Source organism: Morganella sp. EGD-HP17 (assembly GCF_000512315.2).
GTDB lineage: Bacteria > Pseudomonadota > Gammaproteobacteria > Enterobacterales > Enterobacteriaceae > Morganella > Morganella morganii.
Genome location: NZ_AZRH01000012.1, coordinates 1 through 56,516 on the forward strand (window position 1 = coordinate 1; position 56,516 = coordinate 56,516).

At 47.1% G+C, this 56,516-nt stretch carries 64 protein-coding genes; 25 read left to right on the top strand and 39 right to left on the bottom strand.

Annotation, left to right across the window (positions count from 1 at the left end; translation table 11 throughout):
• The first annotated feature begins 255 nt into the window (after positions 1-255).
• From X965_RS12935 to X965_RS19560, 3 genes are read left to right on the top strand one after another with little or no spacing between them, the layout of a single operon-like run.
• A complete protein-coding gene (locus X965_RS12935) occupies positions 256-1,395 on the top strand; it encodes a site-specific DNA-methyltransferase (protein WP_036418327.1) in 1,140 nt (379 codons plus the stop codon).
• 27 nt (positions 1,396-1,422) lie between these two features.
• Positions 1,423-1,629: a hypothetical protein gene (locus X965_RS12940; RefSeq protein WP_036418329.1), complete on the top strand. Its 207-nt coding sequence runs from the start codon at positions 1,423-1,425 to the stop codon at positions 1,627-1,629.
• Complete coding sequence (locus X965_RS19560; protein ID WP_172794094.1) at positions 1,629-1,805, top strand: hypothetical protein; 177 nt, start codon at positions 1,629-1,631, stop codon at positions 1,803-1,805. The genes X965_RS12940 and X965_RS19560 overlap by 1 nt, the downstream gene beginning before the upstream one ends.
• Here the strand turns inward: X965_RS19560 and X965_RS12945 are convergent, their stop codons facing one another.
• The 3 genes from X965_RS12945 to guaB form a co-directional block, all read right to left on the bottom strand.
• Positions 1,806-3,008, bottom strand: a complete 1,203-nt coding sequence (locus X965_RS12945; protein WP_036418332.1) for a site-specific integrase — start codon at positions 3,006-3,008, stop codon at positions 1,806-1,808.
• Between the two features lie 220 nt (positions 3,009-3,228).
• The gene (guaA, locus tag X965_RS12950; protein WP_004237402.1) at positions 3,229-4,806 is read right to left on the bottom strand and encodes a glutamine-hydrolyzing GMP synthase; all 1,578 of its coding nucleotides are present in this window, start codon (positions 4,804-4,806) and stop codon (positions 3,229-3,231) included.
• A gap of 59 nt (positions 4,807-4,865) precedes the next feature.
• The gene (gene guaB / locus X965_RS12955) at positions 4,866-6,332 is read right to left on the bottom strand and encodes an IMP dehydrogenase (RefSeq protein WP_004237403.1); all 1,467 of its coding nucleotides are present in this window, start codon (positions 6,330-6,332) and stop codon (positions 4,866-4,868) included.
• Between the two features lie 172 nt (positions 6,333-6,504).
• On the opposite strand from guaB, the gene xseA reads away from it, so the two are divergent.
• Positions 6,505-7,881, top strand: coding sequence for an exodeoxyribonuclease VII large subunit (gene xseA, locus X965_RS12960; RefSeq protein ID WP_036418335.1), 1,377 nt, complete (start codon positions 6,505-6,507; stop codon positions 7,879-7,881).
• A gap of 47 nt (positions 7,882-7,928) precedes the next feature.
• Here xseA and X965_RS12965 read toward each other — a convergent pair whose 3' ends face one another.
• The gene (locus X965_RS12965; protein WP_036418338.1) at positions 7,929-9,962 is read right to left on the bottom strand and encodes a S9 family peptidase; all 2,034 of its coding nucleotides are present in this window, start codon (positions 9,960-9,962) and stop codon (positions 7,929-7,931) included.
• Positions 9,963-10,113: 151 nt separating this feature from the next.
• On the opposite strand from X965_RS12965, the gene X965_RS12970 reads away from it, so the two are divergent.
• A complete protein-coding gene (locus X965_RS12970; protein WP_024475130.1) occupies positions 10,114-10,662 on the top strand; it encodes an NADPH-dependent FMN reductase in 549 nt (182 codons plus the stop codon).
• A gap of 18 nt (positions 10,663-10,680) precedes the next feature.
• Here the strand turns inward: X965_RS12970 and X965_RS12975 are convergent, their stop codons facing one another.
• Complete coding sequence (locus X965_RS12975) at positions 10,681-11,487, bottom strand: MBL fold metallo-hydrolase (protein ID WP_036418340.1); 807 nt, start codon at positions 11,485-11,487, stop codon at positions 10,681-10,683.
• Between the two features lie 191 nt (positions 11,488-11,678).
• Between X965_RS12975 and X965_RS12980 the strand changes: the two genes are divergently transcribed.
• The 4 genes from X965_RS12980 to X965_RS12995 all read left to right on the top strand — a co-directional run bounded on the left by X965_RS12980 (position 11,679) and on the right by X965_RS12995 (position 14,958).
• Positions 11,679-12,137 carry a DUF6097 family protein gene (locus X965_RS12980; protein WP_004237409.1) on the top strand — a complete coding sequence of 153 codons (459 nt, stop codon included), beginning with the start codon at positions 11,679-11,681 and terminating at the stop codon, positions 12,135-12,137.
• Positions 12,138-12,265: 128 nt separating this feature from the next.
• The gene (locus X965_RS12985; RefSeq protein ID WP_004239617.1) at positions 12,266-12,931 is read left to right on the top strand and encodes a response regulator; all 666 of its coding nucleotides are present in this window, start codon (positions 12,266-12,268) and stop codon (positions 12,929-12,931) included.
• Positions 12,932-14,350, top strand: coding sequence for an ATP-binding protein (locus tag X965_RS12990; RefSeq protein ID WP_036418342.1), 1,419 nt, complete (start codon positions 12,932-12,934; stop codon positions 14,348-14,350).
• 35 nt (positions 14,351-14,385) lie between these two features.
• A complete protein-coding gene (locus tag X965_RS12995) occupies positions 14,386-14,958 on the top strand; it encodes a cysteine hydrolase (RefSeq protein ID WP_036418345.1) in 573 nt (190 codons plus the stop codon).
• Positions 14,959-15,000: 42 nt separating this feature from the next.
• Here X965_RS12995 and X965_RS13000 read toward each other — a convergent pair whose 3' ends face one another.
• Together X965_RS13000 and X965_RS13005 are read right to left on the bottom strand one after the other, a co-directional pair.
• A complete protein-coding gene (locus X965_RS13000) occupies positions 15,001-15,327 on the bottom strand; it encodes an AzlD domain-containing protein (protein ID WP_004237413.1) in 327 nt (108 codons plus the stop codon).
• Positions 15,327-15,989 carry an AzlC family ABC transporter permease gene (locus tag X965_RS13005; RefSeq protein ID WP_004237414.1) on the bottom strand — a complete coding sequence of 221 codons (663 nt, stop codon included), beginning with the start codon at positions 15,987-15,989 and terminating at the stop codon, positions 15,327-15,329. Before X965_RS13005 ends, X965_RS13000 begins: the two co-directional genes overlap by 1 nt.
• A gap of 106 nt (positions 15,990-16,095) precedes the next feature.
• Here X965_RS13005 and X965_RS13010 point away from each other — a divergent pair, with 106 nt between their 5' ends.
• The 3 genes from X965_RS13010 (at position 16,096) to X965_RS13020 (ending at position 18,850) form a co-directional block, all read left to right on the top strand.
• Positions 16,096-16,653 (top strand): helix-turn-helix domain-containing protein, encoded by a 558-nt coding sequence (locus X965_RS13010; protein ID WP_015422664.1) that lies wholly within the window; start codon positions 16,096-16,098, stop codon positions 16,651-16,653.
• A gap of 143 nt (positions 16,654-16,796) precedes the next feature.
• Positions 16,797-17,369, top strand: coding sequence for an HdeD family acid-resistance protein (locus X965_RS13015; protein WP_004237416.1), 573 nt, complete (start codon positions 16,797-16,799; stop codon positions 17,367-17,369).
• Between the two features lie 197 nt (positions 17,370-17,566).
• Complete coding sequence (locus tag X965_RS13020) at positions 17,567-18,850, top strand: mechanosensitive ion channel family protein (RefSeq protein ID WP_036418347.1); 1,284 nt, start codon at positions 17,567-17,569, stop codon at positions 18,848-18,850.
• Here the strand turns inward: X965_RS13020 and X965_RS13025 are convergent.
• Complete coding sequence (locus X965_RS13025) at positions 18,827-19,363, bottom strand: DUF924 family protein (protein WP_036418350.1); 537 nt, start codon at positions 19,361-19,363, stop codon at positions 18,827-18,829. The genes X965_RS13020 and X965_RS13025 overlap by 24 nt on opposite strands.
• A 128-nt stretch (positions 19,364-19,491) precedes the next feature.
• On the opposite strand from X965_RS13025, the gene yddG reads away from it, so the two are divergent.
• Positions 19,492-20,385 carry an aromatic amino acid DMT transporter YddG gene (gene yddG, locus X965_RS13030; protein WP_036418352.1) on the top strand — a complete coding sequence of 298 codons (894 nt, stop codon included), beginning with the start codon at positions 19,492-19,494 and terminating at the stop codon, positions 20,383-20,385.
• An 81-nt stretch (positions 20,386-20,466) separates the two neighbouring features.
• Positions 20,467-21,591: a glycosyltransferase family 9 protein gene (locus X965_RS13035; protein ID WP_036418355.1), complete on the top strand. Its 1,125-nt coding sequence runs from the start codon at positions 20,467-20,469 to the stop codon at positions 21,589-21,591.
• A 276-nt stretch (positions 21,592-21,867) separates the two neighbouring features.
• Here X965_RS13035 and X965_RS13040 read toward each other — a convergent pair whose 3' ends face one another.
• Positions 21,868-22,146, bottom strand: a complete 279-nt coding sequence (locus X965_RS13040; RefSeq protein ID WP_004237422.1) for a DUF6694 family lipoprotein — start codon at positions 22,144-22,146, stop codon at positions 21,868-21,870.
• 212 nt (positions 22,147-22,358) lie between these two features.
• Here X965_RS13040 and X965_RS13045 point away from each other — a divergent pair, with 212 nt between their 5' ends.
• From X965_RS13045 to osmB, 3 genes are all read left to right on the top strand, one after another.
• On the top strand, positions 22,359-23,258 hold the full coding sequence (locus X965_RS13045) for a helix-turn-helix domain-containing protein (protein WP_004237424.1): 900 nt from the start codon (positions 22,359-22,361) through the stop codon (positions 23,256-23,258).
• A 227-nt stretch (positions 23,259-23,485) separates the two neighbouring features.
• Positions 23,486-23,713: a hypothetical protein gene (locus X965_RS13050; RefSeq protein ID WP_036418357.1), complete on the top strand. Its 228-nt coding sequence runs from the start codon at positions 23,486-23,488 to the stop codon at positions 23,711-23,713.
• A 111-nt stretch (positions 23,714-23,824) separates the two neighbouring features.
• Positions 23,825-24,043 (top strand): osmotically-inducible lipoprotein OsmB, encoded by a 219-nt coding sequence (gene osmB, locus X965_RS13055; protein ID WP_004237426.1) that lies wholly within the window; start codon positions 23,825-23,827, stop codon positions 24,041-24,043.
• A gap of 29 nt (positions 24,044-24,072) precedes the next feature.
• Here osmB and X965_RS13060 read toward each other — a convergent pair whose 3' ends face one another.
• The 17 genes from X965_RS13060 to X965_RS13140 form a co-directional block, all read right to left on the bottom strand.
• The gene (locus X965_RS13060; protein WP_004237427.1) at positions 24,073-24,669 is read right to left on the bottom strand and encodes a DUF1287 domain-containing protein; all 597 of its coding nucleotides are present in this window, start codon (positions 24,667-24,669) and stop codon (positions 24,073-24,075) included.
• Positions 24,670-24,684: 15 nt separating this feature from the next.
• Positions 24,685-24,942, bottom strand: a complete 258-nt coding sequence (locus X965_RS19765; RefSeq protein WP_225310084.1) for a hypothetical protein — start codon at positions 24,940-24,942, stop codon at positions 24,685-24,687.
• 454 nt (positions 24,943-25,396) lie between these two features.
• Entirely contained in the window at positions 25,397-25,666 is a 270-nt protein-coding gene (locus X965_RS13070; RefSeq protein ID WP_004237430.1) for a hypothetical protein, read from the bottom strand.
• Positions 25,667-26,135: 469 nt separating this feature from the next.
• Entirely contained in the window at positions 26,136-26,762 is a 627-nt protein-coding gene (locus X965_RS13075; RefSeq protein ID WP_004237433.1) for a tail fiber assembly protein, read from the bottom strand.
• Position 26,763: 1 nt separating this feature from the next.
• Entirely contained in the window at positions 26,764-28,110 is a 1,347-nt protein-coding gene (locus tag X965_RS19770; protein WP_004237434.1) for a phage tail protein, read from the bottom strand.
• Between the two features lie 5 nt (positions 28,111-28,115).
• A complete protein-coding gene (locus tag X965_RS13085; RefSeq protein ID WP_004239637.1) occupies positions 28,116-28,778 on the bottom strand; it encodes a DUF2612 domain-containing protein in 663 nt (220 codons plus the stop codon).
• A complete protein-coding gene (locus X965_RS13090; RefSeq protein WP_036418360.1) occupies positions 28,775-29,962 on the bottom strand; it encodes a baseplate J/gp47 family protein in 1,188 nt (395 codons plus the stop codon). Before X965_RS13090 ends, X965_RS13085 begins: the two co-directional genes overlap by 4 nt.
• Positions 29,955-30,299 (bottom strand): hypothetical protein, encoded by a 345-nt coding sequence (locus tag X965_RS13095; protein WP_036418361.1) that lies wholly within the window; start codon positions 30,297-30,299, stop codon positions 29,955-29,957. The genes X965_RS13090 and X965_RS13095 overlap by 8 nt, the downstream gene beginning before the upstream one ends.
• On the bottom strand, positions 30,296-30,988 hold the full coding sequence (locus X965_RS13100; RefSeq protein WP_036418364.1) for a Gp138 family membrane-puncturing spike protein: 693 nt from the start codon (positions 30,986-30,988) through the stop codon (positions 30,296-30,298). Before X965_RS13100 ends, X965_RS13095 begins: the two co-directional genes overlap by 4 nt.
• A 16-nt stretch (positions 30,989-31,004) precedes the next feature.
• The gene (locus tag X965_RS13105; RefSeq protein ID WP_004237444.1) at positions 31,005-31,820 is read right to left on the bottom strand and encodes a hypothetical protein; all 816 of its coding nucleotides are present in this window, start codon (positions 31,818-31,820) and stop codon (positions 31,005-31,007) included.
• The gene (locus tag X965_RS13110) at positions 31,813-32,106 is read right to left on the bottom strand and encodes a hypothetical protein (protein ID WP_036418366.1); all 294 of its coding nucleotides are present in this window, start codon (positions 32,104-32,106) and stop codon (positions 31,813-31,815) included. The genes X965_RS13105 and X965_RS13110 overlap by 8 nt, the downstream gene beginning before the upstream one ends.
• On the bottom strand, positions 32,103-32,642 hold the full coding sequence (locus tag X965_RS13115) for a phage baseplate protein (RefSeq protein WP_036418368.1): 540 nt from the start codon (positions 32,640-32,642) through the stop codon (positions 32,103-32,105). The genes X965_RS13110 and X965_RS13115 overlap by 4 nt, the downstream gene beginning before the upstream one ends.
• On the bottom strand, positions 32,639-34,609 hold the full coding sequence (locus X965_RS13120) for a hypothetical protein (RefSeq protein WP_036418369.1): 1,971 nt from the start codon (positions 34,607-34,609) through the stop codon (positions 32,639-32,641). The genes X965_RS13115 and X965_RS13120 overlap by 4 nt, the downstream gene beginning before the upstream one ends.
• Before the next feature lie 82 nt (positions 34,610-34,691).
• Entirely contained in the window at positions 34,692-35,150 is a 459-nt protein-coding gene (locus X965_RS13125) for a hypothetical protein (RefSeq protein ID WP_036418370.1), read from the bottom strand.
• Positions 35,151-35,192: 42 nt separating this feature from the next.
• Positions 35,193-35,645, bottom strand: coding sequence for a hypothetical protein (locus X965_RS13130; RefSeq protein ID WP_004237449.1), 453 nt, complete (start codon positions 35,643-35,645; stop codon positions 35,193-35,195).
• A 15-nt stretch (positions 35,646-35,660) separates the two neighbouring features.
• On the bottom strand, positions 35,661-37,148 hold the full coding sequence (locus X965_RS13135; RefSeq protein ID WP_036414612.1) for a DUF3383 domain-containing protein: 1,488 nt from the start codon (positions 37,146-37,148) through the stop codon (positions 35,661-35,663).
• 9 nt (positions 37,149-37,157) lie between these two features.
• Positions 37,158-37,673: a hypothetical protein gene (locus X965_RS13140; protein WP_004237451.1), complete on the bottom strand. Its 516-nt coding sequence runs from the start codon at positions 37,671-37,673 to the stop codon at positions 37,158-37,160.
• A 189-nt stretch (positions 37,674-37,862) separates the two neighbouring features.
• On the opposite strand from X965_RS13140, the gene X965_RS13145 reads away from it, so the two are divergent.
• On the top strand, positions 37,863-38,387 hold the full coding sequence (locus tag X965_RS13145) for a hypothetical protein (RefSeq protein ID WP_225310086.1): 525 nt from the start codon (positions 37,863-37,865) through the stop codon (positions 38,385-38,387).
• 148 nt (positions 38,388-38,535) lie between these two features.
• Here the strand turns inward: X965_RS13145 and X965_RS13150 are convergent, their stop codons facing one another.
• Positions 38,536-38,967 carry an antiterminator Q family protein gene (locus tag X965_RS13150; RefSeq protein ID WP_015422659.1) on the bottom strand — a complete coding sequence of 144 codons (432 nt, stop codon included), beginning with the start codon at positions 38,965-38,967 and terminating at the stop codon, positions 38,536-38,538.
• A 211-nt stretch (positions 38,968-39,178) separates the two neighbouring features.
• On the bottom strand, positions 39,179-39,865 hold the full coding sequence (locus tag X965_RS13155) for a DUF4431 domain-containing protein (protein ID WP_036418373.1): 687 nt from the start codon (positions 39,863-39,865) through the stop codon (positions 39,179-39,181).
• Positions 39,866-40,134: 269 nt separating this feature from the next.
• Here X965_RS13155 and X965_RS13160 point away from each other — a divergent pair, with 269 nt between their 5' ends.
• The gene (locus X965_RS13160) at positions 40,135-41,211 is read left to right on the top strand and encodes a glycosyltransferase (protein ID WP_036418375.1); all 1,077 of its coding nucleotides are present in this window, start codon (positions 40,135-40,137) and stop codon (positions 41,209-41,211) included.
• 97 nt (positions 41,212-41,308) lie between these two features.
• Here X965_RS13160 and X965_RS13165 read toward each other — a convergent pair whose 3' ends face one another.
• Together X965_RS13165 and X965_RS19900 are read right to left on the bottom strand one after the other, a co-directional pair.
• Complete coding sequence (locus X965_RS13165; RefSeq protein WP_253280777.1) at positions 41,309-41,893, bottom strand: hypothetical protein; 585 nt, start codon at positions 41,891-41,893, stop codon at positions 41,309-41,311.
• A gap of 382 nt (positions 41,894-42,275) precedes the next feature.
• Positions 42,276-42,389: a DUF4113 domain-containing protein gene (locus X965_RS19900; protein ID WP_318780785.1), complete on the bottom strand. Its 114-nt coding sequence runs from the start codon at positions 42,387-42,389 to the stop codon at positions 42,276-42,278.
• Positions 42,390-42,950: 561 nt separating this feature from the next.
• Between X965_RS19900 and X965_RS13170 the strand changes: the two genes are divergently transcribed.
• The 5 genes from X965_RS13170 to X965_RS13190 all read left to right on the top strand — a co-directional run bounded on the left by X965_RS13170 (position 42,951) and on the right by X965_RS13190 (position 50,847).
• Complete coding sequence (locus X965_RS13170; protein ID WP_036418380.1) at positions 42,951-43,463, top strand: toxin-activating lysine-acyltransferase; 513 nt, start codon at positions 42,951-42,953, stop codon at positions 43,461-43,463.
• Between the two features lie 12 nt (positions 43,464-43,475).
• Positions 43,476-46,550, top strand: coding sequence for an RTX family hemolysin (locus X965_RS13175; protein ID WP_036418382.1), 3,075 nt, complete (start codon positions 43,476-43,478; stop codon positions 46,548-46,550).
• Positions 46,551-46,621: 71 nt separating this feature from the next.
• The gene (locus tag X965_RS13180) at positions 46,622-48,745 is read left to right on the top strand and encodes a type I secretion system permease/ATPase (RefSeq protein WP_036418384.1); all 2,124 of its coding nucleotides are present in this window, start codon (positions 46,622-46,624) and stop codon (positions 48,743-48,745) included.
• A gap of 14 nt (positions 48,746-48,759) precedes the next feature.
• On the top strand, positions 48,760-50,196 hold the full coding sequence (locus tag X965_RS13185; RefSeq protein ID WP_036414592.1) for an HlyD family type I secretion periplasmic adaptor subunit: 1,437 nt from the start codon (positions 48,760-48,762) through the stop codon (positions 50,194-50,196).
• A 309-nt stretch (positions 50,197-50,505) separates the two neighbouring features.
• Complete coding sequence (locus X965_RS13190; RefSeq protein WP_370531219.1) at positions 50,506-50,847, top strand: c-type lysozyme inhibitor; 342 nt, start codon at positions 50,506-50,508, stop codon at positions 50,845-50,847.
• Between the two features lie 88 nt (positions 50,848-50,935).
• On the opposite strand, the gene X965_RS19030 is transcribed toward X965_RS13190, so the two are convergent.
• The 7 genes from X965_RS19030 to X965_RS13215 all read right to left on the bottom strand — a co-directional run bounded on the left by X965_RS19030 (position 50,936) and on the right by X965_RS13215 (position 54,053).
• Positions 50,936-51,385 carry a hypothetical protein gene (locus X965_RS19030; protein WP_223302388.1) on the bottom strand — a complete coding sequence of 150 codons (450 nt, stop codon included), beginning with the start codon at positions 51,383-51,385 and terminating at the stop codon, positions 50,936-50,938.
• A gap of 102 nt (positions 51,386-51,487) precedes the next feature.
• Entirely contained in the window at positions 51,488-51,919 is a 432-nt protein-coding gene (locus X965_RS13195; protein WP_051997337.1) for a phage major capsid protein, read from the bottom strand.
• 27 nt (positions 51,920-51,946) lie between these two features.
• On the bottom strand, positions 51,947-52,198 hold the full coding sequence (locus X965_RS13200; protein ID WP_036418386.1) for a hypothetical protein: 252 nt from the start codon (positions 52,196-52,198) through the stop codon (positions 51,947-51,949).
• A gap of 680 nt (positions 52,199-52,878) precedes the next feature.
• The gene (locus X965_RS13205; protein ID WP_036418389.1) at positions 52,879-53,256 is read right to left on the bottom strand and encodes a hypothetical protein; all 378 of its coding nucleotides are present in this window, start codon (positions 53,254-53,256) and stop codon (positions 52,879-52,881) included.
• Entirely contained in the window at positions 53,253-53,411 is a 159-nt protein-coding gene (locus X965_RS19565; RefSeq protein WP_165763945.1) for a hypothetical protein, read from the bottom strand. The genes X965_RS13205 and X965_RS19565 overlap by 4 nt, the downstream gene beginning before the upstream one ends.
• Complete coding sequence (locus X965_RS13210; protein ID WP_036418391.1) at positions 53,393-53,869, bottom strand: lysozyme; 477 nt, start codon at positions 53,867-53,869, stop codon at positions 53,393-53,395. Before X965_RS13210 ends, X965_RS19565 begins: the two co-directional genes overlap by 19 nt.
• Positions 53,862-54,053 (bottom strand): phage holin family protein, encoded by a 192-nt coding sequence (locus X965_RS13215; RefSeq protein ID WP_036418393.1) that lies wholly within the window; start codon positions 54,051-54,053, stop codon positions 53,862-53,864. Before X965_RS13215 ends, X965_RS13210 begins: the two co-directional genes overlap by 8 nt.
• 307 nt (positions 54,054-54,360) lie before the next feature.
• Here X965_RS13215 and X965_RS13220 point away from each other — a divergent pair, with 307 nt between their 5' ends.
• Positions 54,361-54,636, top strand: coding sequence for a DUF4282 domain-containing protein (locus X965_RS13220; RefSeq protein ID WP_036414580.1), 276 nt, complete (start codon positions 54,361-54,363; stop codon positions 54,634-54,636).
• A gap of 507 nt (positions 54,637-55,143) precedes the next feature.
• Here the strand turns inward: X965_RS13220 and X965_RS13225 are convergent.
• Both X965_RS13225 and X965_RS13230 read right to left on the bottom strand, forming a co-directional pair.
• Complete coding sequence (locus X965_RS13225; protein ID WP_036418457.1) at positions 55,144-55,383, bottom strand: hypothetical protein; 240 nt, start codon at positions 55,381-55,383, stop codon at positions 55,144-55,146.
• A gap of 578 nt (positions 55,384-55,961) precedes the next feature.
• Entirely contained in the window at positions 55,962-56,420 is a 459-nt protein-coding gene (locus X965_RS13230) for an Hsp20 family protein (protein WP_004242347.1), read from the bottom strand.
• Between the last annotated feature and the right edge of the window lie 96 nt (positions 56,421-56,516).

Below are 56,516 nucleotides of genomic sequence, written 5' to 3' on the forward strand. Positions count from 1 at the left end.
GTATTCCTGATGATGAAGGATGCGGAGAATGAATAAAGGACAACAGTTATTTAAATGCTGCTCATGTAAAATTAATTCGAGCGCGATATTATCACCATTCGCGAGTCTACTCATATTTGTTTTTCATGCGTAAAAATAATCAATAACCGAGTCGACAGGTTTATGAGTAACAATAAAAATAAAGACCGTAAATTACATCCTGATGGTGTCGGCTCAATGCTTTCAAATTATATGGAATATGAGTTGAGGTGATGTATGAGCTACCAACTGATCGGCGGCCGCTGTGAGCATGCCTTAAAAAACCTACCGGATAACTCAGTGGATTCAATTGTAACCGATCCCCCGTATGGAATCGGGTTTATGTCGAATAAATGGGACTACGCTGTACCGACCGTTGAACAGTGGGCGGAATGCCTGCGGGTATTAAAGCCGGGTGGACACTTACTGGCATTTGGCGGCAGCCGGACATATCACCGCCTGGTGGTAAACATCGAGGATGCTGGTTTTGAGATACGTGATCAAATTATGTGGATTTACGGCAGTGGCTTCCCGAAATCGAAAAATCTTGATGGTGAGCATAAGGGCAAAGGAACGGCATTAAAACCGGCCCATGAGCCCATTGTTATGGCGCGTAAACCGTTCAACGGCACGATTCTGGATAATGTCACGGAGTTCGGAACCGGCGCCCTGAATATTGATCTGTGCCGTGTACCGACAGAAGAAATGCTGGCTGGTGGTTCGGGCGGTTTACTGTCTGATGTTCGTGATGGTAAAGCACCTGCAGGGAATGAGTGGGCACAGAACAATGAGGGGCGCTGGCCTGCAAATGTGATTCATGACGGCAGCCACGAAGTGATAACTGCATTTCCTAATGCAAAAGGGCAGCAGGGAAAGGCCAAAAATGACGGCTCAGACAATGACAACAGAGTGTACGGCGAACTTAAAAATGTAGTTTCAAACCCAGAGCCACGCATTGAATCTGCAACATCAGCGGCAAGGTTTTTTTACTGCGCAAAAGTCAGTAAATCAGATCGCGATGCAGGTATGGATCGGTTTGTTGCCGCCTCTGCTTCAGAAATGACCGGTGGACGCGCAGAGGGCAGCGTTGGAATCAATAATCCTAGAGCCGGTGCCGGGCGCACCAGTGGCGCCAAAAACACACATCCGACAGTGAAGCCTGCGGATTTAATGCGTTATCTCTGCCGTCTGGTAACGCCTGCAGGCGGGACTGTACTTGATCCGTTCATGGGGTCCGGCAGCACAGGAAAAGCGGCCATTGCGGAAGGGTTCCGGTTTATCGGGATTGAGATGGATCCTGACCATCTGGTTACCGCAGCGGCCCGTATTGGATATGCCGCAAAAGAGGCATGTAGATTAAGTTTTAATCAAAGTTGATAGCTCTAACATAAGCGAGGTAATTTTATGGCCGATATTATCGATGAAGCCAATGACTTAAACGAATTGCGGCTGACCACCGCGCTTGCCAACCGGCCGCCAAAGCAGAAAAGCCTGACCGGCTTCTGTATCTGGTGCCGTGATGAACCGGTTATGCCCGGCAGCGCGTACTGCTCAAAAGAGTGCGGCGACGATGACGCACAGAACAAGCGCAAAACGGATAGGAGGCACTGATGCTGATCCTTGCACTCTATCTGTGGATTGCCGGTTATCTCTTCGCAGAACTGAGCAGAAGCGCAGATACCCGCACCGACATAGCCGCCGTGATGCTTTATTCCACATTCTGGCTGCCTGTCGGCGCGTGTTACCTTTCATCCCTGATCGCCCACAAAGTATTAGGCGACGAGTAATTACCCCGCTTTCCCCTCTTCAATCCACCCGTCAACCATATCGGCCCACTGCTGCAACATGTCGCGGCGCTGATCAGCGTATTCCGCTTTGTTGTACACGGCACGGACGCCTTTTTGTTCGTGGGCCAGACACTTCTCTATCCAGTCGGAATTAAACCCCGCCTCATGCAACAACGTGCTGGCCGTCCGGCGCAGGTCATGTACCGTCATCGGTTCAAAATTAATCCCCTTCTCATTTATCCGTTTAACCACGCCATCAATCACATTATTCAGCGCGGCATTCGACAGCGGCTTACGGATGTCATAGCGCCCCGGGATCAGGTATTCGCTCCCCATGGCGCAGACCTGAAATCCGGTCATCATATCCAGTGCCTGCCGGGAGAGATAAATCACATGCTCCCGGCGGCGCTTCATCCGTTCTTTCGGGATCACCCACTGAGCACGTTTAAAATCGACTTCCTCCCAGGTAGCTTTGATAAATTCCGTTTTCCGCACCAGGGTTAACAGCACAAATTTAACGGCCAGTTTCAGAGTCGGATAACAGCTGTAGTTCTCCAGTTCCCGGAAGAATATGCCGATCTCTTTTGGTGACATTGCGCGCTCACGCGGCTCAAAGGTGGCGATCGTGGATGCTTTAATACCTGCTGCCGGGTTACTGATCTCATAGCCGCGGTCAATAGCATAATCAAATACCGCGCCGACAATCTCACGTACCTGTAATGCAGTTGCCCGTCCACCACGGTCACGGATCTTTTCACACAATGCCCGTAACCGCTGAGTGCTTATCTCTTCCAGCGTCAGGCGACCCAGTGCCGGCACTATCTCACGTTCGATCACCGAGGCTTTCATTGCCCGTGTCGAATCCGCCAGGCGGGCTTCACGCAGATATCTGACGGTATATTCGCTGAATACCGTCGCTCCCTTTCGCTTATCGATACCGTCGCGTTTACTTGCAGCCGGTGATATACCTGCATTCAGCTGCTTTTTTGCATCATTCAGTAATTCACGGGCCTGTGCCAGCGTGATACCGTCAGGCCCGTATTTACCAAATGTCACCGTTTCACGGCGGCCATTAAAGCGGTAATCATACCTGAATGAAATCGTTCCGTTTTTTGTGACGGCAACATATAAACCATCACGATCAGACACTTTATAAAGCCTGTCCTGCGGCTTCATACTTTTTAATTTTGTATCAGTCAGCACGTCGGTATTCTCTCTTTTAATACCGTCATAATTTTTGTTTTTTTTGACGGTATCACAGCCGGTTTAGAGTGGTTTTATTTTTTGATACCGTCACATATACCGTCAAAAATACTGGCTATTGTCAACAATTAAAAACAGTTAAAAACAAAAAAGCCACCAATAACTTACTGATGGCTTTCGGTTTTCTGATAATTACCGGTAGTTAAAAACTATTGGTATATCATTCCCACTCAATCGTCGCCGGTGGCTTGCCGCTGACGTCGTATACGACACGGGAAATGCCGTCGACTTCATTGATGATGCGGTTGGAGACGCGGCCTAACAGGTCGTATGGCAGATGTGCCCAGTGTGCGGTCATAAAGTCGATGGTTTCGACTGCGCGCAGTGAGACAACCCAGTCGTATTTACGGCCGTCGCCCATGACACCGACAGAACGCACCGGCAGGAAGACAGTGAATGCCTGGCTGACTTTATGGTACAGATCCGCTTTGTGCAGCTCTTCGATAAAGATAGCATCAGCACGGCGCAGGATGTCGCAGTACTCTTTTTTCACTTCACCCAGTACGCGGACACCCAGACCAGGGCCCGGGAACGGATGGCGGTACAGCATATCGTACGGCAGACCCAGCTGCAGACCGATACGGCGGACTTCGTCTTTAAACAGTTCGCGCAGCGGCTCAACCAGTCCCAGCTCCATATCTTCCGGCAGGCCGCCGACGTTATGGTGGGATTTGATCACGTGGGCTTTACCGGTTTCAGAGGCGGCAGATTCAATCACATCCGGATAGATAGTGCCCTGTGCCAGCCATTTGACTTGTTTCTGTTTTGACGCTTCTTCATCAAAAATTTCAATGAATGTATGGCCGATAGCTTTACGTTTGGCTTCCGGGTCTGCAATACCTTTCAGGGCATTCAGGAAACGGTCTTCCGCTTTGGCGTGGATGATATTGAGGTCAAATTTGCCCGCAAACATCTCCATAACCTGCTCTGCTTCGTTCAGGCGCAGTAAGCCGTTATCCACGAATACACAGGTCAGGCGCTTACCGATAGCACGGTTTAACAGCATGGCAGTCACAGATGAGTCCACACCACCGGAGAGTGCCAGGATAACATGATCATCACCAATCTGCTCACGCAGACGGATAACGGTGTCTTCGATAATGGCTTCCGGGGTCCACAGAGCTTCACACTGACAGATATCCAGCACGAAACGTTTGAGGATTTCCTGGCCCTGGTGAGTATGGGTCACTTCCGGGTGGAATTGTACGCCGTAGAAACGTTTTTCGTCGTTCGCCATGATCGCAAACGGACAGGTTTCGGTGCTGGCGACAGTCACGAAATCAGACGGGATAGCGGTAACTTTGTCACCATGGCTCATCCACACATCCAGCAGCGGTTTGCCGTTGTCATCCAGCATATCCTGAATACCACGGAACAGTTCGCAGGTTTCGCGGATTTCAACCTGTGCATAACCAAACTCGCGCTCGTCAGAGGTTTCTACTGCGCCACCGAGTTGCATAGACATGGTCTGCATGCCGTAGCAGATACCGAGAACCGGTACACCGGCGCTGAAGACATACTCAGGCGCGCGCGGGCTGTTGTGTTCAGTGGTGCTTTCCGGGCCGCCGGAGAGAATAATACCGTTCGGATTGAAATTACGGATCTGTTCTTCAGTGACATCCCATGCCCACAGTTCACAATAAACGCCGATTTCACGGATACGGCGCGCGATCAGCTGAGTGTACTGCGATCCAAAGTCGAGGATAAGAATGCGGTGCTGATGAATATTCGTTGTCATTAATGTATGTTCCAAGAGCAAACAATTATAGGCTGGCGGTCCACAGACCGCCGCATGAATCAGAGACCTGAACGGTAGTTTGGTGCTTCTTTGGTGATAGTCACATCATGAACGTGACTTTCCTGAATCCCGGCACCACTGATACGGACAAACTCTGCTTTAGTATTCAGTTCGTGAATAGTTGCACAACCGGTCAGTCCCATGCAAGAGCGCAGGCCGCCCATTTGCTGGTGAACGATGGTTTTCAGTACACCTTTGTAAGCCACACGGCCTTCGATACCTTCCGGCACCAGTTTGTCAGCGGCGTTATCGGTCTGGAAGTAACGGTCAGAAGAACCTTTGGACATCGCACCGAGTGAACCCATACCACGGTAAGATTTGTAAGCACGACCCTGATAGAGTTCCACTTCGCCCGGAGATTCCTCGGTACCGGCGAACATCGAACCGACCATCACACATGCCGCACCGGCTGCCAGCGCTTTCGCGATATCACCGGAGAAACGGATACCGCCGTCAGCGATAACCGGAATGCCGGTGCCTTCCAGCGCTTCAACAGCATCAGAAATAGCCGTTAACTGTGGTACGCCCACGCCGGTTACGATACGGGTGGTACAGATAGAACCGGGGCCGATACCCACTTTCACTGCGCTGACACCGGCTGCTGCCAGGGCTTTCGCGCCTTCGGCTGTGGCGACGTTACCGCCGATGATCTCGAGATCAGGGTATTTTTCACGGGTTTCACGGATGCGCTGTAACACGCCTTCGGAATGACCGTGAGAGGAGTCGATTAACAGAACGTCCACACCGGCAGCCACCAGCGCATCAACACGCTCTTCGTTACCGGCACCGGCACCGACTGCTGCGCCGACACGCAGACGGCCGTGCTCATCTTTACAGGCGTTTGGTTTACGCTCTGCTTTCTGGAAATCTTTTACGGTGATCATGCCGAGCAGATGGAAGGAATCATCCACCACCAGCGCTTTTTCCACGCGGCGCTCGTGCATTTTCTTCAGAACCACTTCGCGGGCTTCGCCTTCACGGACGGTCACCAGACGCTCTTTCGGGGTCATAACGGCAGTTACCGGCTGATCCAGGTCAGTCACGAAACGCACGTCACGGCCGGTGATGATACCGACTAATTCGTTATCGGTAGTGACCACCGGATAACCGGCAAAGCCGTTCTGCTCAGTCAGGGTCTGAACTTCGCGCAGAGTGGTGCACGGAGTAACAGTCTGCGGATCAGAAACCACACCGCTTTCGTGTTTTTTTACACGGCGGACTTCATCAGCCTGACGCTCAATGGACATATTTTTGTGAATAAAACCGATGCCGCCTTCCTGGGCAAGGGCAATCGCCAGACGGGCTTCCGTTACGGTATCCATCGCCGCCGAGATCATCGGGACGTTCAGACGGATTTTCGCGGTGAGTTGTGTCGATAAATCGGCAGTGTTGGGCAGAACTGTGGAGTGTGCAGGAACTAAGAGAACATCATCAAAGGTTAAAGCTTCTTTTTTAATACGTAACATGTGCAATATCTCACCAGGCAGCAGGATTGAAAGAAGATAAAATATTGCCGCGGCATTATACAGGTGGTAATCGGTTGCGCCTAGCCTTTTTTTCAAAAATTCGTTGCTAATCTGTCAGAAGGCGGTAGTATCGGACAATTAAGTCCTTGTTTTATTATTTGATCTGGCTCACATGTTGCTACCTGAAAATACCGCAATTTTTACTGTTACCCGGTTAAATACGACTGTCCGGCAGTTACTCGAGCTGGAAATGGGCCGGATTTGGATCAGCGCGGAGATCTCCAACTTTTCGCGCCCGTCTTCCGGTCACTGGTATTTTACCCTGAAAGATGAAAAATCCCAGGTGCGGGCAGCCATGTTCCGCGGCAACAACAGCCGTGTGACATTTGCGCCGCAGAACGGGCAGCAGGTGCTGGTACGCGCTGCGATCACGCTGTATGAGCCGCGCGGGGATTACCAACTGATTGTTGAGTCCATGCAACCTGCCGGTGAAGGTCTGCTTCAGCAGCAGTTTGAACTGCTGAAAGAGAAACTGAAAGCCGAAGGACTGTTTGACACCCATCTGAAAAAACCGCTGCCGGTGCCTGCCACCTGTGTGGGCGTGGTGACATCCGCCACCGGGGCCGCCCTTCACGATATTCTGAATATTCTGCGCCGCCGTGACCCGTCACTGCCGGTGATTATCTACCCCGCTCAGGTTCAGGGTGCTGATGCACCGGCACAGATTGTCCGTGCAATTGAAACCGCTAACCGCCGTAATGAATGTGATGTGCTGATTGTCGGGCGCGGCGGCGGTTCACTGGAAGATTTGTGGAGTTTCAATGATGAGCGGGTGGCGCGGGCCATTTTTGCCAGCCGGCTTCCGGTGATCAGTGCCGTCGGTCATGAAACGGATATCACTATCGCCGATTTTGTCGCGGATTTGCGGGCACCAACCCCGTCGGCGGCGGCAGAACTGGTCAGCCGTGACCTGACAGAGCGCCTGCGGCAGATCCAGTCAGTACAACAACGGCTGGAAATGGCGATGGATTATTTTATTGCCAGAAAACAGCGGTTGTTCAGCCAGTTACATCACCGCTTGCAGCAACAGCATCCGCAACTGCGTCTCGCACGGCAGCAACAACTGATTCAGCGCCTGGAACAACGGCTGATTCAGGCCGGACAGCTTATGCTGACTCAAAAGTCCCGTCAGCTGACACAAACAGAACAGCGTCTGATGCGCCGGGATCCGCGCCCGCAACTGCAACAGCAGCAGCGCCATGTTCAGCAGTTGCAGTACCGTCTCTCCTCTGCCATGCGTGAACAGCTCAGTCAGCAACGCGAACGGTTTGCCCGTCTCTGCTCTACACTCGAGGGTGTCAGCCCGCTGGCAACACTCAGCCGGGGCTTCAGTATCAGCCAGACAGACAGCGGTGAAGTGCTGAACAAAACCCGTCAGGTAAAAGTCGGGCAGAAAATCACCACGCTGTTACAGGATGGCAGTGTGGAGAGTGAAATTATCGCCGTGCACAAAAAAGCGGCTGCCCGTAAACGGAAAGCCGCTGAGTAACATCCGATTTTACCGGTGACATTGTCACACATTAAGTGACAGTGTCACTACTCCTGTTGTTCATCCACCATCAGCAGGAACACATAACCGAGCGCCACATCCCACAAATAGTTGAACCGTCCTGACTTACCGCCGTGCCCCGCTTCCATATCGGTATAGAGCAGCAGAAAATTATCATCCGTCTTCAGTTTCCGCAGTTTTGCCACCCATTTTGCCGGTTCCCAGTACTGAACCTGAGAATCATGCAGGCCGCTGGTCACCAGCATATTCGGGTAGGCTTTCGCCTCAATGTTGTCATACGGGCTGTAGGCGCGGATATCCCGGTAAGCGGATTCATTTTCCGGGTTGCCCCACTCGTCATATTCGCCGGTGGTCAGCGGAATGGACGGATCAGACATGGTAGTCAGTGCATCCACAAACGGCACCTGTGTCACGATACCGCGATACAGCTCCGGCGCCTGATTAATCACCGCTCCCATCAGCAATCCGCCTGCACTGCCGCCGGTGGCGTAGATCCGGTTTTCCGCACCATAACGCCGGGTAATCAGTTCGCGTGTCACATCCACAAAATCATTAAAACTGTTGATTTTATGCTGCATCTTTCCGGCATTGTACCAGCGTTTACCCAACTCACCGCCGCCGCGGATATGCGCCTGAGCATAAACAAAACCGCGATCCAGCAGGCTCAGCCGGTTGGCGTCGAAATCCGGATCCATACTGGCACCATACGCCCCGTAGCCTTCAATCAGCAGAGGATTGAATCCCTGCTGATAGTGATCTTTATGCCAGACCAGCGAAACCGGTATCTGCACGCCGTCACGGGCAGTGACCCAAATTCGTTCACTGTGATAATTATCCCGCTGAAAACCGTTTACCTGCGCCTGTTTCAGCAGCGTCCGTTCCCCGCTGACCATATCCAGCTCATACACCGATGCCGGTGTGGTCATCGAGGTATAACCGTAGCGCAGCAGCTGACTGTCCGGCTCCGGGTTCAGCCCGAGCCACGCGCAGTAAGCACCATCATCAAACCCGACTTGTGTTTCTTTCCCGCTCTGCCGGTGAATAATGCGGATCTGCGGCAGCGCGGCGTGCCGTTCCTGTAATACCAGCCAGTCACGGAACAGCGTGAAATCTTCCAGATCGGTATCCGGCTGCGGTGCAATCAGAGTTTGCCACGGATTTTCCGGCGCCTCCGTCTGGTAAAGGCCAAACAGTTCGTTTTCATGGTCAGAGCGGATATAAAACTGACCATCCAGATGATCGACGTGATACTCACGCCCGTCCTGACGCGGAGAGAAACAGACCGGCGGCTGTAACGGATCATTGGCATTGATCAGATGAACCTCAGAAGTGACCGGGCTGTGACAGCCGATAAAAATCCATTCCCGGGAGGATGACAGGGATAAGCCGGTATAAAAACGGTCATCTTCCTCACGGTATACCAGTTCATCCTGTGCGCTATCTGTGCCGAAATGGTGGCGGTATACCTCGAACGGCAGCAATGTCTGCGGATCCTGACGGACATAAAACAGAACCGAACCATCGGCTGACCAGACCAGATCGTCGGCCACTTCTGTCAATACGGATTCCTGCCAGTGGTCATCGGTCAGATCACGGTAAGCCACCTGATATTCACGGCGGCCGGCTTTATCCTCGGCAATCGCAATACGGCGGTTATCCGCACTGACTGCAAGAGACACCAGCTCATAATAGGCCAGCCCCTGTGCCCGTTCATTGCCGTCCGCCAGCACTTCCCACTGGCCGCTGTTTATTTTACGCCGCTCATACAGCGGATACTCTTTGCCCGCCTCAAACCGGGTGCGGTAAACATAACCGTTGTAACTGTATGGCGCGGATTCATCCGCCTGCGGCATGCGGGCGACCATCTCCTCATACAGCGCTTCGCGCAGCGGCTCAGCAGCCTGTAATTTCTGCTGTGTATAACGGTTTTCATCCGTCAGATACTGAATCACCTGCGGATCACTGCGGGTATCATCCCGCAGCCAGTAATAGTTATCCGTCCGGGTTTCACCGTGTGCGGTGAACTGTACCGGGTGTTCCGGGGCTTGCGGGATAGTCATTCCGGCTCCTGATAAGATCTTTTTTGTTGTGATGTCATAAAAATTTACTAAATTCTGCTCTCTGTTCCGCGATTCCGCACTATGATAGTAACGTTTTCATTTGTTTTATTGCTTATTCATCACCGGATTTTCACCGGTTCAGGAGGTTACAATGAAACAGTACCGCGTTGCTGTTGTTGTCGGTTCACTGCGTGAGCAGAGTTACAACCGTCAGCTGGCGCATGCTCTGGTCTCTCTTTTCCCTGCACACATTCAGTGTGAATTTGTCAGTATCGGTTCACTGCCGCTCTATAATCAGGACTGTGACGCGCAACCGCCTGCTGAGGTGCTGGCATTCAAACAGCAGATTTCACAGGCTGACGGCGTGATTTTTGTTACGCCGGAGTATAACCGTTCTATTCCCGGTGTGCTGAAAAACGCACTGGATCAGGGCTCCCGTCCGTGGGGACAAAACAGCTGGGACAGCAAACCGGCCGCCGTGATCGGCACCTCCGCCGGGGCGATGGGTACCGCGATGGCACAGCAGCATCTGCGCAATGTGCTGGCATTCCTGAATATGCCGACACTCAATCAGCCGGAGATGTACCTGCAATGGTATGACGGCATGATCGGCGAAAACGGTAAATTCAGTGAAAAAACCGGTGCGTTTGTGCAGAAATGGGCAGATGCCTATGTCCGTTTCCTGGAAGCGCACGGCTGATAAGCCCGCCGGGCAGACTCAGCGGAATGTCAGTTGCTGCCCGGTATTAAAATCGTCCGCATTCAGGGCATTGCGCCCTCTGGCACCGGTACAGTGACAGCCGTACACCCGGGTTTGCGGATCCACTGCCTCCTGTGCGCGGCGCAGTGCTGCCGGTGTTGCCCGGCGCAGATGCAGCCCGCCGACCACCGCCTGCACCGGTGCATTATCTGTCAGGGCACGCGCATGTTGTATCACTGACTCAATGCCTGAATGGCTGCATCCGGTGATAATCACAATCCCCTCCTCCCCGCGCCAGATCAGAAAACTGTCGTCACGCACATAATCTGCCTCACCGTTACTGAGCAGTACCCCGTAACGGCGCACCACGGCCCGCTGCGTGATTTCTCCGGCGAACAGAAAGCGGGATGAGATAGAATACGGTTTTTCCGTCAGCACGAACTGATAGTCACGGCGCAGTGTTTCTTCACAAAATAACGGAGATAACCGCTTGAATTTCAGCGGGTAACTGCCCAGCCACAATGCGGCGCGGCGCGGCTCGAAAATATGCGGGTGTGCAATCACCTTCAGCGCCGACGGCAGATTATGCCGTTCCGTACGGGTTAATCCGCCGAAATGGTCATAATGACCGTGAGACAACACCACCGCATCAATATTTTCCAGTGAAATCCCCAGTGCCTGTGCATTGCGGATATAGGTATTATCCGCGCCCGTATCAAACAGCAGCGAGGTTTCCCCGTCGTCCAGCAACAGGCTGAGACCAGGGTGAGAATCCAGTTTCGGGTCAGTATTCGTATTTTCCAGTAGTGCGGTGATGCGTAACATGGATGATAATCCCTGAAAGATAAATGTATTCTGCCGTTATATATAACACAGTGTTTTCCGCTATAACGTATCTGTATTGTACCGCAGAGTGCAGATTATGATTTAATTCAGGTAATGTTAATAAATCAGCATGACCCGGCTGTAAAATTGTTAAATAATAGCCGGCCGACACAGACTTTCAGGAGTTCCGCATGGGAATTATTACCGCTTTTGCAAAAAGCATCGATAACAGTCAGCTTTTACGCCTTTTGCATCAGCAAATAGAAAAACAGGATGCGCCGGTAGCCTGCCGTGACGATCTGGACGATCAGCTCACCGATATCGCCGCCTATATGCACGATGAACATTATCCCGCCCTGGCAAAACGCCGCAAAAAGGTGAATATGCTGACCGGGTTACTCGCCCTGCCGGTATTACTCTTCTCCCTGCTGCTGTTTTCACAGAAGATTATTGATGCCCTGTCACTGAATATCGACATCAGCTATTTATCCCTGACCCTGCTGGATTACAGCCTGACCTATATCTGGGCAGTGTTTATTTATGCCGCCGTGTTGTTCGGCACCATTTTTTATTTTTATTTCCTGCAAAAACAGACAGAAAAATATGCCGGTCATCTGATTGATGATTTTATAAACCGGATATCACATTAAGCGGGATTGATTAAGGGTACATTAAGCCCCGTTGCCACAATAATTTGCCTGCGTTGTCACAGTAATCGTCAATGCTATACTGCAATCCGCTTTTACAGAGAGCCCGCTTTTACAGAAAGAGAGGAAACGTGCAAATTCTATTAGTCGAAGACGATTTACAATTAGGTAAAGCACTGTGCCGGGGACTGGAACTGGCCGGTTTTCGTGTGTGCTGGCTGCGTTTACTGGCCGATGCCCGTAAGCGGCTGACAGAACAGCATTTTGACCTGATGCTGCTGGATCTGGGGTTACCGGACGGCGACGGGTTTGACTCTCTGGTGGAGTGGCGCAACAGCGGGGAGCAAATCCCGATTATTATTATGACCGCCCGCAATCAGCGTGATCATCTGGTCAATTCCCTCGATTCAGGGGCGGATGATTTTATTTCCAAACCGGTTGAACTGCCGGAATTAATTTCCCGCGTTAAAGCGGTTTCCCGCCGTATTGCCGGTTTTTCCTCACAGTTATGGAAAGTGGATAATATCACCCTTAACCCGATGAACCATCAGGTGACACTGAATGACGAGTTATTACTGCTCTCCGGCAAAGAGTATCAGCTGTTATATGAATTAATGCGTAATACCGGTAATGTGGTGCGCAAACATGAGCTGGAACAGCGTTTATTCGGGCTGGACGATAAGATCGAAAGTAATTCCCTGGAAGTGCATATCCATAATCTGCGCCGCAAAATCGGTAAAGAGAAAGTGATTACTGTCCGCGGAATCGGCTATCTGCTGAAAAAGGACAGCGAATAAGTGAGAATCCGCTCATTCTTTGTTTATACTGTTCTCCTTCAGACCTTCTCAATGCTCCTGCTGTGGGGCGTCTGGATCGCCTGGCTGAAATACGCCTATCTGCCCGGTTTAAGTGAAGATTTTAATGCCCAGCAGATGGTGATTGCCCGTGGTGTCTCTGACACGCTGCGGGAAACCCCCACGGATTCCGCCACCTTCCCGCAGATTGCCCGTGCCCTGGAGAGTATGTACGCCAATGCGATGAAAAGCGGCCTGGAAGAGGAAAATTATGATCCGCTGGTCGCTATTCTGCACAGTACAACGGGTGAAGTGCTGTACAGTAATAAACCGGATGTTCATATTCCGCTGAAACCTGACGGAATCGAGCGTTTCACCGAGGACGGCGAAACCTGGTATCTTGCTTATAATACCGACCCGGATATGCAGCGCACTGCGGTTATCGGGGAATCCGGCACCGACCGCCATATGCTGATCGGCGACCCGGCAACCGGCACCGCCGTTCCGCTGCTGTTTATTCTCGGCACCATGCTCTCATCCACGATTATCACCACCTATCTCAGTCTGCGCCCGCTGCGTGAAACCACCCGCAGTATCGCCACCCGTAACCCCGGCAACCTGACACCCATCAGCATGAAATATCAGTACAATGAAATGCGTCCGGTACTGCATGCCATTAACCAGCTGATGCAGCGGGTGGATGCCGCCAATCTGCGGGAAAAACAGTTTATGGCAGATGCCGCTCATGAACTGCGTACGCCGATTGCCGCCGTACTGGCACAAATTCATCTGCTCAAACAGATTGATGACCCGGCGGAGCGCAACGAAATAACCGCTGATATGGAAATCAGTCTGGATCGCGCGGTATCACTGTCACGGCAGCTGATTGATCTGGCCCGGCTGGAAACGGAAGATTATCCGCTGAAAATGGAAGAGATCGACCTGACCCAGGCGCTGAGTCACACCATTGCCATGCTGGTGCCCTACGCCCTGCGCAAAAATATTGAGTTTTCCTTCGACGGCCCGGAAAGCTGCATTGTTGTCACCGATAAACAGGCGCTGTTCTCCATCATCAACAATATTCTGAATAATGCGGTGAAATACTGCCCGCCGGACAGCCAGGCCGAAGTCTCGCTGGACACCGGCAATCCGGATGAAGTGCAGATTATTATCCGCGACAACGGCAACGGCATCAGTGAGCAGTACCGCCACCGCCTGTTCTCGCGCTTTTTCCGTGTGCCGGGCTGCAGTGAAAACGGCAGCGGTCTCGGCCTTGCCATTGCACAGAATCTGGCGGAAAAAATCGGCGGTTATCTCTCCGTCACCGACGGATTGCAGCAGCGCGGTATCGGGTTTGTGATCCACATTCCGGCAAAAAACCGTGAAATTTCCGCTGCTTCCCATGACAGTTCTGAAACATAAGGCTATGCTGAAAAAAGTCAGAACAGGAGGGACAGATGAAACAGGCACTGATTATTATCGACCTTATTAATGACATTACCGGCAAACACGGGCTTTCCAACGCCTGCCATGACCAGACTGCCGCCCGTAATCTGATTGCAGCCACACGGGAAACCGCCCGTCAGGTGCGGCAGCGGGATATTCCCGTGGTATGGGTGCGGGTCGGGTTTGCGGATGACTGGCATGATATCCCCGCCGGATCACCGATGTTTCAGCGGGCAAAAGAGATTGGTGCCCTGAAACTGAGCGGCAGCGGTTGTGACTGGGCAGACGGTACGGATGTGCAGAAAGAGGATGTCTGTTTTGTGAAGAAAGGCGTTAGTGCCTTTGCAGGAAATGATTTGCTGATCTGGCTGCGTAAAGCCGGGATTGAACACCTTGTTCTGGCCGGTGTCAGCACGGTGATGGCAATTCAGAGCACCGCGCGTTATGCCCACGACAGCGGGTTTTATGTCTCGGTAGCGGAGGATTTGTGTGCCGCACCGACAGCGGAGCTGCACCAGATAAGTCTGGAGATGCTCCGCCCGATGGCTGCTATCACCACATCCGCCGCCTGGCTGGCACAATAATCTTTTATCATCCGCGCAGTGATGCTGCGCGGGTCTCTCTGTTTACCACAGCGACAGCAGATAACGCAGCAGTGCGGTCACAATCGCAGCGGCCAGCACAATCACCAGAAACGGCTTTTTATACCACGTCAGTATTCCCGCAACCGCCACTCCGGCCATTTTCGGCCAGTCTGATAATTCCTGTCCGCTGAAAATCGTCATCGTTACCGCCACAGCAAACAGAATGACAATCGCCCCCGTGGAAAGCAGATTTTTAACGTGTGACGACACCGAGAAACGCCCGCTGAGCAGCGCCCCGGACGCCCGCATGGCATACGTACCGACCGCCAGCAGCGCGATCCCCGTCAGAATGGATAATGTATCCGGCATTACGCTCTCCTCAGGCTGACCACCAGCCCCAGCAGTGATAACAGCACCGGGATCCCCGGCGGTAAAAATGGCGTTGCCGCCAGGGCAATCACCGCTCCCAGCAGAGCAGCGCGGCGTGTTTTCGCCTCACGCAGTGCAGGCAGACACAATGCCAGGATAATCGCCGGGAACATGGCATCCAGCCCCAGCGCTTTGGTATCCACAATAAAGGTACCGAGAAACTCACCGATAATCGTCCCCAGCGGCCAGCACAGAAAAATTCCCAGCCCGCACAGCCAGAATGCGGCTTTCTGTTTGTCCTTCTGTTTTTCCGCCAGACCGAACACCACACTCTCATCATTAAGAATATGGAAGCCCAACAGTTTTTTCGGGCCTTTACCGGCAAGGTCGTGCACCGCAAGGCTGAACGGCACATGACGGGCATTCACCAGCAACCCGGCCAGCGCCGCAGACACCGGACTGCCGCCGGCCGCCACAACGCCGATAAACAGAAACTCTGACGCCCCTGCCAGCACAACCAGGGACAGTGTCAGCGGTACCCAGAGCGGAAAACCGTTGGCATGCGCCAGCGCCCCGTAGGAAACGCCGACAATTAAATCCGCCACACAAACCAGCAAAATATTGCGGATCATGGCATTATCGAGTGGAATAGCGAGTTTCATTGCGATAGACTTATAAATTGAACGATACGTTCATTATGTCGAACGCTTTGAATTACGCAAGTGTTAATTCCGGGTTATTTCCGTTAACCAGCAGAGAGTGTATTTTATGGATTCACCTATCACCCCGCCCCTGCAGATCATGGCTGTCAGGCTGACCGAAGAGCGTCAGCGCCAGGGACGTTCCATCGCTGATGTCGCGCGCAGTGCCGGTATTGCAAAATCCACACTGTCACAGCTGGAATCGGCACAGGGAAACCCGGGAATCGAAACACTGTGGTCGCTCTGTGTGGCACTGAATATCCCGTTTGCCAGTCTGTTTGAAACCCCGAAAAGCCGGGTAACCGTTTTGCGGCGCGGGGAAGGTATTCAGGTCAGTGCCGAGAATGCGTATTACCACGCTTTTCTGCTCTCTTCCGCTTCTGCGGTTAACCGCCGTGACCTGTACACCATCACCGCGCAGCCCGGCAAAGACCGCGTGTCTGAGCCGCATATGGCACAGGTTACCGAACATATCCTGCTGATGACCGGCAGTGCTGTTGTCGGTACCCTTGATGAGCCCGCCACACTTTTGCCCGGCGACTATATTTCCTACCCCGGCGATGTCCCGCATATTTTTAAGGCGCTGGAGCCCGATACCACGGCAGTCATGATTATTGAGCACTGATTTTACGCATTTGGTATTCACAAATACTTACTTATCGCAAATAATGTAAAGTGAAGTTTATCATTTCGGGTATATTCCGCATCCGGTATCAGGCTGCCCTGCATGCTCTGATGCCGCTGTAACGGGCTTACTAAGGAAAAACCATGCTTGATTTTAATCGTCAGAATTTAACTCATATGACAGCCGACGCCCTGAAGAAACAACGGGGCTACCTGTGGATCATCGCCATTCTCCTGCTGGCCGGTGGTGTGGCCTGTCTGATGAACCCGCTGATATCCGGTGTGACTCTCAGCTATATTATCGGGGGGCTTCTCCTGATAAACGGGATCTCCATGTTATTTGTGACACTCAGCAGCCGGCTCTACAGCGGCGGCAGTAAGCTGTTTTCCGTTCTGGTTGCGGTCGCCTATCTCCTTCTGGGTTATGTGTTCCTGACCGAACCGCTCACCGGGATGCTCAGCCTCGCTATTCTGCTCGCCATTCTGTTTATTGCCGGCGGGATCCTGCGTCTGGGTTCTGGTCTGCGTCAGATGTCTCAGGCGCGCGGCTGGCTGAACATTATCATCGGCCTGCTCGATCTGTTTATCGCTTACCTGCTGGTCGGTAACGGCCCGATTGTGTCTGTCACCCTGATTGCGACTCTGGTCGGTATTGAACTGCTGTTCAGCTCTTTTGGTCTGATCGCCGTCGCTTCTGCCCTGAAAAAGAATAATTAACCGCATCCGGTGGCGCGGGCAAATAATTTGCCGCGCCACATCCCCTTTTTTCTGTTTTTTCCGCTTTTCCCGCATCTTTACATACCCTTTCAGTACCCGTGCCTGAAAAATGGTACAGTATTCAATGTGATCCCATTTTTAACATTTTGCTGCTCACTAAGGAGTCTGTAAAAACCACGTCACAGGAGACATTTTTTATGGAGCAACAACTGCGGTTATGGCTGCAACAACAATTTGAACTCAGTAATGACTACGCCTCATGGGCGGCCATTACCGGGGTTATTGTCCTGATTCTGGCTATCGCTGTTATTCTGCATCTTACCCTGCACAAAGGCCTGCTGCCGTATATTGAACGCCGTACCGGCGGCGCTCAGCGCCCGTGGGGAGCATTAATTACCCGCACCCGGCTGTTTAACCGGTTTGCCTTTCTGATTCAGGGGATAGTATTTAATATCCAGGCACTGATCTGGCTGGGACGCGGGTCTGCCGCACAGGAGATCCTCACGACCGGCGCACAGGTCTGGTGCCTGTTGTTCGGCATGCTGCTGCTGTTTTCCGTGATGGACATTCTTCAGAACCTATCCCGCCATACCCCGTCTCTGAGCCGCCTTCCGCTGCGCGGCGTGATGCAGAGCCTGAAACTGATTATCGCGGTGCTCTTCAGTATCCTGATTATTTCGCTGCTGATAGGAAAATCCCCGCTGATTTTACTGAGCGGACTCGGTGCCATGACCGCGGTGCTGATGCTGGTCTTTAAAGACCCGATCATGGGACTGGTAGCCGGTATTCAGTTATCGGTCAATGATATGCTTAATGTCGGGGACTGGCTGGAGATGCCGAAATACGGCGCGGACGGTGCCGTGACGGATATCGGGCTGACCACGGTCAAAGTGCAGAACTGGGATAATACCATCACCACCATCCCGACTTACGCCCTGATTTCCGATTCCTTCAAAAACTGGCAGGGAATGACGGCATCCGGCGGACGGCGCATCAAACGCAGCATGAACCTGGATACCACCAGCATCCGTTTTCTGACTGATGAAGAGATCAGCCGGCTGCGGCAATCAAACCTGATAGCCGGGTATATCGATGCCAAATTACAGGAAATCGCAGAATACAATGCGCAGGAACCCGGAGATACCCTGCTCAACCAGCGGCGGCTGACCAATATCGGGACATTCCGTGCGTATGCGGAGGCATACATCAAAGCCAGTCCGCATATTCACAAGAAGATGACGACCATGGTGCGCCAGCTGGCACCGACACCGGACGGGCTGCCGGTGGAAATCTACGCCTTCACCAATGTGACGGCGTGGATAAGCTATGAGCAAATCCAGTCCGATATTTTTGATCACCTGTTTGCGATCCTGCCGCAATTCTGGCTGCGGGTGCATCAGACACCAACGGGCTTTGATATGCGAGGTATTGCCGCGCATTTCGCCCGTGAGTGTGAATCAGAACGCCGAGCCGGGCTGTAACAGGAACTCCGCCTCTTCCGGGGTGGAGTTCCGCCCCAGAATCTCATTGCGGTGCGGGTAGCGGCCGAAGCGGTCAATGATCGCTTTGTGCCGCCGCTCAAAATCCTCCGTGCTCTCATCAAGCCCTTTAAACAACAGTTCCGCCTGCTGATGGATCAGTGCGGATTCTGAATGCATATACGGCATCAGCACAAACTTGCGCTGAACCGGGGGCAGTTGCAGATAATCCGGTGTTTTCACTGCTTCCTGTGCCAGCACCAGCGCCATCGGGTCCTGTGCAAATGACCGCGCGTCACCGCGCCAGAGGTTACGGGAAAACTGATCCAGCACGAGGATCTCCGCCAGACGTCCGCCGATGTGTGCCCGCCAGCTGGAACATTCTCCGGCAGCTGCCTGCTCCCATACCTTAAGAAAACGGCGGCGGATCAGGTCATCAAACTGTGTGTCTTTCTTAAACCATTGTTCCGGTGTGGCTTCATTAAACCAAAAATCCAGAATCTGTTGTGCTTCCATCGTCAGGCTCCTTATCAGTCCGGCCATGAGGATCTCTCCCTTTGCCCGGCGGTCATATCACGGTATGCTGGGAAATCATTATTAGTTTAACGCATATATTGTCAATTATTTATCACAGGCCGATATTCATGGGAAAACTGTCCGCACACACCGCCACATTTTACGGCGTTCTGGCCATTCTGTTCTGGAGTACTATTGTCGGATTAATCAAACGGGTCAGTGAGGATTTCGGGCCTGCTTTCGGTGCGGCGCTGATATACACCCTGGGCTCAGTGATGTTACTGCTGGTGACCGGATTTCCGGCCATCCGCCGCTGGCCGCGCCGCTATCTTATCTGGGGCACGCTGTTGTTCGTCAGTTATGAGATCTGCTTTATTCTGGCGCTCGGTTTTTCTCAGAACCGTCAGCAGGCGATTGAACTGGGTATGGTGAATTACCTGTGGCCTTCCCTGACTGTCGGACTGGCTGTACTCATGGGCGGGCAGCGTCTGCGCCTGCCGCTGATAGCCGGTCTGGTGCTGGCGGTGCTCGGTATCAGCCGGGTGATTGGCGGAGAGAACGGATTATCCCTCAGTTCTGTCGCCGCCAATGTCGCACTTAATCCGCTGAGTTACGGCCTGGCGTTTGCCGGTGCGGTGATCTGGGCCTTCTACAGTAATTTATCACGCAGGCTGGCGGACGGTAATAACGGCATTACCCTGTTTTTTATCATCACCGCCCTGATGCTGTGGGTGGTGACAGCCTTTGACGGCATCACACTGCCCGCTGAATTTTCCGTGTCGACCGTTGGTTTTCTGGTTGCCGCCGCTGCACTGTCCTGTGCCGCAAATGCACTCTGGACCATTGCGGTACTGCGCGGTAATGTTGCCCTGATAGGTACACTCTCTTATTTTACCCCGGTACTTTCCACCGCGTTTTCCGCATTATTACTCAGTACTGCTCTCTCCTTTGCATTCTGGCAGGGGGTACTGATGGTCACCGGTGGTTCCTTATTATGCTGGCTCGCCACCCGCCGGAAATAACATGAAAATGAACCGGCGGATTTCCGGCGGAATATGCTAAATTAGCGCCATGCTATTATTGGTCGCTTTTCAGGAAATACGATGTCCAAAAAACTTAAACATAAACTGGTTAATTTATTCTTACAGCTTTATACGCGCCGCCGTGATTTTTCGCACTCCGTCGCTGCCTTTAAACAGCTGGAGACTATCGACTTCCGGAATATTGTTATTTATTCGACAACGGCACTCGGGGATTTTCTGATGAATACCCCGGCGATTCATGAAGTCAGAAAACGTTTTCCTGATGCCAGAATTACCGTTGTTTCCGGCAATAAAATGGCACCTTATATCCGCACCGGTATCGGTAAGGACTGGGACGATGTGGTGTGCTGGAACAGCAAAGTCAATACCGTACTGAAACTGGTCAGGGATTTAAAAGCGCACGGAACACCGGATCTGGTTCTGATTATGCACTCACATAACCCGTATGATTATCTGAGCGCAGTCATGACCGGGGCACCGTTTGTTTTCCGCTGTAATCATCCGACAAACCCGTATATGGAGCGCTGGCTGACAAACTCGACCCGCTTTGCACACCGCCATTCAGTACAGGTCCGCCTTGATCTGATCACTCCGCTCGGCTGCCGGTTTACCGAAAAAAGTGTTGAGATGCGGGTACCGTGTGAGGTCACAAAAGTACCGTCACCGGTAAGACGGGTTGGTTTTCAGATGGGCGCTTCCAGTGAGGAACGACGCTGGCCGGTTGAGAATTTTGTCACACTCGCACGCACTCTGCTTACCCGGTACCGTGACCTGAATATTGTTCTGGTCGGCGCGCCGAATGAAATTCGCCTGTCCGATGAATTTCTCAGTTTACTTGAGCCGGAATTTCACAACCGGATTGAGCCTCTGATCGGTAAAACCACCGTCGAAGAATTAACACAAATCGTAAATAACCTTGATCTTCTGGTCACAAATGACACCGGAACCATGCATCTGGCATTTGCGTTAAAAGTCCCCAGTGTCAGCATGCATGTCAGCACCTGCCCGCAATTCACCGGCCCTTATCAGGACTATGAATTACATGAAATTATTTCCGGGTTTGCCTCAAAATTACTACTGGAAGAGGGAGAGCATGAAATGGCCTCAATTTCTGCGGATACAGTAATTGAAGCAACCGTTAAATCATTATCTGCGCGGGGAATATTGCCGGTATCAGAGGAATAACGCTGCGGAATAATCCTGAGTAAAAGCACGGTCTCACACCCGGCCGTAAAATACAGTAGACTGACAGAAAAAGGAGGATCTATGTCAGAGAATATGCAGAAGCCGAAAATGACACAGGAAGAAGAGGACGAAATTGAGTCCCTGACAAAAAGCCTTGTCATGCGGGATAAGATGAAACTGCCGGGAACGTCTTAAATTCCACCGCGATGCAGCCAGAAACCGTTAACCGTAAAACTAAGCCTGCCGGCAGCAGATAAACCGGCAGGCTGAAAAGGGTTATTTTGCCATTTCAATAATTTCTTTTGCTGTTTTACCCTGTAATTTTTCTTTCAGCAATGCCATCATTTTTTCTTCATCGCCACCGCTGGCAAAAGCCACCTGGAAGCTGATTTTAGTAATAGCGCCTTTCAGCTCACGGGATTGCTCCGGGCTCAGATCTTTTTCCATTTTTGCAATGGATTCCTGTGCTGCCTGCTGAGAAGACATATCCAGTGTTGCATCACCACAAGCGGTAAGAGCAAAAGAGAGCGCGATAACTGCCAGTAATTTTTTCATTTTCCACCTCGTTAATAATATCTGCGGTATTTTACATTGCCGGACAGATAAAACCATGTTTATTACAGGCAGAATTAACCGTTTATTTATACAGTTATAACCATGTTTGCCCGCCCTGTGAAAACGGGAAATTTATTTGTTATTGTAAATCAGCTGTTTTTCAATACCGGTGCCGATATAATACCTCCGTCTGAGAAATACACGGAAAAGCTATGTTTAACGAATGCGTTGTTGATGAAATTTTAAACTGGATAGAAAATAATCTTGAGTCTGATCTTTCATTAGAAGCCGTTGCCGGGAAAGCCGGATATTCCAAATGGCATTTTCAGCGTATTTTCAAACAACAGACCGGCTATACCCTGGCAAATTATGTCCGTGCACGGCGTTTATCCTGTGCGGCCATCGCCCTGCGCCTGCTACCGCTCAACCTGATGCATTTATCCATGAAGTACCGCTTTGATTCACAACAGACATTCTGCCGTGCCTTCAAACAACATTTTGGTATTACCCCGTCAGGATACCGTAAAAAAAGCGGCTGGCAGCCGGGAGGCTTTGTACTGCCGAAACGTTATGCCGGAAAACTGCACTCCTCGGTTGAGATGACGACATTGCCGGAAAAAGTGCTGACCGGGACTTCGAATGTGTATCAGGCGGCATCGGATACCTGGAATATGAACCTGCCAAAGCTGCGCAAATATTACTGGCAGCCTTTTTTACAGCGGCTGACCGCTTTACCGGAGGCGGTTTATGCCATACACGGTGTCAGTAAATCTGCCGGGGACACTTTCTCAATGTATTATGCCACCCTGGCCGAAGCACACTGCCTGAAAAATACGATGCCGCAGGATATTGTTTATACGCCCGGACATGCCCATTACTTAAAAATTATTTTTACCGGTGATTTTTCAGATATTGATTTTCAGGATATTACTTATGATATCTATAATAATATTCTGCCGGAACTGAATATAATCCGCCATCCGGAGCATCCGGATACGGAAGAGTACATATTTCAGGAAAACATCACTGAATTAAACCCGGAAAACCCGAAACTGGCAGTCCGGGTGATTAATTATTACATCCCTGTTATGACTGATGCAGCAGGCTGGTGATCATTATCGGCCGGGACTATGCTGTTGCGGCCATTTTGTTCTGATCCCTGCTGTGCAATAACTCCCTGCATATATTCCAATCGTAGTTTATCTTATCTGCCCGTATATTATTCTGATAGTTGTCTTAAAATAACAAAATCAGGAATTGACTGTTATTTATTCTCTGTTTTTTACACATGAACCGGTTACTATGAAAAGGAGTATCTTCTGATTTGCGGAGGTAACCGATGTCATCATATGCAGAACATATCACCACGGTGCACATTCAGTGCGATGCGGAAGAAGCGCTGCTGCCGACACATCCTTTCGCTGCTGTTTCTGTCGCGGATGCCGCTATTGAGGATGAAGCCGAAGTCACGGCGCATAATGGCCGGATTGAACATCTCAGTAATGCCATCAACTCCACTTACGGTATTTTATATTGCCATCTGTCGTTTAAGCCATTAGCGGTATAGCTGATATCAGGTAATGTACCGGGATTGTTACGTATTTCCCGATTATTCTGATACAGACGATTCCCGAACAGGTCTATGTTGTAACACGCCTATTGTTCAGGAGTTTATGAGATGAAAATGAATATTAAGAGAGTAAGCACAGTGACTTTATCCGCAGTCCTGCTGATTGCTGTAGCCGGTTGTTCAAATATGTCGAAACGTGACCGGAATACTGCTATCGGAGCCGGTGTCGGTGCTGTTGGTGGTGCAATCCTGACCGACGGCAGCGCACTCGGAACCGTCGGCGGTGCGGCAATCGGCGGCCTTATCGGACACCAGGTGAAAAAATAATTTCCGGAGCCGGCATACCGCCGGCTCTTTCATTCTTTCCCGGCTTTATACCGGTAATGCCCGGTGATTTTCCAGCTGAACAGCACATCCTCACTGACCTGTCCGCCGCCGATATTATGCATGACCAGCGGATTTCCGCTGAACAGCGCAGTTTTACCGATCACAATACCGATATGCGGACGACCATTATCCAGCTGCCAGGTCACAATGTCACCAGCCACATAATCCGCCGCGTTTTGTGTGATCGGTTTGGTTTCTCCTTTCCGGCTGAAAAAAACCATCAGATTGGGCACTCTGCGGTGATCAATATTTGTATCCGGCCGTGTCTGTCCCCACAATTTACGGCCCGGGTAGAGAGAAAACGCCGTTTTGATATCTTCATGCACCTCTTTTTGCAGATCGATACCTATTTTCCGGTAACTGCGGATCACCACATCCGAACATACCCCTTTCCGAGGTGAAACATCCCCGCCGGGATAGGCGATTTTTTCATAGGACGGATCATACAACACCAGCCGGTCAAGCTGCTGAGCCGCCTGATTCAGCGTTCCCGCACCGTAACCGGCGGGTATTATGGCGACAGACAACAAAGCAGCACATATTCCGGCAATATAATGACGCATCATTTCCTCCGTAACCGCTCAGAAAATCCCGTCCCTGCCCCAGATGTAACGTAATACCCCGGCAGCATCCCGCGGACTGAGCTGTAATATATTCTGATACAGCGCTGATTTTATTTCACAGGCCAGTATGGCATCCTTTTCCAGGGTTTCGGCTTCCTCTTCATCAAGCAAATCACCATAGGTATGGCGCAGCCGGAGAAAGATACCGGTATATAATGCGTCAGTTTCTGCCTGAGATAAACCCGGCATTGTTTCTTTTGCGGGTAAAAATGTCATGACAGCTCCGTTATCCGGCTCTGCCGGGTAAATGAAGCTGAAACAAAGCAACCCAGAGGGATCTTTATCCATCGCGCTGTTAAACAATGCCTGCCGGTTTTCTGCATATTGCAGTATCATTTCATCCGGCGTTTGCTGCAGCAGTACTTTTCGATCGTCTGTATTACTCATATAAATCATACGGTAAAAATTCCGCAGTTTAATACCGGATAAAAGAGAATTCCGTCCTGATATATTGCTGTGCATTGTTTCTGCCGCAACCGCTTTTGGTGACAGAAAAAAAATAAGAAGAAAAAACAGAAAGAAGGCAGAAAAATACACTGTAATACGTAAACGGGGCATTACAGTAAACAGCAGAAAAACCCCCGGCACCGGAGCAGAATGTCCGGATAAAATGCCGGGCAGCATCTGCGCTGTCATATCAGCAGGTTACCCGGCTCATTCCAGTACCAGCTTATCCGGCCCGTTCAGCCCAGACATTATATTCTCTGACCAGCGCCATGACTTCATTATTGGAATCTTTCATTTCCCGCATATGCGCCTGAAGCTTTTTCAAATCACCGGGAAATTCCCGCTGAATTTCCTGTGTTTTTATCCGCAGGCGCTGCATTTCTTTATTTCGCCTTTCCAGCGCCGCCATCAGCATATCTCTGATTTGATTACACTGCGCAATAGCTTCAAAATCGAATTCTGAATACGCCCGCATATCGTCGTTGTCAGTCATAAAAGCATTACCTTATCTGCAATATACTGAACACCGATTATAGCGTTTTACTGCCGTGATTGTCCCCGTACCTTGCGGCCGGTAAAAATATTACCGTCTCTTTATCCGGCAGAATATTTTCACCGGCAGTCAGATTCACTGGTTACGCATGAGGTGATTAAATTGCCATGGTTCACCGTCTAATCTCTTCATGGATATGATCCCGTATTTACTTAATAATGAAAAGATGCATTTTCAAAGTATCAGTGCTCCGAAAATAGTTATCATTTATTTCAATGTATTCAGAAAAGCCGGATCCTCCTTTTATCCATAGGATTCTTACATGGTATTAATACTAACAGCATTAAATATAAAATTAAAAAATGTTATAAGGCTACTCTCATGTATAGGACACATAAAAGTCTAATCATTCTACTTAATTACTCTTTTCATTAAGAAGCGGCAGATTAAACCGCCGCTTCTGATATTATCAATCCACCGAATCCGGAAAAACAGGCCATGTTGTAGCGATACCTGCTGATGTATCAGTATCAGTGACTTCTATACTAAAAATTTCCCATTTTGTCAGCTTAACCTGATCTTCAGCAGTTGCCATCCCCAGGCGTATTTTTCTCTCAAGCATAACAATCATCTGTTCTGCTTCAGACAGCAAGGATTGTTTTCGACTATTCGCTATGGTGATTTCATGTTTTAATTTTTCGGACTCATCTGTGACCCACTCCTCACCATTCCATTTATCAAAAGGTGTCAGTGGTTCACGTAATGTCAGATTTTCTGGTAAAGTACCAAACATACTTATTTGAATTTTTTCTTTCGTAATTTTGTCATAACCAGTTTTACCTCTGTGATCTTCAGTATGCACCCAATGTTTACCATCTTCACTGCGAACAACTGCAAATCCGGGAGCAGGTATTACTGGTTTATCCAAATAAACATCGGCTTTTAAACTAAATCCTAACGGAACTTCATCCTGGCTTTTGCCGGTATATTCTCTTGTAAGGGGATGACAACAATAAACCTCCGCCCATCCGGGAGTGATTGCCAGGCCATTCTTGTCAAATTTTGCGTACTGAATTTTTGTATTGTATTCTGCCATTTTAAATAACCCTTGTAATATAAATAACCGCTTTATTTACCGGTCTGAATTCATGAGCTGTCCTTACTTGCCGGGAAGCATCAAAAGAGTACGAAATTGAGTTTGCATTGGCACCAGCAGCACGTCCGCCTTTATTTACTGAATGCCGGAATACTCCTTCTGAGAAATCACCGCCTTCAATTGTCGGGTTACCAAAATTCCCGGTTAAATTTTGCATTGCATCATTTTGAAAACTCCCGAGTTTTCGTCCGGAATCATATCCTCTCCCATTGTCTAATGCGCGTTTAAAAAGTCCTCTGTCATCAGGGAGTTTCAGATCCGGAAAAACTTTGGCAAGCATTGGGTATAAAGATGCATTAAACTCGCGACCATCATTTATTAAAAACCCGTCAGGAATGGCTACTGCTGACTGCCATTCAATAGTGGCGCCAATAGGAATACCGACAATCTTATCCTCATTTACTGCCCCATTATTATTTAAATATCTAACTGTCAGCCCTGCTTTATGGTCAATATATAGCTGCGCTGTATCAGACCCTCCGCTTCCTGATGATATTGAAAACCCTTTGATATATTTAACACTCACTCCGCCTGAAAAAACCCCATTGAAACCGCGTTCCGGCATTGTTGTAATATCACTAAAAACATAATAATTCCCCGCCGGTTGGTAGTTTCCCTTCGGCTGAAATTTTTCACTCAAACCGAGATTATTGATAAATTCGCTTTTATCCGGTATATCCGCACCATTTTTATCTTTAGCTAGTTTTCCGTTACTCTCTGTTTTAGTTGCATAATCACCAACCGGTTGTTTACCTGCCAACCCGTTAATCAATTCAGATTTAGTGGCATAATTACCTTTCGGTTGGAAATTAGTATCAGATTCCGCTTTGGAATAACTGTAACCTTCCGGCAGATAATTACCCGCAGGCTGGAATTTCTGATCAGACTCACCTTTGCTGTAAGCGCCCACCTCTCCGGCGGTCAAATCTGCTTTCAGTTCTGCCCATGCCGTTCCGGCAACCGGTTCGGTGGTGTTATTTTCAATTTTTGACTGCCAGGTTTTATTTTTGTGGTACACAATACTGCGGACAGCATACGGTTTACCGGCCTCCTGCCAGACCGGAACCCCGAAGGACTGCATTTCGCCGACTGCTTCCGTGATATCGTGAAACAGGCTGTTCATCTTCTCACGTTCGATATCTTTGGCAGCCGGATCTGTGGCCTGGTCCCGCTCGTAGTCATACCCGTAACCCTGGGTATAGGAAACCGCGCCGTCGGCCCGGACTTCATCAGGAATAGCAGCGCGGTCCCCTTGTGTTGCAAAGGGGACTTTAAATAATTTAGTCATACGTTTTATGCTCCGAAGTTACTGCTCAGGAAGTTTTTCCGGTTTTCACCATGACCAAAGGCTTTTTTGGTCACAATCCGGTATTTGACGCCGACACCGGACGGGCGCGGCATAAGATCGAAGTTCTCCAGCAGAACGCGCAGGCGTTCATCCGGATTAAAATTAAACACGTAATACAGATAGGTCATATCCAGCGGATCGAGCACAAATACCCTGCTGTCTTTATTGCCGAAAAACCGTTCAAGGAATTCATTAATATTGCTGACAGTCGGGCTTTGCGTCAGATTGAAATAACGCATACGGATAATCAGCCGTTTTTGTTCCTGTGTCAGTGACAGTGTGTAATCACTGTTACGCCGGAAATTCGCCCTGAAATTAGCCTTTTTATTACCAAAACCGGTACCGATTTTTGTTTTATCATGCGGCGGAATATCCACCCCGAGCGGCACATCCAGGATCCGCGCCCAGATACCGAGGCCAAAATCAGTGGCGGTATCGATATTAAACACATCGTTGTACCAGTTCTGCCAGAAGCTGACGGTCGCCCGCTCAAACCAGTCCGATTTATGGCGGGCCAGCGCTTTCAGGTTTTCCGCCTCTTCGTACTGCCATAACAGTGCCCGCAGCAGATCTGAATGAAATGAAAACGACTGGATGGAGTCTGTCATACAAACACCACCTGAACCGCACTGCGGTTAATTTTGGCAACTTCCGTCAGTTTTACCGGATAAATATCCGGTGACCAGTGTGTGCCGTCTGCGGATAATTCAATACGGTTGATAAACAACCGCGGCTCAGCGGCATTAATACCGGCAGAAATCTCAAACGGTGAAACTTCCCGCCCGACCACCAGCCCGCCATCCCCCCCGGTATCGCCGTTTGCCCAGGCTTCCACAGCCGCCGGGATAAGCGTTTGTGCATCCAGGGCGGTTTTTTTGACTGTCACACGACAAAACAGCACCACTTCTTTTGCGCGATCGAATTTTACCGTGTAAACCTGCCCGCTGACCGGCTCCGTCACCTCAACCTCCTCACTGCCGTTATAGGCGGCACCGATGGTTTTGGTCCGCAGCAGTGCGGCAGCAATTTCCTGACTCTCCCCGGCCTCGACGCAGACATACACACTGTGCGGTACAAGCGTGATACCGTCCGCTGCCATCGGGGTATTGGTATAATTTTCCCGGTATACCAGAGAGCGGACACCCTCCAGCTCATACAATGCAGAGGTCATGGCCTCACCGACACTGACCGTATTTTTTGCCAGCGTCAGTTTACGGCGGCGGCGGGACTGTAAGTCGGACTCCGCAATCCGGCCGGTAACCGCACCGGCTGGGTTAGTCACCGTTTCCCACCCGAGAACAGAGCTGGCCACCGTCATCAGCTGCCCGGCCGGACACTCCACGGGACCGGTTTCAACTGCACGCATATCGCCGCTGACAGTCCCGTTTTTACCGATAATCAGCGATTTTGTGGTAAAAAATGCGTCACCGGCCAGTGTTTCCGCCAGTGATCCTTTCGGAATGATGGTACCCGGCACACCGCCGAACTGTACCTGCGTCAGAATCGAGCGGGTGGCATCCCGGCGCTCCCCTCCCATCAGGGCCCAGATAGCATCCAGAAACACGCCTCCGGCAAGATCCGGGTTTATCTGATTTGCCAGTTCCGCATTATTACGCACAATGGCATCACGATTCTCTGTTTCCATCGTGATCAGCACCCCCTGCGGGGTTTCCGGCGAAACATCCAGATCCTGACCAAACACCGCCTTAAACTCATTTTCAACGGCTGTGCGCTGCTCAGCAGTATCCGGGATAATCACGCCGGATGAGGTAATATAGTTATATTCAGCCATTTAACCTGATACTCCCGTATTCAGTTTGTAAAACAGCGGTATAGCTCAGATTGTTATCCTTCAGCGTGGCCGTGAATGAAATCACTTCTGTGACCTGCGGGATCTCTCCTATCCGTTCACGGAATGCGGTTTCAAACACCGGCAGATCCGCCTGCCGTCCGAACGTGGTTTTCCGGTACGGAATGCCCTTGTCCTGCTTATGCAGCATTTCGCCGCGCAGTGCTTTGATATACTGAGCACAGCTGTTTTTTACTGCCTGTTCATCGCGGGCGATGGCGAGATTACCGTCTCCCCCGGTGAACAGATCATTATTTTCACTGACATCAAATGTCATCATAGCGGTTCTCCTGAATCCTCATGTCCGCGCTGAATACCGCTGTGTTTGTGGGTTGAACCGATGTCTTTGCCGTTATGTTTCAGGGTGCCGCCCGCCGCATTACTGTCACCATTCACAGCGTGATTACCGTTAATGGTCACATTCCCGGCATAAATGGTTTCCGGTGCATTAACCTCAAACAACGGCGTATCCAATACGGCTTTGTCCCCGTGCAGCGATAAACACACAGCACCATCCGCAGACTGCACCACCAGGGCATCCGTATTTTTGCCGTCGATTACCCAGCCTTTGAGTGTATCGGGAAAAAACATGGCATCACTGAATGTGTGCAGACGTGCGGTATTGGGTTCGTCTTCCAGTCCGCCGCGCTGGAAAACAAGGCTGATATCCCGGTCATTGGCTTTCAGCCAGCCGAAATCCCCCGGTTTTACCGGCATGCGGATAAAAAAACCGCCGCCGCCGAAACGAAACACCGGAATATTAGCCAGCGCACCGCGCCCGACTTTCTTTCCGGCGGTCGTCACCATCATCACCAGCGGTTTCACCACAGCCCGGTTACTGGTGTCGTCATAACTGACCACCGTGGCCGGCAGCATGTCGTCAATATTCATCAGCAGACTGCGGAACGCAGCCGCAAACTGCCCGGCCAGACTACCGTCACTGGCCATATCACTATTAGGTTTATTCATGGTTTTGCCCGTGTCGTCAGGCCCGTTTGCAGGTTGCCGTATAAAAAAAGGCATCCTCATGTGAGGCGATATCGAATTTCAGCTGCTCGATGATGTAATCCCCGTTCAGCGAAGGGTTGAATTTGCTGTTCAGCCGCAGCATACCGCCGAGGCAGGATTCACCGTCGATCAGATATGACACTTCAAGCCCTTTCTCCGTCGCTTTCGGGATCCCGATCATGCCGGTTTTCTGACTCAGAATACGCAGTTTGCCGGACAGCGCTTTATCCCTGTCTTTCACATACAGCACATCGTCATCAATAAAGGCTTTCACATTCCCGGCGTCCTGCAGCCGCTCAATCTGCTTCAGCGCGGGACCGCAAAAATACCAGTTAGCGACATTTTTATCGGTCGCCTGGAAATCCAGTGAAACGTGGCAGTCTTTTGCGATTTTTGCAGCGATCTCACTCATTTTTGACATCGCCTGCCCCCCGGAAGTCACAATATCGCGGGTGCCGGCATTGCCGGTTTTGGCTTTCAGCGTCAGTGTCACATCCGGCGGTGACGCGATTTCCGCGCTGACAATATCGCCGGTAAAGATGCGGAATACACCGGTACTGCGCCGCCCGGCCTCCAGAATAATCCGGTGCGGTGTTTTGCTCTCCGTAAAGGGGCTGGTTTCCGTCAGCAGCATGTTGCGGGTTTGTGTATTCAGGCCATCAATGCTGAATGAACAGTCATTCTGTAACGGATTGGCGTATTTCGTGCCCGAAGCATGCATGCGCATGCCCTCATACCATTGCAGACGGCCGTTAACCTCGATGGCACAGCGGATCCTGCGTAAGTCAATCATCATCCCCCCGCCAGACCAGTGTCTGTGTTTTTCCGAACTGTTCCCACCAGGGCAATTCATCCCCGCCGGTCAGTAACGTAAAATTGCCGCCTGACGTAAGATAGCGGTACGGGATCAGAGGCTGCTCCGGCAGCATCCGCATTCCCTGCACGACAATCTCATCATCGCAGCGGATATCACAGCACATCACTCCGTGCGCAATTTTGATTGTCAGTTCCCATTCCTGTTCACTCAGCGTGACCCGCAGGCGCTGATTCGGCACGGTATTCAGTGGTATAATTTTCATTTGCCCCCCGGTTTACCGGCAGCCCCGCCGGCAAGTTTTACGGCAACAGAACTTTTTTTCGCTGGTGGCGGTGCCGCCGTCTGAGCCTGCACTTTGCCGCTGTTCACTGTGCTGCTCTGCTTTTTCTTCACCACCTTGCGCGGCGGTAGTTCGCCGTATTCCGGTTCAATCACCCGCCACTCGGTAAAGGTCAGCGAGAGGCTGAGACCATCAGCCATTTCCGGATTTTCATCATGGGTAAAAGAGGTGATCAGCATCGGCCCGTAGGCTCTCACCCTGGTCTGAATACACACCAGCTTGTGACAGTCATACGCCTGCTGCATTGCCTTAAACTCATCTTCTGTTTCGCCGGTGAGCATTAAATCCATACTGATAGTCACCGCATTAACCACGACATGATCGCTGCGGGTTTCACCGGATTCCACCTGAAACGATGTGGCTTTATGGGTATCAGAGACTGTCAGTTTTACCGGGCTTGCTGAATCAAACAGCGTGGCAAATGAGTTCACATCAAAGATTTTGACTTCTGTTATCATTTCTCCATCCCCGAATTATATTCATGTCCCATATTTTCGATGTGCTGCCGCAGCACCTCAACGATATCCGCCGCAATAGTCTGCGGATCACCGTCTTTGGCAACGATACGGATCTCACCGACAGAGACATTATTTTCATTGCTGACCGCAGACTGATTACTGATCGTTCCGCTGGTCAGGGATGCCATCGGGTTGGCCGCCAGCGTGGTGACATGGCCGGTGATTTGTCCGGCAAGTTTCAGTGTTTCCTCTTCACTGAGAGACGGGGTTTCCGGGATGCTGTACTCCAGTTTGCCCTTCGTGGTCACGGTACGGTTAACGTTCTGTTCAATCTCTGCCGAATCCCCCATACCGACCCAGCCTTTCACTGTACTCCAGCCCTCTTTGACCAGATCCATCCCTTTACTGATCCAGCCGAGGATCTCCTCAATCTGCTCCCACAGCCATGTGAAGATACCAACAACCGCATCTGACACGGTATCAAAGACCGCTTCAAATTCAGCGCCCCAGGCCATCACCCCCTGAATACTGGCAGTCAGCCAGTCAATAAACTCATTGAGTGCCGTGTTCATGGTGTTGTAAGCCGCGACGACAATATCCGCCACAACGCCAATCACCGACATAATGAAGTCAAACAGGACGACAAACGCCTCCCACACCGTGAGAATGACCGCTTTCAGTCCCGGATAGCTGTCGAGTATCCGTCCGATCATCGAGTCGTTACCGTCGATGAAATTCATGATGTCGTCATACACCAGCGCAAAAACCGCCGCCAGCAGAAGGATCCCCGCCACCACCGCCATAACCGGCAGCATGGCGGTCCATGTACTGATCTGTGCCAGTTTCATAGCGTGAACATATTTGCCTGTCACGACGGCGGCCACCGCGATAAAAAAGCCGGTGACAAAATTTTTGTTTTCTTTCGCAAAAACAACGATTTTTTCCAGCCAGTCCAGCCCCTGAGCCAGCGCCGGGATCAGCATACCCATCAGACTGTTTTTCAGGAGACCGGCGGATTGTTCCAGGCTCAGCATGGCATTGTTAAAACTGATGGATTGCTCAATACTCTCGCGGGTGATACCGCCATAGTCTTTCTGTGTTTCCATCATCCGGGATAACTCTTCCCGCCCTTTCATCAGCATCTCAACAGTGCCGTTATCCTCAACACCCAGTCCGCCGAGTGTCTTTTTGGCCTCACTGAATGACATGCCCTGCACTTTATCCGCAGTCTGTAACACCTTTTCCATCAAATCCCCGGCAAAACCGAATGCTTTTGCCATTGCGGATAAATCGGCCTGTGCGGCACTGCGTGTTCCGCCGAGAGCAGCAACCGAGCCGGAAAACGCATCCACATCCTGCGTGGTGATATTGATTTCTCTGCCCAGTTTATCAATGGATTCAATTTCAGCGGCGCGGGCTGTCGCATCACTGATAAGTCCGGTGATTGTCGTTGAAATACCGGCGAAATTAAGGGATTTTTCCGCCAGTGCCGCAACGTTATCAAATGCACTTTGCCAGGCGGCATCCGAATCACGGAGAGCGCTCTGTACTTTTTTCTGGGCACCTGTTTCTGCCGCCGCTGCCGCCTCGCCGGTGCGCCGGGTTTCAGAGATGCTGTTCTGCAGGTCATCATAATTCTGCTTCAGCGCCTTAAATACAGCGTCAGATTCCCCGCCGGTAAACTGTACCAGCGAGGTCACAATGGCACTCAGTTTCGTACTCATTTCACCGGTCTGTTTTGTCACTTCCCCGGCGTTACTCTCAAACTCAATATACTGTCCGCCGCTTACCTGCTCCTGCCACGGCCACATCTCTTTCAGCAGGCTGCCGAACGTCAGCGTGTTTTGCTGCGCCTGTTTTATATCGTCAACGATGTCATCCGTGGAACGCCGGAGATTATCAAGTGCGCCGTTTGTCTGACTGATATCAGATTCAATTAACTGAACAAAGGTTTCCGTCAGAGACATTATCTATCCTTTAAAGCGGCCAGCGCTTCGTTATATCTGTTGGTAATGGCGATTTCCCACAGATCCAGTGCCTCCTCCAGATCTACTGAGGTTTTGAGTTCGCTGAGGGTGGCGAGTTTTTCGCTGATGATGACTGCAAAGAAGCTATCAGCGTTTTTATAACCGACGGGAGTGAACTGCCTGCCCTGCTGAGCAGGGAGGGGAGGAAACCCCGGCTCCCGCCTTTGCCGAAAAAACTGGTGTTGTACTTCAGCATTTCCAGCTCAAGGCGGATCAGCGATTCCCCGTCCGGCACATGGTTATCAATCAGAGCCTGTGTCTTCAGCGGGATCTCTTCACCACTGACCGGCACACACACATAGGCCATCATTTTCAGCATGGCATCTTTACTGACTTCGTAGTCACCGATTTTCGGCGCATTGGACAGCGGATATTTGGCGAGAATTTCCCGCCCGGTAATTGCCGGAAGACGGCTGATAATGAATGTTTTCTCAACACCATCGGCATCTTTTACCGCCACTTCTTTAGGTTTGATCAGCATATTTCTTTCCCGTAAAAAAAGCGGGCTTTCGCCCGCTCAGAATTAACGATTACGTGTAAAATCAAAATCCTGGAATACAAATGTGTACTGTTTGGATTTCAGACGGCCCGCACCGGCGACAGAGCTTCCGCGGCTGCCGTTGGTGATACGGCCGTTACGTGCGGTGGTGGTCGAACCGTTGCCGTAAGAGGCAACCATCGTGATATTATCCCCAGCGGCGCGGCGGCCTCTTTTCGCCGTATTGGCGTCCAGCAGGATAGCCAGGTTCTGATCTTCCTCACTGCCCGCCGGCACGTTAATTGTGACCGTCTGCGGTGCCGGTGCTGACCAGCTCAGCAGGTTACCGTTGATATCGACGCCTGTTTTAACAATCTCGGTCGGCGGGAGATCCAGCGGATCCGCATCATCCGCAAAGGCGGTGATAAGAATACCTGACGGAAAGGTTTTGCTGGCTTTCACCACCAGCGCGAGACCGGTTGCTGATACTTCAATCATATTTTTCTTCCTTACTTACACTAAGTTATGTGAGCCTTCGACTTTACGGACCCAGTCGCCTTTGCCGTAAATCAGCACGTATTTCATGACATACTCCGGCAGACCGTTTTTGCCGGTGTTTTCGGTGATTTTCGCGTCATACCAGTAACCTTTGTCCTGCACATCGTGCCAGGCCAGATCATCACCGGAGGCATCTGCCACTGCGATTTTCTGTACTTCTGTCAGGTTCTTACCGGCCAGAATAGTGCCGTTATCCAGCGCTTTGGTAACTGCACCGGCAATCACCATCAGCGCCTGTGCCTCACCGTCTTTGTTGGCCGGAACACCGCGGGTGGCCAACAGAAGGCTGAACCACTGCTGTGCGATATACGCTTTCAGCCACTGCTCGTTGGCGTGAACACTCATATCCAGCGGATCAGATGCTCCGCCGCACAGGAAGCCGCGCTGATAAAAACGGATTTGCGAGCCGGCCACCGCCGTTTCGCCGTAATAGTTCACGCGCAGCTTGTCGAAGCGATCCGCATCCGCGTCTTTGGTCACCTGTGCCGGGAAGGTCACACCCAGCTGACGGAACATGTAGTTTGTCGCAGCATTCGTCCGGTCATAATCGGTCGCTGCCATCACTGCCATCGGCAGCGCCTGGATAAAGTAACCATTGTCCGTTTTCAGGTTCAGACCAACAGATGCCGTTCCTGCCAGCGCGGAATTTAATTCCTCTGCATTGTCGGCAGACACACTGAGATGCAGCTGATATTTCACATTCTCACCGGCGACATACTGCGCCAGCGGCACAGCCTGCTCCGCCGGTAATTCAGTGAGGAACGTCGCACTGCCGAATGAGTCAGATACCTGCTCTGCCACCATAAAAGCTTCCAGTGGTGTCTGCGCCGGATGCCCTTCTGATGACAGCCCGGAAGAAAGTCCCATGGCATCCGCGAGAACGGAATACGCCACACCGGCGGAGACATGCTCCTGTACACCGCCGTTCAGTTCGAACGCATTCTTTTGTGCATTAAAAGTGAGATAACTGCCCGCGAACTGCGGCTCACTCTCAGCATTCAGTTTTGCCTGGATCAGTGAGGCAATATCGGCATAGGATTTGGCCGCCGCTAAATCCAGATCCTTATAGTTTTTGGTGGTCTGACCGATGGTTACGGACAGTGTGCCGTCGGTGACGGCAGTCAGATCAGCCAGCGCGGCCGCTTTGATACCGAACAGTGCCGGTGTGCGTCCGACCGGCGCGTATGCGGCAATCTGCAGTTCTTTCGGTTTACTGACCGGTGCCGGACTGACATAACTGAAATACTGACGGGCAAACTGAGCTTCCGGTGAATCCGCCCCCAGCAGTTCATCAACCTGACCCGGCGCAAACTCAAGGACATGACCGGCCGGAATTTTCGGATCAGCAGAGAATAACCGTGCGGTCAGCTTACGCTCAGGCACAGCAGAAGCGCCGATGACCGCAGAGGCGATATCGACATAACGTGTTTGTTTAATTGGCATAGTAAAACCTTATATGCAGTAAATATCCGGGAACAGCGCTGAAACAACGCCGGTCTCCGGGCGGAGTGTACGGGTAAACGTCACATTGAAATCAAAAGAAGGTGCCTGTCTGTAATGCCCCTGGTCATCAGCCAGATACGGCACCCGGATAGCACCGGCGCGCTGAACGCCGACTCCCTGTTTATTCAGCACACCGGTAAAGGGCAGTGAATTCACAATCATCCTGACTGCGGCCACAATATCACCGGCGGTATGTGTCTGAGATTCAGTAATAAACCCCTGAACCCGGTATTTTTTTTCAGTTATCTGGCTTTCGGTATGATTGGCATTCTGCCCGCGGACGGCATAACTGCGTTTCTGCCATCCTGCCGGTGTCTCACCAACAGGATAAAAGGCAATAAAATCCTCTCCGGAGATATGATTTTCCGGAAAGAAACCCGCCTTAACGCCCGTGGTAATACCGTGATTTTTCAGCTCAGTAACCAGCTGGTTATAAATAATTAATTCAATGTCTTTATCATTCATTCTTACCTCAGTGCCTGTGAATACTCTCTGCCTCCTGTCCGGCCATAAAAAAGCCCTGCTCACAGGCAGGGCTGAACACACCATATTTCGGTGCAGTGATATAATGACAGATAAATAATGATTTAATTTCCGTCAGGAAACCGTATATTAATGGTATCCGCCATATACCATAAAACCGGAACCGGCATCATGGATAACGATTACAACAGTAAATCAACACAGGAATTGGCTGATGGTTTAGCGCTGTACCTGAAACAAGGTTATATCAACCCGTTATATTTCAACTGGGATTGTGAAGACGAGGGTGCAGAAGAAGCGGGTTTTTATCTGGATGCGCTTTCTGTACGTGACCCTGATTTATCCTGTGAATTCCGGAAAAAAATAATGGAATCGCCGGTAATCAGTAATGATTATTTTAAATCCCAATGTATGGAATATTTACTGCTGTCATCAGATAAACACCGTGAGTATGTTATTCAGTATTTATCCGGCCATTACGATGTATTACCGGTTTCTGTGCTGCAAAAAGCGATGTTTTATTTTTATTGTGCAAAGCGTGATCCTGATGACAATGATGTTGTTCCGGATTCATTGATAGTAAAACTCAAATCCCGCTATCATACCGTTAAAGATAACAAAGACGTCATGGCTTATGAACTGACTGAACTGAAAGAAACCGGCGACGACTTTTGCGCGGCATATCCTTCACCGTAAGATGCAATTCGTCATTTTTTACAGATTAGCATGCTGTTTGCGGCCGCACTAATGTGCTCCGGACTGCGGAAAAACATCCCGCCATAACGACAAAAAGGCACTCAGAATCTGAATGCCTTTCAATATGTAATTCGTTATTTTTTACAGATTAGCATGCCGTTTGCGGCCGCACCAATGTGCTCCGGACATCAGGATAGGCTTTATATAAACTATCCATATCCAGTTGCACTGCCAGTGTTTCCAGACAACCAAAAATAAAACTTTCCGCACTCTGTACCTGTTTACGGATTTCATCCTCGCGGACTTTATATTTACGCCCGATCGCCCGCTTGCTCATCCCTTTCACGTAATAATCCGTAATATAGTCGCGCTCACGTTCCAGACCGGCCGTACCCAGCATAGATACACAACGGTCGATAACCCGGCCATCCTCATCGCTGCATGAGGGTCTCTGTTTACTGCTGTTCTGAGCAAGTTCCCGGAATCCGGATGAAACACGGGCCCAGCCCATGCCCGCACAGTGACCACCCGCTGCCCAACCGCCCCAGTGCAACAGTATCGTCTGAATGTCTCTGCTCATAATATTCACCTGTATAGTATCCGTATTTATTTCCCGGTATCAGCTACTCTTCAGTGCCCGCTCAGGTCGCCGGGACACTGACAGAAAAAGCCCGCCCGAGAGGAAACTGGATAAATATACAGTATTTTTATGGATGATGTTAATCTGCTCCGGAAATAACAGGGAGATTAGCCTTGTGAATATCCGGAGCAACTATCAGTGAAACACAGAATTAGTGGTTATCTGACGGTGAAATAACCTTCACGCCTTTTATTGCCGTCACATCAATTAGTACCGGTGTATGGTGATGCCCGGTTTCGGCATAAAACATTTCGCCGGTAACAGAGACCTGCTGATTAAGATAATGCTGATTTTTGCTGTAAAAATCGCCTCTTACTATCAACTGAAACTGGTCATTACTGCCCCAGTCCGGACTGTCTTTTATACAGGTCAAAGGTGCTTTGGTAAAAAGAACCCAATACGGCTCCGGTTCATCGCCCTCTTCCACGCTTTCATAATTTGGCGGCCCCGGAAATACAACACGTTTCAGTGTACCGGTTAATGTCACCTGCTGCCCGTCCTCGTAGCATATCTGCGCTGACGCCGGATTTTTACTGTCAGCAATATTCCGGAACAGCACAGATGATTTTTTATACCATTCCAGCTGGCATGCTTCTGTATCACAATTCTGTAATCTCAGTTTCCGGTTTTCTCTGACAATTTTTCTAAACTCATCACTGTTTCCGGTGATTTTTTTTGCCTGCAGGTAATCTGCATATAATTCATCATCTGCCTGAGATAATGACGGACTATCGCACACCAGTTTTTCTGTTTTACTCTGTGCTTTACTGCAATCAAAGCTGACTGCAAAAGACGCAGATGAAAATAGCAAACAGGATATAACCACCACTTTTTTCATACCAGACCTTCTGTTTCCCGGTGACAGCTTACAAAGATAAAAACCAGACATCAGCGGCTGTTATCCCTTAACTCTCCGTTATTGTGCCACAGGAGAAATCACATTTAACGCAGGTCAGGTCACAGATAATATCCGTATGATTTATTTTTAAGCATGGATACCTTATCATAATGACTACCTAAAAAAATCAAGCTGCCGATTAGTTTTGGTAAGTAATGATACTTATGTTAAATTGTCTGTACCACCTCAGTTCACGGGAAAGAGACAGCATGTCTGACATAACCAAAATCATCATTGCCGGTCGTAACATCAGCGGTTTTGGAGGCATGGAAACCGTATTCAGTACATTCAGCAGATTACTGACTGAATCCGGGAAAAACTATCAGATATCTTTCGTCTTTTTTAATGAACTGAATAATAGTGTTGACGATACGTGGCTCGGTAATAACCCGTTTACACGCTTCAGTTCATCACTAAAAAACGGGAAGCTGAAGAGAGTTTATTTTGCCTGTCAATTCGCTTCTGTTATTAAAAAAATAAATCCGGATTATGTCATTGCCTTTGATTCTGTTGGTTGTTACATTTCAAGACTGGCTTTGCGCTTCGCATTTAAAAGAATTCCATTGTTCTCGTGGAATCATTTCTCTGTCACCGGCTCATATAAAGCCAAATATATCAGGCTGACGGATAAACACCTGTCTATCAGTAGTGGTATAGCAACTCAGTTATCAGAAATGGGTATCAACCCTGCGGATATTTATACGATCTACAACCCGGTTCCGGAACAATCTGGAACAATCAGCTGTGGCAATGCGATAAATTTTTTATATGTCGGTCGCTTAATGTGCGGAGGACAAAAAAACATGAGGGAGTTGTTCAGCGCATTATCCGGTGTTCATGGTGACTGGAAATTGCATATCGTCGGCTCCGGCGATGACTCCGAAATAAAAAAATTAACTAGCCTGGCTCACGATCTGAAAATAGACGATAAAATCATCTGGCATGGCTGGCAATCAAGCCCGTGGAATTACATAGAACAAGAAATAAAAAATGTCTCTGCGCTTATTTTAACATCCGCATACGAAGGATTGCCGATGGTGCTGTGTGAGGCAAACAGCTATGGTATTTATACTGTCAGTTCAGACTGTCCGACAGGACCTGCAGATATTATTCGTCCGTATGTAAATGGTGAATTATATCCTGTCGGAGATAATAAAAAACTCTCTGACATTCTGAATAAAATCGTTTCCGGGGAAACAGAAATAAATCATACCGTGATAAAAAACTCCATTTCACCGTTTTATGAAGATAAATATCTTGCAAGGGTTTCGGATATATTTAAATGATAACTCTGCATTTTTCAGCCACAAACAGCCGATACACCATCAATAGTTATTTAGTATTCATAAATTCACATGACAATATCACAATATTATTTCACTATCACTGGTACTCGGCCCATTGCTCAGTGGTTTTAGTTTTGAAATCTGAAACAGCGTATTCTTTATAATCCACTGACATGACATAAACAGTTTTATCATCCTGCTCAAAGTAATAACCATTCTTTTTTGTTTTCATCTTCGGACTGGAGATTTTACTGCCGTCAGGCCTGAACGCAGTGAATGCTGAGTTGCTCAATGATACCGTGGAGTGAAATCGGCCTTGCATAGGGCCCATGGCATCACCAACGATCACAGCCTTAGAATAAATACAATTATAAGCAACACCAGAACCGATTGAACCGCCACTGCCAGAAGACCTGCCAGCCAATGATGCCGCGCTTACTCCGCCTGTTGCTGCCACTGTTGAGCCGTGCAGAGATTTTTTACTATTAGTTGATATGGATTTATTACTATAATTTTTTGTGCTGTAACTGTTTGCTGTTCCTATCCTGCAAACTTTGTTTGCTGATATACATGAGTTGCCGCAGGGAATTCCTTTCTTGCAATTTTTAGCCAAAGCATCAGACAAGAATAATAAGGGAGATAATGCCACTAAACAGACAACAGTTATTTTCAAATTAGCCATCACACTACTCCAATAATCAGTTTCCCTAATGTTAATCGTCAGGTGGTGCAAAGGAAAGCAAAACGGTGTGAACATTTGAGGTAGGCGGCAACAAGAAAAGCCCGCGATATCAAAGATATCGCGGGCTTTAATATGGTGCCGGCTACCGGAGTCGAACTGGTGACCTACTGATTATAAGTCAGTAGTTTTGTTTTTTAATCAATTAGATACCGCATTAAATCACGCTTTCACGTCCCAACAATTAAAAAGATTGAAAAGGTATAAAGCACATCTTAAACCATTTGTGTCCCAAATATGTCCCATCACTTATACCAACAGCTATACACCCATCATTTAAACAATTTGCATATTTGCGACAACTCTTTGTCTAACTGGTACCACATTAACTTTTCACCACCGACTGCTGACTGAAATGTGTCGTGTATGCCGGTGACAACATTTCGCGCTTCATCTTGTACCTGATGTCGCTGCCCTTGATCTCTTCCTGATCTCTGATTTAGCCTGGCGCTAAATTGAGGAAGAAATCAAATCTCTGGAATAGATATGTAGATCAGGAGGATGTTTTCAAAAATACTATTTTTATAATTATGTGAGTATCCATTTTGGTTTAACTGTCATGTGTATATCTTTAGTAAGATATGTTAGTTGCTTTTGTTTCATTAAATCAATCCATTGATTAAAAAATAACTTGATCTATTGTTAATTTTATTTTGTTGGATTTCACGCAAGCATTATTTGATATTTTTATTTAAAATTTAAACAGTTATCAACGTTAAACATCGACTGGTAAGATAGTCCATGGAGGTATAATAAAATACTCGCTTAGTAGTTGGATGAAAAATATACAATAAGTAAAGTTATTTATAAATCAAAGAAATAATAACATCGCTTTTAGTATGGTTATTTATTTTCCATATAAATACTCTCAATATTATATATAATCCTTAAAAATATATTAAAAACATACCACATTAGCATTTTACGACTATATTTACTTTTAAAAATTTTTTTTGTTAAATACGAAATCCTTATTTTACAAGATGAAACGCGTAAAAAAATGAATAAAAACAATCCATTAAATGTATTGGGGAATATTGTATGGTTATGGGCTAGTTCTCCTTTGCACAGGAATTGGCCGGTATCTTTATTTGCTATAAATGTATTACCTGCAATACAAACTAATCAATATGCGCTACTAACTCGTGATGGATTTCCGGTGGCATATTGCAGCTGGGCGGATCTAAGCCTGGAAAATGAAGTTAAATATCTGAACGATGTAACTTCCTTAATTGCGGAGGATTGGACATCTGGTGACCGAAAATGGTTCATTGACTGGATTGCTCCTTTTGGAGACAGCGGTGCATTATATAAATATATGCGAAAAAATTATCCCAATGATTTGTTTCGGGCTATCAGGGTAGATCCTGAAACTCAGGTTGGCAAAGTATCTGAATATCACGGAGGTAAAATTGATAAAAAACTAGCAAATAAGATATTTAAACAATATCACCATGAGTTAATAAACGAAGTTAAAAATAAACCAGACTTTAAGTTTTCATTAATAAGTTAAAGGTGAATTTAAATGCCGACATTAACAACTGCACAAATTAAATCATCACTGAACTCAGCTAAACAATCAGCAGGTAAAAAGCTGCAATCAGCTGGAGCATCAACAAAAGATGCTTTAAAAAAAGCAGCCGAACAATTTCGTAATGCAGGTAATAAGCTTATTTTGTTTATACCCAAAGATTATCAGGGACAGGGTTCAGGTCTTAATGATCTGGTCAAAGCAGCAGATGAATTAGGTATTGAGGTTCAGTACGAGGAAAAAAATGGTACGGCGATAGCAAAGCAAGTATTTGGTACAACAGAAAAACTGTTTGGCCTGACTGAGCGTGGTATCGCTATATTTGCACCTCAGCTAGATAAGTTGATGCAGAAACATCAAAATATCGGTAATAAACTGGGAGGAAGTGCAGAAAACTTGGGGAATAACCTGAGTAAAGCAGGGGGCGTATTATCAACTCTGCAGAATTTTTTAGGAATTGCACTGTCTTCAATGGAATTAGATGACTTATTAAAAAAACAACATAAAGGTGAAGATGTTAGTTCGAATGAACTGGCAAAAGCAAGTATCGAGCTTATTAACCAACTGGTGGATACAGCAGCAAGTGTTAACAATAATATTGATGCATTTTCAGAGCAAATCAATAAATTAGGTGGTTTGTTGTCTAATACAAAACATTTGAAAGGTATCGGCAACAAATTACAAAATCTACCGGATCTTGGAAAATTGGGTACAGGGTTAGATACTATTTCCGGTATTTTATCAGCAATTTCAGCTGGTTTTATTTTGGGAAATGAAAATGCAGATGGAGGAACCAAAGCTGCTGCCGGTGTTGAATTAACTACAAAAATATTAGGAAACGTAGGTAAAGCTGTATCTCAGTATATTCTCGCACAACGTGTGGCACAGGGGTTGTCAACTACTGCTGCCGGGGCTGGTCTGATTGCTTCAGCGGTTGCATTGGCGATCAGTCCGCTGTCATTCCTGGCAGTCGCTGACAAATTTAAACGTGCGCGTCAAATTGAAGAGTATTCTCAGCGTTTTAAAAAATTTGGTTATGAAGGTGATAGCTTACTTGCTTCTTTCCATAAAGAAACCGGTGCTATTGATGCATCATTAACCACCATCAGTACGGTGTTAAGTTCTGTATCGGCAGGTGTTGGTGCAGCTGCAACTGCATCACTTGTGGGTGCACCGATAAGTGCGTTGGTAGGTGCTATTACGGGTATTATTTCCGGTATACTGGAAGCCTCAAAACAGGCAATGTTTGAACATGTTGCTAATAAAATGGCTAATACCATTGCTGAATGGGAAAAAAAACATGGTAAAAACTATTTTGAAAATGGGTATGACGCCCGCCACTCTGCATTTTTAGAAGATAACTTTAAGTTATTATCTAAATATAGCGAGGAATATTCTGTTGAACGGGCTGTTCTTATCACTCAGCAACACTGGGATGAATTAATTGGTGAACTGGCCGGTGTTACTAAAAATGGAGACAGAGCTCTTAGTGGTAAGGGCTATGTTGATTATTATGAAGAAGGAAAGCGTCTGGAAAAGAAACCAGATGAATTTAAAAAGCAGGTTTTTGATCCATTAAAAGGAAATATTGATCTTTCTGACAGCACATCTTCGACATTACTTAAATTTGTTACACCATTGTTAACTCCGGGGGAGGAAACCCGCAGCAGAAGACAATCCGGTAAATATGAGTATATGACGGAATTGTTAGTTAAAGGAGTAGATAAATGGACTGTCAAAGGTGTCAGGGATAAAGGCTCTATATACGATTATTCTAACTTAATCCAGCATGCTGTGGTTGGTCATAACCAATACCGGGAAATTCGTATTGAGTCACAGTTAGGTGATGGCGATGATAAAATATTTTTATCTGCCGGTTCTGCCAATATTTACGCAGGTAAGGGGCATGATGTTGTTTATTACGATAAAACAGATACTGGTTATTTAACTATTGATGGAACTAAAGCAACCGAAGCCGGTCGTTATACTGTTACCCGTGAACTGGGGGGCGATGTTCAAATTCTGCAGGAAGTTGTGAAGGAACAAGAGACTAAAGTCGGGAAAAGAACTGAGAAAACTCAGTATCGCCATTATGAGCTTAAACATATCAACGGAAATTCTCTGACATCAGTAGATAATTTGCATTCTGTGGAAGAAATTATCGGTAGTAGCCGTGGAGATACGTTTTTAGGCAGCCGGTTCGGTGATATTTTCCATGGTGCAGATGGTGATGATAAAATTGAGGGAAATGACGGTAATGATCGCTTATATGGTGACAAAGGTAATGATACCTTAAGAGGTGATAATGGAGATGATCAATTATATGGCGGTGATGGTAACGATAAATTAATTGGCGGTACCGGTAATAATTACCTTCACGGTGGTGATGGTGATGATGAACTGCAGGTACACGGTAGTAATACCCGGAATGTTTTATTGGGAGGTAAAGGCAACGATAAGCTATATGGCAGTGAGGGGTCTGATCTGCTTGATGGTGGGGAAGGAAATGATGTACTGAAGGGTGGGTATGGTGATGATATCTATCGCTATCTTTCAGGTTATGGGCATCATATTATTGAAGATGAAGGTGGTAAAAATGATAAGCTAAGTTTAGCTGACATTGATTTCCGAGATGTTACCTTCAGACAGGAAGGTGATGACCTTGTCATGTATAAAGCAGAGAATAATGTAGTTTCGTTTGGTCATAAAAATGGTATTACTTTTAAAAACTGGTTTAAACAAACATCAAATGAAATTTCAAATCATAAAATAGAGCAGATTATTGATAAGAAAGGGAGAGTCATTACCCCGGACTCACTAAAAAAAGCACTTGAATACCAAAGCAAAAATAATCATTTAAACTATGTGGATGGACATAATGCAGCAACCTATGAAAATGAAAATAATCTTAATTTATTAAGAAATGATATTAGTAAAATAATTTCAGCAGCTGGCAGCTTTGATATCAGGGATACAAGACCTGCTGATATTTCATCATTACTGACTTCTCATGGTATCAGTAATTTTTCTTATAGCAACAGTGCACTGACTGTAACCTCATTAGTGTAACGATTTAATTCTGCCAATAGCAATCCTATAAGGTTTAATTACATAGGATTGCTATTTCTTGGGGAGTAATAATGGATTTCTATAATAAAAATGATTATGGGTTATATGCTTTGGAAATATTGGCACAGTACCATAATATTTCTGTTAATCCTGAGGAAATCAGACACAAATTTGATATTGATGGTAAGGGCCTGGATTTAACATCATGGCTACTTGCAGCGAAATCGCTTGAACTAAAAGTAAAATCAGTAAAAAAAACATCAGACAGATTAGGTTTTGTTTATCTTCCTGCTTTAATTTGGCGGGAAGACGGAAAACATTTTATTCTGACTAAGATTAATAATGAATCTGGTCGTTATTTGATTTATGATTTGGAACAACGCAATCCTCGCGTTCTTGAAAGAGATGAGTTTGAAAAATTATACCAGGGTAATGTTATTTTAATTACCTCCAGAGCATCCGTTATTGGTAAGCTAGCTAAGTTTGATTTTACCTGGTTTATTCCTGCTATTATTAAATACAGAAAAATATTTATTGAAACATTAGTTGTTTCTGTTTTTTTACAATTATTTGCCTTAATTACACCACTTTTTTTTCAGGTGGTAATGGATAAAGTATTAGTTCATAGAGGATTTTCAACATTAAACATTATTACTATAGCATTAGCTGTTGTTGTCTTGTTTGAAATAATATTGAGTGGATTAAGAACATATATTTTTGCTCACAGTACGAGCCGTATAGATGTTGAGCTCGGTGCAAAACTTTTCAGGCATTTATTAGCATTGCCTATTTCTTATTTTGAGAACCGTCGTGTCGGGGATACTGTTGCGCGAGTCAGAGAGTTAGACCAAATCCGAAATTTTTTAACAGGACAAGCATTAACATCTGTTCTGGATTTATTATTTTCATTTATATTTTTTGCTGTAATGTGGCATTACAGTCCGAAACTTACGTTAGTTATTTTATTTTCATTACCTTGTTATGCGGCATGGTCGATTTTTATCAGCCCTATTTTACGACGCCGTTTAGATGAAAAGTTTTCCCGTAATGCAGATAATCAGGCGTTTTTGGTTGAATCTGTCACAGCTATTAATACAATTAAAGCTATGGCTGTTTCCCCTCAGATGATTAATATATGGGATAAACAATTAGCTGGTTATGTGGCTGCCGGGTTCAGGGTCACGGTATTAGCAACTATTGGTCAGCAGGGGGTTCAGTTAATACAAAAAACAGTGATGGTTATCAATCTTTGGTTGGGTGCTCATCTGGTTATTTCTGGTGATTTAAGTATTGGCCAATTAATTGCGTTTAATATGTTAGCTGGGCAAATTGTTTCTCCTGTTATCAGATTAGCTCAAATTTGGCAGGATTTTCAGCAGGTAGGTATTTCTGTGTCCCGGTTGGGAGATGTGTTAAACTCTCCCACTGAAAGTTATCAGGGCAAATTAGCATTACCAGAAATTAAGGGTAATATCACATTTCGTAATATTCGTTTTCGTTACAAACCTGATTCACCTGTTATTTTGAATGATATTAATCTGGATATTCAGGAAGGTGAAGTTATCGGTATTGTTGGGCGGTCAGGTTCAGGAAAAAGCACATTAACTAAATTAATTCAGCGTTTTTATATCCCTGAAAATGGACAGGTATTAATTGATGGTCATGATCTTGCATTAGCTGATCCAAATTGGTTACGGCGTCAGGTTGGTGTGGTTTTACAGGACAATGTCCTTCTTAACCGAAGCATTATAGATAATATTGCACTGGCTGATCCCGGTATGCCTGTGGAAAGAGTTATTCAGGCTGCAAAATTATCAGGCGCCCATGATTTTATTTCTGAATTACGTGAAGGTTATAATACGATTGTTGGGGAACAGGGGGCTGGTCTGTCAGGAGGGCAGCGTCAGCGTATTGCTATTGCCAGGGCATTAGTCAACAACCCCAAAATTTTAATTTTTGATGAGGCCACTAGTGCCCTGGATTATGAATCCGAGCATGTAATTATGCGCAATATGCACAAAATTTGTCAGAGCAGAACGGTTATCATCATAGCTCACCGCTTATCAACAGTAAAAAATGCAGATCGCATTATTGTGATGGAAAAAGGACAAATTATTGAGCAAGGAAAACACAAGGATCTCCTCTGTAATCCTGAAAGCCTTTATCACTATTTATATCAGTTACAATCAGATTAGTAGAGAATAATAATATGAATACATGGTTAATGGGGATTCGTGATTTTCTTGCACGTTATAAATTAGTTTGGAGTGAAACCTGGAATATCAGACATCAATTAGATACTCCTGTACGTGAAAAAGATGAAAGTGAATTTTTACCGGCTCATTTAGAGCTGATTGAAACTCCGGTATCTAAGCGACCTCGCCTGGTGGCTTATTTTATTATGGCATTTCTGAGTATTGCTATTATTTTATCTATATTAGGTAAGGTTGAGATTGTTGCTACGGCTAATGGTAAATTAACATTAAGTGGTCGGAGCAAGGAAATCAAACCAATTGAAAACTCAATAGTAAAAAAAATAATGGTAAGTGAAGGCGATTTTGTAAAAAAAGGAGATGTATTACTGGAGTTAACTGCGCTGGGGGCTGAGGCTGATACACTGAAGGCTCAGTCTTCATTACTACAGGCAAAATTGGAGCAGTTTCGTTATCAGACTTTGTCTCGCGCCATAGAATCAAATCAACTGGTAGAGATTAAACTGCCTGATGATCAGGATCTTAGAGGAGTTTCTGATGAAGAAATTTTCCGTCTGACATCATTAATTAAAGAGCAATTCTTAACCTGGCAAAATCAAAAGCATCAGAAAGAATTAAATTTAAATAAAAAAATGTCTGAAAAACAAGCAATACTCACAAGAATAAACAGATATAATAGTTTATCTCATATTGAAAAAAGTCGTTTAGATGACTTCAGAAGTTTATTGCAAAAACAAGCTGTTTCAAAACATGCTGTACTTGAGCAAGAAAATAAATATCTTGAGGCATTTAATGAACTTCGTGTTTATAAATCTCAATTGGAGCAAATTGAAAGTGATATTTTGTTAGCAAAAGAAGATTATCAACTTGTTACTCAATCATTAAAAAACGAAGTTTTGGATAAGTTGCGGCAATCAACAGATAATATTAGGTTATTGACACTGGAGTTGGATAAGAATAAACAACGCCAGCAAGCCTCTGTTATTACTGCTCCTGTTACCGGAAAAGTTCAGCAACTTAAGGTTCATACTGAAGGTGGTGTTGTCACAACCGCTGAAACTCTGATGATTATCGTCCCGGAAAACGACATACTAGAAGTGACCGCATTAGTACAAAATAAAGATATTGGTTTTATTAATGTTGGTCAGGAAGTTATTATTAAAGTAGAAGCATTTCCTTATACCAGATACGGGTATTTAATTGGTAAGGTGAAAGATATTAATTTGGATGCCATTGAAAATCAGCAGTTGGGTCTGGTATTTAACGTTATTATTTCAATTGAGAAAAATAAACTTTCAATTGGTAACAAAAATATTCCTTTAAGTTCAGGCATGGCTGTAATAGCAGAAATAAAAACAGGAATGCGCAGTATTATTAGTTATCTCCTTAGTCCTTTGGAGGAATCTGTAACAGAAAGTCTACGGGAAAGATAATATAGTTTTATAATTGGACTGGTTTAGTTTTATAATCAGTCCTTTTATAAATTATAATGTCGGCGTTATGAATTCTTGATATAATGAAAATGATTATCACACTATTCGTAACATCACTTCATATAGACTATTTTACATATTGCACACTTGTCCTGCGATAACAATATTTTTAGATTAAATAACCGAGCAATGATAACAAAAAAATTAAAAAATGAGATAAATCTTATTTGTAATTAAAGCTGCTATTTTAAAATTATACAGATAGCAAAGAAAAGCTTATCAATATTTCTAACTTAATGTTATGTAAGGATATATATGAAATCACTGATCACTACAACCATGTTTAGCTTAGGGATTTTATTCTCCGGATTCTCAACTGCAGCTGAAGGTGATGAAATTACCAAAGTGTCTTATGCTTGTGAAAATAATCAGACAATGGAAGTTATCTATGTCAATACAGAAAAAGATAGCTATGCTATTATCAATCAAATGAACGAAATGATTCCGATGAAAATAATGAAAATGGCCTCAGGCGCAAACTATGAAGCCATGAATAAAAATTACACATACAAACTTTATACAAAAGGCAATAACGCAAATTTAGTTGAAGGGAATGATAAAGCTGTATTAACAGATTGTAATGCAGATTGATATAGATTTCTATCTAAGCAAGGGGGACTGTATCCAGTCCCCACGTGACAACCAAAATAATTTTAATAGCAAATTAAAAAAATATTAATCAAAAACCGAACTCATTAAACATATCTTTACCAACAACATCATTATTGTGGGATTTGTTAATATCTTTTATTTGGTCAATCAACCCCAAACCAGCCCCAACAGGTCCACTCACACTAAAGCCGACACGGCTGGAGCGGCTACGGCTACGACTGTTACTATGAGTTTGACTGCTGCCATTGCAGTTGCTTTGACGAACAGTGGTTACACCATTAGCATGGTGTTCTCTTGCTTCACTTTCCGTGCAATCTCTGCTTGCCTGAGTATCATTATTTCCGGAGGCATAATTATCACTATCCGTATACCACTCACTATATTGTCCAGTCGGAGCAATGATTCCGGCTAAAGTATCGTATGTTGAGTACTGATGCGGAAGGCTATTACAAGCACTTAATATCATTGAACAAGTGGTGACAAACGTTAATTTAATAAAAGTAGCTATATTCATCATGTGTTAATTTCTGAAATAGTAACCATATGTAAAAAAGTGCGGATAATTATTCATTTCTTAAATTTGAAATCAAGACCCAATGCTCTCTTTTTTAAGAAACAGTTAACATCCAAAATAAAAACAAACAGATATACACCACCTCGGGGACAGGTTGGCTTTCAAGAACGCTTCAAATAATGCCTCAACATCCGCCTCCGGATTACCGGTGGACGGAATAGCCGTTACCCCGTTGGTAATGGATGCCGGGGATACCTGTGCCACTTCGGCTTTAGCCGGATCGATAAAGTCAATATCAATCCGTTCAATAATGGCCGAAGCCAGCGCATTACGGACCAGTGTATCGGCTGCCGGGTTACTGAATCTGACCAGCTCATCCGTCAGTACAGCAATGTTGGCAACTTTGGCAACCCCCAGCTGAACAGACTGAAAATCGAATTTGGTCAGCGGTTTTGGTGCGCCCTGCCCCACCCAGTAACCCTGACCGCCGCTGATTTGCCCCGGAATACGGACATTAAACGGATTTGAGCACAGCAATGCGGGGTTTCAGTATCTTTAAACGCTTCACAGTGCAGAACCCGGTCTGGTGATGCTGATTAGTGCATCCTGTAATTTAATATCATTAACGTAGCGGGCAACTGTATGACCGGCGCTGTTGATAATTTCTGCTTTGTCACCGGGCTGTAATGTCAGGCTGTCACCACAGTTGTTGTGGTCTGTGTAATCCAGCTTATATGCATACGGTGTCCACTGAATGCCGTAACCGGATTCAATAACTTCTTTACCTGATGCGGTCGTTACTTTGATTGTGAACATAGCTGCTTCTCCGGTCAGAAAGTCGGCTCATATGAACGGACTTTGTGTTTGGTTTGAGCCGTCTCTCCGGCTGTCACGCCCGTTGCTCCGGCAGATGACGACGTTGCTGCCTGCATTGGTAATCACACCATGGATTCGTTGTTTTTGATTCTCGCTGTACACTCACCGGGAAAGGTTTACGGGTCCCTGTTAATACAGGAAGACTGCGACAACGCGGCGCATAAAAGCCCACTCAGTGAGCATGCTTTGTGATGGGTTACAGTGGCAGAGCCTCATTATTAAAAACAAATTAATTTATTAAAAATCAAAAAGATAAAGCATTGACGCTGTTTTTTATTTTTCATTAAAATGCACATGCTGTGTTGAAAAAAGAAAATCGTTTTGATTTCGCCCGGATTCCCCCGGGCTTTTTTTACCAGGTAGACCCCGCTATTTAGCAAAGTGTTATTTATCTTTTGTTTAGTTCTGAGGACGTAATTTTATCCAAGAGCGTTTACCCGCGTGAAACACTTAAGCCCGTTCCTCCATCGGTTCAGGGCTATTTTTTTATCCTCTCCGCTTCTATCTCCCGTATTGACCACTTATCGTGATTACAGTTAGCAATATATTTCATGGCATCAGCCAGCAGCTCAACTGCACCACCGAACGTCAGATCATCCGGTATCTCAACCTGCTCACAATCAGCGGTCAGTTGTGGTGGAATCGATATCACCGGTGCGGGTATTAATTCCGGTCGCGTATCTGCGCAACTCACTGACAACATCAGCGGGAACAGGAGCAACAGCGCATTCACTGTCTTTGAAAACAGTTTTGATAACAGTTTTAACGTTGACATGCTCTATGTCCTCAACCTGTTTGGCTTTGATATTGTCGAGTGCTGCGCGGTGTCTGATGGCAACGGCTGAAAGCGTGATGGTATTTATCGTCTGCTGTGCTGACAGCTGTCCGGACAACGTTGTGTTATTCACCTTCAGCTGCTGGTTATCCCGGTAGGTGTCATATACCCACCAGGCAGCAGTAATAAACAGCGCAGCAATTACCGCTTCTTTCCAGTTCATGGCGCTTCACACTCATAATGGATCACACCGTCCAGCGGATTACCCGGCAGCGACTTACAGTGAATCTCGAGTGAATACAGATAACAGCCCGCCAGAAGGCAGGCCGTCAGCAGGATAACCGTGGTGATAATCAGCATTACAGGGTTCCGTGACATATCGCTTTCTCCGTCTCACGCCGGTTAATCAGACCCTGCCACTGTTTACCTCCGGCAAACGTCCAGCGCTTCATTTCGTCACAGGCACCCGCGATATCACCGGCATTGAGTTTGCGCAGCATAGTGGAGCGCGAGAACGCACCGGTTCCGGTGTTATATGCAAATGAATAGATGGCCGCCCGGGTATTGTCATCAATCGGCACTTTAATCATCGGGTCAACCGCGCGCCGGACTTTCGTCAGGTCGTCATGCAGCAGCGCCTTACATTCAGCGTCCGTGTACAGCTTGCCGGGCTGAATATCACTACCGGTATGGCCGTAACATACGGTGAGCACCCCGACCACATCACGGTAAGGTTTGTACTCAACACCCTCATACGCTGGGATCAGCACCAGCGCACCGGCAATTGCCCCGGCAGCACAAGCGGCCATGACTTTTTTAAATAATCGGTTATTCATGATGTTCTCCGGCTTTCAGTTGGAATTCTTTCCGTTTGTAATACCAGTTCACCAGGAACGTCCCGATGGTGCAGACGATACCGGCAACGATAGCCCATTGATCCAGAGACAGAGCACCAAAAGCAGCAGTAAAGACACCCCACGCATACGCCGCAGGGCTGGAATATTTATCGGACATACGCATTTTTCCACCCCCTGCGGAGTGTTCCGTGTGTGAATTGATAGGGAAATGCCGCAACCGGTTTATATGTTTTAAACAGGTTAAAGTGAGGTGGCTGCGGCATTGTTCGGATAATCCCACCAGCGGCGGGAAAGCAAGAAGAAGAGCACTGTGACCGAATACGGATTAGGTAATGAGCCTGTCGTATTCCAATGCTCTTATTGTTGCGGACAATAAAAAAGGCCGCACATGGCGACCTTAAGGTTAATTTTGTGAATGTATATATAATTCAACTGCTCGTATCGTTAATGACATTAATCAAGGATTATATATGCTTAAATCTCTTCTGACTTTCGACCAGATGATAACCCCTAAACTTATTACTGTACTTTACTGGCTTGGCCTGATTGGTGTTCTGTTTTCCGGTATTGCAACTATTTTTGTCAGTAATGCTTACGGTGGCGGTTTTTTCAGCGGACTTATCAGCGGACTGGCTACTATCATCTTCGGCGGACTAGGTGTCCGTATTTCCTGCGAACTGATTATTCTGTCTTTCAACATTTACGGAAAACTCAAAGAGATCGCGGAAAACACAAAACCACAGTAATTTTATAGTTGACACCCAAACGACAATGATTATCATTTAACTTAATACCGGTTTGTCAGGTATTGCTCACATTGACATTGCTCCTAGTATTTACTGCCGACACCACTGACCCGGTGTCGGTTTTTTTTAATACAAAAACCAATGCAAAAACTGACGCATATCATTAACTGTTACTGTGCACGCCATACATTACTGATGCTCGAAGGCCAGCATCAGTCAGCATGGGCATCAATCAGGAATATTCTTATCATTCATCAATGTGCTGCAGCAGAAATAATCCTTGCACGTAAGGGCTGGAAAATTTCTGTCATATATAATGATCGATTCGGCTTTCCTGTATATGCCATCAGAAGCAAAAATGGAAGAAAGTTAAAGTGTTGCTATAATGACTATCAAAAAGAAATGACAAAAATCAGATAACAATTAAATAACAATCAGTCTAATCATAATTATAAAATGTGTAAACTGTAGCCATTACTGCGCCACTGAACATACAATATCCATATACTAATAAGTATTTTTTCCTCTGGTTTTCTTACGATATAACAATACAACTGCAGGAATAGCAAATACATTAAAAATCAAAAAATTAGTTAGTGGCAATACTCCACCATGAATAAGCACTGGAATCAAATTAAACATCACAATACTGACTATCAACCACAGCCCCCTGACTGGCTTTAACATCTCTTGTGATTCATTTTTGTCAGCATCAGATATCCGGCCATTAACCTCTTTACTGGGCATATCATCCTCAAAATCCGACAACACCATACTGATAATAATAACTGTTATCCATTAAGATAACCAGCATAAAAACGTATGCAGACAACCGGACACCTTTATATCATTCTGAGTGATAATCAAAACAAGGCATCTCACCATAGTTAATCTTTTTTAATTATATTACGTGTAAACACATACTATTACGCTATAATAAAAAGGTAATGAAATTTCCATAAAATAATGTCGCTTATTCCTTATGCCGGTTATTCCCAAACCGGCTTTTTTTGCATCTGAAATAAGAAACTGATTCAGTTCAACCGAACTGACCTGCGCTACCAGAGTCTCACAGCAAGTATCCAGTTATTCGGAATAACCAAACATACGGCCCTCGGAAACTTCGGAAAACCTAACATGAAAGCCATTCTTACAAGTTGGAAAAATAAAAAAGCCTCACCGAAGTGAGGCTTACACCGTAGTTATACCTTTAATCCACAAAATACTATTAACAACGGTGCATTATATATTATGTTAGGACTGTAATTTTCAGGCCTTGTAAAACCCGCCAATATTGGCGGGTTTGGAACAAAAAAAATAAGAAACTAAGCCTTTATATCTTTATTTTCAATAGCTATCAACTGTGGTTTTTCTTCTTCCGGAATTTCATACTCTATATCCAATGTCAGCAATCCGCAGGATAATTCTGCATTCCGAATTTTGACATTCTTACCAAGGTTAAATTCTAATGAAAACTGGCTTTTTAATATCCCTTGGTGTACCCATTTCTCTGATTCATTAACTACTTCTGCAGGTTGTTTACCCTGAATACTAAGTTTGCCACCTTTCAATGATACCTCAAGATCATCTTCCCTGTATCCGGGAACACTAACCGTCAGTTGATAGTGCGCATCATTTAATTGCTTCAGGTTATATGGATGTTCTGAGGTTATTGGCCTGTTGCCCGTAAGTTGACTGAATAAACGATCCATCTGGTCAAAGCGATTTGACAGCAAACTATCAGATAATGCCGGAAATAATGAAAAAGAACTAATGTTCTGCATAATTCCTCCTTCAGTATTTCAATTTATTCTTTTTAAATACACATCATGGTATAACTTACCCTGATGTGTTATTTATATAGGGATGAGATCTTGACT

What these genes read in the sequence shown, in the direction of transcription:
- X965_RS12935 (WP_036418327.1), top strand. Translation starts at nt 256, where the DNA reads ATGAGCTACCAACTGATCGGCGGCCGCTGTGAGCATGCCTTAAAAAAC.
- X965_RS12940 (WP_036418329.1), top strand. Translation starts at nt 1,423, where the DNA reads ATGGCCGATATTATCGATGAAGCCAATGACTTAAACGAATTGCGGCTG.
- X965_RS19560 (WP_172794094.1), top strand. Translation starts at nt 1,629, where the DNA reads ATGCTGATCCTTGCACTCTATCTGTGGATTGCCGGTTATCTCTTCGCA.
- guaA (WP_004237402.1), bottom strand. Translation starts at nt 4,806, where the DNA reads ATGACAACGAATATTCATCAGCACCGCATTCTTATCCTCGACTTTGGA.
- guaB (WP_004237403.1), bottom strand. Translation starts at nt 6,332, where the DNA reads ATGTTACGTATTAAAAAAGAAGCTTTAACCTTTGATGATGTTCTCTTA.
- xseA (WP_036418335.1), top strand. Translation starts at nt 6,505, where the DNA reads ATGTTGCTACCTGAAAATACCGCAATTTTTACTGTTACCCGGTTAAAT.
- X965_RS12965 (WP_036418338.1), bottom strand. Translation starts at nt 9,962, where the DNA reads ATGACTATCCCGCAAGCCCCGGAACACCCGGTACAGTTCACCGCACAC.
- X965_RS12970 (WP_024475130.1), top strand. Translation starts at nt 10,114, where the DNA reads ATGAAACAGTACCGCGTTGCTGTTGTTGTCGGTTCACTGCGTGAGCAG.
- X965_RS12975 (WP_036418340.1), bottom strand. Translation starts at nt 11,487, where the DNA reads ATGTTACGCATCACCGCACTACTGGAAAATACGAATACTGACCCGAAA.
- X965_RS12980 (WP_004237409.1), top strand. Translation starts at nt 11,679, where the DNA reads ATGGGAATTATTACCGCTTTTGCAAAAAGCATCGATAACAGTCAGCTT.
- X965_RS12995 (WP_036418345.1), top strand. Translation starts at nt 14,386, where the DNA reads ATGAAACAGGCACTGATTATTATCGACCTTATTAATGACATTACCGGC.
- X965_RS13000 (WP_004237413.1), bottom strand. Translation starts at nt 15,327, where the DNA reads ATGCCGGATACATTATCCATTCTGACGGGGATCGCGCTGCTGGCGGTC.
- X965_RS13005 (WP_004237414.1), bottom strand. Translation starts at nt 15,989, where the DNA reads ATGAAACTCGCTATTCCACTCGATAATGCCATGATCCGCAATATTTTG.
- X965_RS13010 (WP_015422664.1), top strand. Translation starts at nt 16,096, where the DNA reads ATGGATTCACCTATCACCCCGCCCCTGCAGATCATGGCTGTCAGGCTG.
- X965_RS13015 (WP_004237416.1), top strand. Translation starts at nt 16,797, where the DNA reads ATGCTTGATTTTAATCGTCAGAATTTAACTCATATGACAGCCGACGCC.
- X965_RS13020 (WP_036418347.1), top strand. Translation starts at nt 17,567, where the DNA reads ATGGAGCAACAACTGCGGTTATGGCTGCAACAACAATTTGAACTCAGT.
- X965_RS13025 (WP_036418350.1), bottom strand. Translation starts at nt 19,363, where the DNA reads ATGGAAGCACAACAGATTCTGGATTTTTGGTTTAATGAAGCCACACCG.
- yddG (WP_036418352.1), top strand. Translation starts at nt 19,492, where the DNA reads ATGGGAAAACTGTCCGCACACACCGCCACATTTTACGGCGTTCTGGCC.
- X965_RS13035 (WP_036418355.1), top strand. Translation starts at nt 20,467, where the DNA reads ATGTCCAAAAAACTTAAACATAAACTGGTTAATTTATTCTTACAGCTT.
- X965_RS13040 (WP_004237422.1), bottom strand. Translation starts at nt 22,146, where the DNA reads ATGAAAAAATTACTGGCAGTTATCGCGCTCTCTTTTGCTCTTACCGCT.
- X965_RS13045 (WP_004237424.1), top strand. Translation starts at nt 22,359, where the DNA reads ATGTTTAACGAATGCGTTGTTGATGAAATTTTAAACTGGATAGAAAAT.
- X965_RS13050 (WP_036418357.1), top strand. Translation starts at nt 23,486, where the DNA reads ATGTCATCATATGCAGAACATATCACCACGGTGCACATTCAGTGCGAT.
- osmB (WP_004237426.1), top strand. Translation starts at nt 23,825, where the DNA reads ATGAAAATGAATATTAAGAGAGTAAGCACAGTGACTTTATCCGCAGTC.
- X965_RS13060 (WP_004237427.1), bottom strand. Translation starts at nt 24,669, where the DNA reads ATGATGCGTCATTATATTGCCGGAATATGTGCTGCTTTGTTGTCTGTC.
- X965_RS19765 (WP_225310084.1), bottom strand. Translation starts at nt 24,942, where the DNA reads ATGACATTTTTACCCGCAAAAGAAACAATGCCGGGTTTATCTCAGGCA.
- X965_RS13070 (WP_004237430.1), bottom strand. Translation starts at nt 25,666, where the DNA reads ATGACTGACAACGACGATATGCGGGCGTATTCAGAATTCGATTTTGAA.
- X965_RS13075 (WP_004237433.1), bottom strand. Translation starts at nt 26,762, where the DNA reads ATGGCAGAATACAATACAAAAATTCAGTACGCAAAATTTGACAAGAAT.
- X965_RS19770 (WP_004237434.1), bottom strand. Translation starts at nt 28,110, where the DNA reads ATGACTAAATTATTTAAAGTCCCCTTTGCAACACAAGGGGACCGCGCT.
- X965_RS13085 (WP_004239637.1), bottom strand. Translation starts at nt 28,778, where the DNA reads ATGACAGACTCCATCCAGTCGTTTTCATTTCATTCAGATCTGCTGCGG.
- X965_RS13090 (WP_036418360.1), bottom strand. Translation starts at nt 29,962, where the DNA reads ATGGCTGAATATAACTATATTACCTCATCCGGCGTGATTATCCCGGAT.
- X965_RS13095 (WP_036418361.1), bottom strand. Translation starts at nt 30,299, where the DNA reads ATGATGACATTTGATGTCAGTGAAAATAATGATCTGTTCACCGGGGGA.
- X965_RS13100 (WP_036418364.1), bottom strand. Translation starts at nt 30,988, where the DNA reads ATGAATAAACCTAATAGTGATATGGCCAGTGACGGTAGTCTGGCCGGG.
- X965_RS13105 (WP_004237444.1), bottom strand. Translation starts at nt 31,820, where the DNA reads ATGATTGACTTACGCAGGATCCGCTGTGCCATCGAGGTTAACGGCCGT.
- X965_RS13110 (WP_036418366.1), bottom strand. Translation starts at nt 32,106, where the DNA reads ATGAAAATTATACCACTGAATACCGTGCCGAATCAGCGCCTGCGGGTC.
- X965_RS13115 (WP_036418368.1), bottom strand. Translation starts at nt 32,642, where the DNA reads ATGATAACAGAAGTCAAAATCTTTGATGTGAACTCATTTGCCACGCTG.
- X965_RS13120 (WP_036418369.1), bottom strand. Translation starts at nt 34,609, where the DNA reads ATGTCTCTGACGGAAACCTTTGTTCAGTTAATTGAATCTGATATCAGT.
- X965_RS13125 (WP_036418370.1), bottom strand. Translation starts at nt 35,150, where the DNA reads ATGCTGATCAAACCTAAAGAAGTGGCGGTAAAAGATGCCGATGGTGTT.
- X965_RS13130 (WP_004237449.1), bottom strand. Translation starts at nt 35,645, where the DNA reads ATGATTGAAGTATCAGCAACCGGTCTCGCGCTGGTGGTGAAAGCCAGC.
- X965_RS13135 (WP_036414612.1), bottom strand. Translation starts at nt 37,148, where the DNA reads ATGCCAATTAAACAAACACGTTATGTCGATATCGCCTCTGCGGTCATC.
- X965_RS13140 (WP_004237451.1), bottom strand. Translation starts at nt 37,673, where the DNA reads ATGAATGATAAAGACATTGAATTAATTATTTATAACCAGCTGGTTACT.
- X965_RS13145 (WP_225310086.1), top strand. Translation starts at nt 37,863, where the DNA reads ATGGATAACGATTACAACAGTAAATCAACACAGGAATTGGCTGATGGT.
- X965_RS13150 (WP_015422659.1), bottom strand. Translation starts at nt 38,967, where the DNA reads ATGAGCAGAGACATTCAGACGATACTGTTGCACTGGGGCGGTTGGGCA.
- X965_RS13155 (WP_036418373.1), bottom strand. Translation starts at nt 39,865, where the DNA reads ATGAAAAAAGTGGTGGTTATATCCTGTTTGCTATTTTCATCTGCGTCT.
- X965_RS13160 (WP_036418375.1), top strand. Translation starts at nt 40,135, where the DNA reads ATGTCTGACATAACCAAAATCATCATTGCCGGTCGTAACATCAGCGGT.
- X965_RS13165 (WP_253280777.1), bottom strand. Translation starts at nt 41,893, where the DNA reads ATGGCTAATTTGAAAATAACTGTTGTCTGTTTAGTGGCATTATCTCCC.
- X965_RS13170 (WP_036418380.1), top strand. Translation starts at nt 42,951, where the DNA reads ATGAATAAAAACAATCCATTAAATGTATTGGGGAATATTGTATGGTTA.
- X965_RS13175 (WP_036418382.1), top strand. Translation starts at nt 43,476, where the DNA reads ATGCCGACATTAACAACTGCACAAATTAAATCATCACTGAACTCAGCT.
- X965_RS13180 (WP_036418384.1), top strand. Translation starts at nt 46,622, where the DNA reads ATGGATTTCTATAATAAAAATGATTATGGGTTATATGCTTTGGAAATA.
- X965_RS13185 (WP_036414592.1), top strand. Translation starts at nt 48,760, where the DNA reads ATGAATACATGGTTAATGGGGATTCGTGATTTTCTTGCACGTTATAAA.
- X965_RS19030 (WP_223302388.1), bottom strand. Translation starts at nt 51,385, where the DNA reads ATGATGAATATAGCTACTTTTATTAAATTAACGTTTGTCACCACTTGT.
- X965_RS13200 (WP_036418386.1), bottom strand. Translation starts at nt 52,198, where the DNA reads ATGTTCACAATCAAAGTAACGACCGCATCAGGTAAAGAAGTTATTGAA.
- X965_RS13205 (WP_036418389.1), bottom strand. Translation starts at nt 53,256, where the DNA reads ATGAACTGGAAAGAAGCGGTAATTGCTGCGCTGTTTATTACTGCTGCC.
- X965_RS19565 (WP_165763945.1), bottom strand. Translation starts at nt 53,411, where the DNA reads ATGTCACGGAACCCTGTAATGCTGATTATCACCACGGTTATCCTGCTG.
- X965_RS13210 (WP_036418391.1), bottom strand. Translation starts at nt 53,869, where the DNA reads ATGAATAACCGATTATTTAAAAAAGTCATGGCCGCTTGTGCTGCCGGG.
- X965_RS13215 (WP_036418393.1), bottom strand. Translation starts at nt 54,053, where the DNA reads ATGCGTATGTCCGATAAATATTCCAGCCCTGCGGCGTATGCGTGGGGT.
- X965_RS13220 (WP_036414580.1), top strand. Translation starts at nt 54,361, where the DNA reads ATGCTTAAATCTCTTCTGACTTTCGACCAGATGATAACCCCTAAACTT.
- X965_RS13225 (WP_036418457.1), bottom strand. Translation starts at nt 55,383, where the DNA reads ATGCCCAGTAAAGAGGTTAATGGCCGGATATCTGATGCTGACAAAAAT.
- X965_RS13230 (WP_004242347.1), bottom strand. Translation starts at nt 56,420, where the DNA reads ATGCAGAACATTAGTTCTTTTTCATTATTTCCGGCATTATCTGATAGT.